This window comes from Microbulbifer sp. SE14, assembly GCF_059834885.1.
The window spans coordinates 1-47,837 of record NZ_JCBAJA010000035.1 but is presented as its reverse complement, the minus strand read 5'-3'; the positions used below and the strand labels follow the sequence as shown (position 1 = coordinate 47,837).

Annotated in this window: 44 protein-coding genes; 14 read left to right on the top strand and 30 right to left on the bottom strand. The window is 63.4% G+C overall.

The window, feature by feature from the left end:
* Positions 1-229: 229 nt before the first annotated feature.
* Positions 230-649, bottom strand: a complete 420-nt coding sequence (locus AC6R19_RS19745) for a hypothetical protein (protein WP_500581585.1) — start codon at positions 647-649, stop codon at positions 230-232.
* A 323-nt stretch (positions 650-972) separates the two neighbouring features.
* On the opposite strand from AC6R19_RS19745, the gene AC6R19_RS19740 reads away from it, so the two are divergent.
* Positions 973-2,010: an integron integrase gene (locus tag AC6R19_RS19740; RefSeq protein WP_500581584.1), complete on the top strand. Its 1,038-nt coding sequence runs from the start codon at positions 973-975 to the stop codon at positions 2,008-2,010.
* Between the two features lie 204 nt (positions 2,011-2,214).
* Here AC6R19_RS19740 and groL read toward each other — a convergent pair whose 3' ends face one another.
* Both groL and AC6R19_RS19730 read right to left on the bottom strand, forming a co-directional pair.
* The gene (gene groL / locus AC6R19_RS19735) at positions 2,215-3,855 is read right to left on the bottom strand and encodes a chaperonin GroEL (protein WP_500581583.1); all 1,641 of its coding nucleotides are present in this window, start codon (positions 3,853-3,855) and stop codon (positions 2,215-2,217) included.
* 59 nt (positions 3,856-3,914) lie between these two features.
* On the bottom strand, positions 3,915-4,208 hold the full coding sequence (locus AC6R19_RS19730; RefSeq protein ID WP_265966028.1) for a co-chaperone GroES: 294 nt from the start codon (positions 4,206-4,208) through the stop codon (positions 3,915-3,917).
* Between AC6R19_RS19730 and AC6R19_RS19725 the strand changes: the two genes are divergently transcribed.
* The gene (locus tag AC6R19_RS19725) at positions 4,207-4,389 is read left to right on the top strand and encodes a hypothetical protein (protein ID WP_500581582.1); all 183 of its coding nucleotides are present in this window, start codon (positions 4,207-4,209) and stop codon (positions 4,387-4,389) included. The two genes, AC6R19_RS19730 and AC6R19_RS19725, sit on opposite strands and share 2 nt — an antisense overlap.
* A 33-nt stretch (positions 4,390-4,422) precedes the next feature.
* Here the strand turns inward: AC6R19_RS19725 and AC6R19_RS19720 are convergent, their stop codons facing one another.
* Positions 4,423-4,902 (bottom strand): FxsA family protein, encoded by a 480-nt coding sequence (locus AC6R19_RS19720; protein WP_500581581.1) that lies wholly within the window; start codon positions 4,900-4,902, stop codon positions 4,423-4,425.
* Between the two features lie 175 nt (positions 4,903-5,077).
* Between AC6R19_RS19720 and cfa the strand changes: the two genes are divergently transcribed.
* Positions 5,078-6,226, top strand: a complete 1,149-nt coding sequence (gene cfa / locus AC6R19_RS19715; RefSeq protein WP_500581579.1) for a cyclopropane fatty acyl phospholipid synthase — start codon at positions 5,078-5,080, stop codon at positions 6,224-6,226.
* 195 nt (positions 6,227-6,421) lie between these two features.
* On the opposite strand, the gene AC6R19_RS19710 is transcribed toward cfa, so the two are convergent.
* Both AC6R19_RS19710 and AC6R19_RS19705 read right to left on the bottom strand, forming a co-directional pair.
* Positions 6,422-7,183 (bottom strand): SDR family oxidoreductase, encoded by a 762-nt coding sequence (locus AC6R19_RS19710; RefSeq protein ID WP_500581578.1) that lies wholly within the window; start codon positions 7,181-7,183, stop codon positions 6,422-6,424.
* 110 nt (positions 7,184-7,293) lie between these two features.
* On the bottom strand, positions 7,294-8,292 hold the full coding sequence (locus AC6R19_RS19705; RefSeq protein WP_500581576.1) for a DUF481 domain-containing protein: 999 nt from the start codon (positions 8,290-8,292) through the stop codon (positions 7,294-7,296).
* 80 nt (positions 8,293-8,372) lie between these two features.
* On the opposite strand from AC6R19_RS19705, the gene AC6R19_RS19700 reads away from it, so the two are divergent.
* Positions 8,373-8,696, top strand: coding sequence for an MGMT family protein (locus AC6R19_RS19700; RefSeq protein ID WP_500581574.1), 324 nt, complete (start codon positions 8,373-8,375; stop codon positions 8,694-8,696).
* On the opposite strand, the gene AC6R19_RS19695 is transcribed toward AC6R19_RS19700, so the two are convergent.
* The 7 genes from AC6R19_RS19695 to AC6R19_RS19665 all read right to left on the bottom strand — a co-directional run bounded on the left by AC6R19_RS19695 (position 8,693) and on the right by AC6R19_RS19665 (position 17,428).
* A complete protein-coding gene (locus tag AC6R19_RS19695) occupies positions 8,693-10,045 on the bottom strand; it encodes an AmpG family muropeptide MFS transporter (RefSeq protein WP_500581573.1) in 1,353 nt (450 codons plus the stop codon). The two genes, AC6R19_RS19700 and AC6R19_RS19695, sit on opposite strands and share 4 nt — an antisense overlap.
* A gap of 58 nt (positions 10,046-10,103) precedes the next feature.
* Positions 10,104-10,610: a YbhB/YbcL family Raf kinase inhibitor-like protein gene (locus AC6R19_RS19690; RefSeq protein ID WP_500581571.1), complete on the bottom strand. Its 507-nt coding sequence runs from the start codon at positions 10,608-10,610 to the stop codon at positions 10,104-10,106.
* A 92-nt stretch (positions 10,611-10,702) separates the two neighbouring features.
* Positions 10,703-11,713: a threonine ammonia-lyase gene (locus AC6R19_RS19685; RefSeq protein ID WP_500581570.1), complete on the bottom strand. Its 1,011-nt coding sequence runs from the start codon at positions 11,711-11,713 to the stop codon at positions 10,703-10,705.
* Between the two features lie 167 nt (positions 11,714-11,880).
* Positions 11,881-13,275 (bottom strand): aldehyde dehydrogenase family protein, encoded by a 1,395-nt coding sequence (locus AC6R19_RS19680; RefSeq protein WP_500581569.1) that lies wholly within the window; start codon positions 13,273-13,275, stop codon positions 11,881-11,883.
* A gap of 224 nt (positions 13,276-13,499) precedes the next feature.
* A complete protein-coding gene (gene ampE / locus AC6R19_RS19675; protein ID WP_500581567.1) occupies positions 13,500-14,378 on the bottom strand; it encodes a regulatory signaling modulator protein AmpE in 879 nt (292 codons plus the stop codon).
* A gap of 91 nt (positions 14,379-14,469) precedes the next feature.
* On the bottom strand, positions 14,470-15,033 hold the full coding sequence (gene ampD / locus AC6R19_RS19670; RefSeq protein WP_500581566.1) for a 1,6-anhydro-N-acetylmuramyl-L-alanine amidase AmpD: 564 nt from the start codon (positions 15,031-15,033) through the stop codon (positions 14,470-14,472).
* Between the two features lie 70 nt (positions 15,034-15,103).
* Entirely contained in the window at positions 15,104-17,428 is a 2,325-nt protein-coding gene (locus tag AC6R19_RS19665; RefSeq protein ID WP_500581565.1) for a DUF1631 domain-containing protein, read from the bottom strand.
* Positions 17,429-17,773: 345 nt separating this feature from the next.
* Between AC6R19_RS19665 and nadC the strand changes: the two genes are divergently transcribed.
* On the top strand, positions 17,774-18,700 hold the full coding sequence (nadC, locus tag AC6R19_RS19660) for a carboxylating nicotinate-nucleotide diphosphorylase (RefSeq protein ID WP_500581563.1): 927 nt from the start codon (positions 17,774-17,776) through the stop codon (positions 18,698-18,700).
* A 56-nt stretch (positions 18,701-18,756) separates the two neighbouring features.
* Here nadC and AC6R19_RS19655 read toward each other — a convergent pair whose 3' ends face one another.
* Positions 18,757-19,056: a sll1863 family stress response protein gene (locus AC6R19_RS19655; RefSeq protein ID WP_500581562.1), complete on the bottom strand. Its 300-nt coding sequence runs from the start codon at positions 19,054-19,056 to the stop codon at positions 18,757-18,759.
* Between the two features lie 149 nt (positions 19,057-19,205).
* Between AC6R19_RS19655 and AC6R19_RS19650 the strand changes: the two genes are divergently transcribed.
* A complete protein-coding gene (locus AC6R19_RS19650; protein WP_500581561.1) occupies positions 19,206-19,439 on the top strand; it encodes a metallothionein in 234 nt (77 codons plus the stop codon).
* A 342-nt stretch (positions 19,440-19,781) separates the two neighbouring features.
* Here AC6R19_RS19650 and AC6R19_RS19645 read toward each other — a convergent pair whose 3' ends face one another.
* The 13 genes from AC6R19_RS19645 to AC6R19_RS19585 form a co-directional block, all read right to left on the bottom strand.
* The gene (locus tag AC6R19_RS19645; RefSeq protein WP_500581560.1) at positions 19,782-20,042 is read right to left on the bottom strand and encodes a hypothetical protein; all 261 of its coding nucleotides are present in this window, start codon (positions 20,040-20,042) and stop codon (positions 19,782-19,784) included.
* A gap of 11 nt (positions 20,043-20,053) precedes the next feature.
* Positions 20,054-21,424: an isoprenylcysteine carboxylmethyltransferase family protein gene (locus tag AC6R19_RS19640; RefSeq protein WP_500581559.1), complete on the bottom strand. Its 1,371-nt coding sequence runs from the start codon at positions 21,422-21,424 to the stop codon at positions 20,054-20,056.
* Positions 21,425-21,686: 262 nt separating this feature from the next.
* Positions 21,687-23,420: a glycosyl hydrolase family 18 protein gene (locus AC6R19_RS19635; RefSeq protein ID WP_500581558.1), complete on the bottom strand. Its 1,734-nt coding sequence runs from the start codon at positions 23,418-23,420 to the stop codon at positions 21,687-21,689.
* Positions 23,421-24,053: 633 nt separating this feature from the next.
* Positions 24,054-24,785: a sulfite exporter TauE/SafE family protein gene (locus AC6R19_RS19630; protein WP_500581557.1), complete on the bottom strand. Its 732-nt coding sequence runs from the start codon at positions 24,783-24,785 to the stop codon at positions 24,054-24,056.
* A complete protein-coding gene (gene ccoS, locus AC6R19_RS19625) occupies positions 24,785-24,955 on the bottom strand; it encodes a cbb3-type cytochrome oxidase assembly protein CcoS (protein ID WP_500581556.1) in 171 nt (56 codons plus the stop codon). Before ccoS ends, AC6R19_RS19630 begins: the two co-directional genes overlap by 1 nt.
* Before the next feature lie 35 nt (positions 24,956-24,990).
* Entirely contained in the window at positions 24,991-27,447 is a 2,457-nt protein-coding gene (locus AC6R19_RS19620; RefSeq protein WP_500581554.1) for a heavy metal translocating P-type ATPase, read from the bottom strand.
* Positions 27,444-27,989 (bottom strand): FixH family protein, encoded by a 546-nt coding sequence (locus AC6R19_RS19615; protein WP_500581553.1) that lies wholly within the window; start codon positions 27,987-27,989, stop codon positions 27,444-27,446. The genes AC6R19_RS19620 and AC6R19_RS19615 overlap by 4 nt, the downstream gene beginning before the upstream one ends.
* Before the next feature lie 200 nt (positions 27,990-28,189).
* Positions 28,190-29,608, bottom strand: a complete 1,419-nt coding sequence (gene ccoG / locus AC6R19_RS19610) for a cytochrome c oxidase accessory protein CcoG (protein WP_500581552.1) — start codon at positions 29,606-29,608, stop codon at positions 28,190-28,192.
* A 155-nt stretch (positions 29,609-29,763) separates the two neighbouring features.
* Positions 29,764-30,672, bottom strand: a complete 909-nt coding sequence (ccoP, locus tag AC6R19_RS19605; RefSeq protein ID WP_500581550.1) for a cytochrome-c oxidase, cbb3-type subunit III — start codon at positions 30,670-30,672, stop codon at positions 29,764-29,766.
* Positions 30,669-30,866 (bottom strand): cbb3-type cytochrome oxidase subunit 3, encoded by a 198-nt coding sequence (locus AC6R19_RS19600; RefSeq protein ID WP_500581549.1) that lies wholly within the window; start codon positions 30,864-30,866, stop codon positions 30,669-30,671. The genes ccoP and AC6R19_RS19600 overlap by 4 nt, the downstream gene beginning before the upstream one ends.
* Before the next feature lie 10 nt (positions 30,867-30,876).
* Positions 30,877-31,494: a cytochrome-c oxidase, cbb3-type subunit II gene (ccoO, locus tag AC6R19_RS19595; RefSeq protein ID WP_500581548.1), complete on the bottom strand. Its 618-nt coding sequence runs from the start codon at positions 31,492-31,494 to the stop codon at positions 30,877-30,879.
* Between the two features lie 13 nt (positions 31,495-31,507).
* Positions 31,508-32,959, bottom strand: a complete 1,452-nt coding sequence (gene ccoN / locus AC6R19_RS19590) for a cytochrome-c oxidase, cbb3-type subunit I (RefSeq protein ID WP_500581547.1) — start codon at positions 32,957-32,959, stop codon at positions 31,508-31,510.
* Between the two features lie 144 nt (positions 32,960-33,103).
* A complete protein-coding gene (locus tag AC6R19_RS19585) occupies positions 33,104-34,324 on the bottom strand; it encodes an argininosuccinate synthase (protein ID WP_500581546.1) in 1,221 nt (406 codons plus the stop codon).
* Positions 34,325-34,626: 302 nt separating this feature from the next.
* On the opposite strand from AC6R19_RS19585, the gene pyrC reads away from it, so the two are divergent.
* The 8 genes from pyrC (at position 34,627) to AC6R19_RS19545 (ending at position 43,388) form a co-directional block, all read left to right on the top strand.
* Positions 34,627-35,664, top strand: coding sequence for a dihydroorotase (pyrC, locus tag AC6R19_RS19580; protein WP_500581544.1), 1,038 nt, complete (start codon positions 34,627-34,629; stop codon positions 35,662-35,664).
* Between the two features lie 190 nt (positions 35,665-35,854).
* A complete protein-coding gene (gene rnt, locus AC6R19_RS19575; protein WP_500581543.1) occupies positions 35,855-36,523 on the top strand; it encodes a ribonuclease T in 669 nt (222 codons plus the stop codon).
* A gap of 73 nt (positions 36,524-36,596) precedes the next feature.
* Positions 36,597-39,785 (top strand): DEAD/DEAH box helicase, encoded by a 3,189-nt coding sequence (locus tag AC6R19_RS19570; RefSeq protein ID WP_500581542.1) that lies wholly within the window; start codon positions 36,597-36,599, stop codon positions 39,783-39,785.
* Positions 39,786-39,890: 105 nt separating this feature from the next.
* A complete protein-coding gene (locus AC6R19_RS19565; protein ID WP_500581540.1) occupies positions 39,891-40,223 on the top strand; it encodes a hypothetical protein in 333 nt (110 codons plus the stop codon).
* Positions 40,224-40,301: 78 nt separating this feature from the next.
* Complete coding sequence (locus AC6R19_RS19560; RefSeq protein WP_500581539.1) at positions 40,302-40,997, top strand: hypothetical protein; 696 nt, start codon at positions 40,302-40,304, stop codon at positions 40,995-40,997.
* Between the two features lie 91 nt (positions 40,998-41,088).
* Positions 41,089-41,286: a hypothetical protein gene (locus AC6R19_RS19555; RefSeq protein WP_500581538.1), complete on the top strand. Its 198-nt coding sequence runs from the start codon at positions 41,089-41,091 to the stop codon at positions 41,284-41,286.
* Between the two features lie 119 nt (positions 41,287-41,405).
* Complete coding sequence (gene dauA, locus AC6R19_RS19550) at positions 41,406-43,106, top strand: C4-dicarboxylic acid transporter DauA (protein WP_500581537.1); 1,701 nt, start codon at positions 41,406-41,408, stop codon at positions 43,104-43,106.
* An 87-nt stretch (positions 43,107-43,193) separates the two neighbouring features.
* The gene (locus AC6R19_RS19545) at positions 43,194-43,388 is read left to right on the top strand and encodes a PFL_1563 family small protein (RefSeq protein WP_500581536.1); all 195 of its coding nucleotides are present in this window, start codon (positions 43,194-43,196) and stop codon (positions 43,386-43,388) included.
* 100 nt (positions 43,389-43,488) lie between these two features.
* On the opposite strand, the gene secF is transcribed toward AC6R19_RS19545, so the two are convergent.
* From secF to tgt, 3 genes are all read right to left on the bottom strand, one after another.
* On the bottom strand, positions 43,489-44,490 hold the full coding sequence (secF, locus tag AC6R19_RS19540) for a protein translocase subunit SecF (RefSeq protein ID WP_500581535.1): 1,002 nt from the start codon (positions 44,488-44,490) through the stop codon (positions 43,489-43,491).
* 13 nt (positions 44,491-44,503) lie between these two features.
* Positions 44,504-46,372 (bottom strand): protein translocase subunit SecD, encoded by a 1,869-nt coding sequence (gene secD / locus AC6R19_RS19535; protein ID WP_500581534.1) that lies wholly within the window; start codon positions 46,370-46,372, stop codon positions 44,504-44,506.
* A 198-nt stretch (positions 46,373-46,570) separates the two neighbouring features.
* Positions 46,571-47,689, bottom strand: coding sequence for a tRNA guanosine(34) transglycosylase Tgt (gene tgt / locus AC6R19_RS19530; RefSeq protein ID WP_500581586.1), 1,119 nt, complete (start codon positions 47,687-47,689; stop codon positions 46,571-46,573).
* Between the last annotated feature and the right edge of the window lie 148 nt (positions 47,690-47,837).

Here is a 47,837-nt window from a genome sequence, read left to right as displayed (position 1 = left end):
CGGAATTCCGGGCTGAAATTTCTCTTCTTCGTCATCATATCCACCTGACTTTCTCTGTGAGTGATCATACACTCAAAACCAGGTGACCAGATTCACTATGCCACTACAATAACGTTGCGCTCTGGGGCAGTTTACTTTATGCACTTTTGTGTGAGAATTCGAGCGCAGCGAGCCACACAAAGGTGCATAAAGTAAACTGTCCCTCAGCAGCGCCTGGTTAGCTGGGACGCTACGACAGAGCTTCAACTATTTGGCTCCAGCTTTCACGATACAAGGTTTCGAACTCCTTGGTTAAGCGGAACTGTGGAACTCCGGCATTCCAGTTAACGGCTTTAGATACAATTTTGCTCGGTAAAATATAACAATTTATAGATTTATCAAAATCATCCCAAATATTTAGAAAGGCGTAAAAAAACGAGCTTGAAACTTCTGGCTTATGTTTGCCCACTGCCCATGTTCTTGGATTATTGCGACCAGCAGTAGCCTTTACTTGTATGCTGACAGTTTGACGCCCAGATATTGTTGCCAATAGGTCCGCCCCTTTTGTATTAGTACTCAGTAGTGCAGGACTGATTCCACGGCGCGCTAACTGAAAAGCGACATAATGCTCTCCGGCGTCACCCAACAATTTACTCAGAATTTTACTCATGACTTACAGCTAACAGTTTATTCAAAAGCCTGGGGCTTTATATCTCCTTGGCTACTATTTACCGCCTCTTCCAAAGCCAGGAATCTAGATTCCTTTAAAATTCAAGGACTTACCCAGAAACGATTAAATTTTAACCGGAATTATAAAGCCCTCGGCTTAAGTCGCCTGATTATACACTTGGCAATTGAATACAAGTAACCTCCCGGAAAATCAATAATTTAGGTGATGCTTTCCGTAAATAGAAGCTTGTGGCTCTTGAATTCAGCGGTTGGCAGGGTCTATATTCCTTTATACTGTATAAAAAACCAGTCTTCGAGGAGCTCATGGACGACGTTCGCCCCCCTATCCCAAAGGAATCCGGTAAGTTTATCCCGTCGCTACGCCGACATATTCGCGAGTCAGGACTGGCTTACCGTACAGAACAGACTTACGTCCACTGGATCAAACGCTACATTCACTTCCATGAATTGCGCCACCCGAAGATGCTCGGTGCTTCTGATATAGAACGGTTCCTCAATCATTTAGCAGTGAACCGTCACTGTTCAATTAATACTCAGAAGATCGCCCTGAACGCGCTGGTTTATCTTTATAAGCGCTTCCTTGATGTCGATATATCCAATCTTGAATTCACCCCTGCCCGGCAGTACCGTCGCCTGCCTACGGTTTATAGCCGAGAGGAAGTTCAGGCCATCCTTTCACACCTGCGGGGCCCCCATCGTCTGCAGGTGGAACTGATGTACGGCTCGGGGTTGCGTTGCGCGGAGTTGCTGTCACTGAGGATCAAAGATATTGATTTTGGCAGCAGTAATATTTTCATTCGCGGCGGTAAGGGAAATAAGGACCGCACGACTATGCTGCCTCAATCTCTGGTCCCCGCGCTGGAAAAACAGATTGAGTACGTGGCGCTGCTACATGCTCAGGATCTTGAGGATGGCTTTGGCGATGTGTATTTGCCTGATGCTTTAGAGCGCAAATATCCCAGTGCGGCCCGCTCCCTGGCCTGGCAGTACCTTTTCCCCGCCTCGAAGGCCGGTCCCGATCCACGCTCCGGTGTTTTGCGTCGCCACCATTTACACCCAACGGCACTCGCGAAGCAGATCCGCCGGGCTGTGCAGGCCGCCGGTGTGAAAAAGCCTGCCCGCGCCCACGCCTTCCGCCATAGCTTTGCCACTCATCTGCTGGAGGCAGGTTATGACCTGCGTACGATTCAGGAGTTGCTGGGTCATTCGGATATCAGCACTACAGAGATCTATACCCACGTGATGAACCGGGGTGGGAAGGGCGTACTGAGCCCAATGGATCGAATGCAGCCGCCGGGCGGAATCGCCGAGCCGGAGTCGGCTTATCGGATGGCGGCTTGAAGACACCATTTTTTGGATTGCCGTGTAGAAGTCCTCTCCCCCGCCCCCTCTCCCGCAGACGGGACAAATTTGCCGGGAGCAAATTTGGACGCCGAAGGCGCCCGCGAAGCGGGTGAACGCCAGGGATGGCGTGAATCAATGGGGAGCACAAAAAAGCCCCGCGAGTGCGGGGCTTCTTCGTTGGCTTGGCCGGATGGGGCTGACTTACATCATGCCGCCCATACCACCCATGCCGCCCATGCCGCCCATGTCAGGTGCGGCCGGCTTGTCTTCCGGCAGTTCGGAGACCATGGCTTCGGTGGTGATCATCAGGCCGGCGATGGAGGCAGCCGCCTGCAGTGCAGTGCGGGTTACCTTGGCCGGGTCGAGGATACCCATTTCCAGCATGTCACCGTACTCGCCGGTAGCGGCGTTGTAGCCGTAGTTGCCGGAGCCCTGCTTGACCTTGTCGACCACAACGGAGGCTTCGTCGCCGGCGTTGGCGACGATCTGGCGCAGCGGCATTTCCATGGCGCGCAGCGCGGCGGCGATGCCGTGGTTCTGGTCTTCGTTGTCACCGGTGACCTTGATGGCCTGGGTGGCGCGAACCAGTGCGGTGCCACCGCCGGGTACCACGCCCTCTTCCACTGCGGCGCGGGTAGCGTGCAGGGCGTCTTCAACGCGGGCCTTCTTCTCTTTCATTTCCACTTCGGTGGCGGCGCCGACCTTGATTACCGCAACACCGCCGGCCAGCTTGGCCACGCGCTCCTGCAGCTTCTCTTTGTCGTAGTCGGAGGAGGACTCTTCGATCTGGGCGCGGATCTGGCCGACGCGGGCTTCGATGTCTTTCACATCGCCGGCGCCGTCCACGATCACGGTGTTTTCCTTGGACAGGGTCACGCGCTTGGCGCTACCCAGATGCTCCAGGGTGGTGCCTTCCAGCTCCAGGCCGACCTCTTCGGAGATGACGGTGCCGCCGGTCAGGATGGCGATGTCCTGCAGCATGGCCTTGCGGCGATCGCCGAAGCCCGGGGCCTTGACGGCAGCTACTTTGACGATGCCGCGCATGCTGTTCACGACCAGGGTGGCCAGCGCTTCGCCTTCCACGTCTTCGGCGATGATCAGCAACGGCTTGGAGGCCTTGGCCACCTGCTCCAGCAGCGGCAACAGGTCGCGGATGTTGGAGATCTTCTTGTCCACCAGCAGGATGTAGGGGCTCTCCAGCTCGGCGGTCATGTTCTCCTGGTTGGTGATGAAGTAGGGAGACAGGTAGCCGCGGTCGAACTGCATGCCCTCTACCACGTCCAGCTCGTTCTCCAGGCCGGAACCTTCCTCGACGGTGATCACACCCTCTTTGCCCACCTTCTCCATGGCTTCGGCGATGATGGTGCCCACGCTCTCGTCGCTGTTGGCGGAGATGGTGCCTACCTGGGCGATGGACTTGCTGTCTTCACAGGGGGTAGCCAGGCTGGCGATGTGGTCGACGGCGGCGACTACGGCCTTGTCGATACCGCGCTTCAGGTCCATCGGGTTGAAACCTGCGGCTACGGACTTGAGGCCTTCGCTGACGATGGCCTGGGCCAGTACGGTAGCGGTGGTGGTGCCGTCGCCGGCGACGTCAGAGGCCTTGGAGGCCACTTCCTTCACCATCTGCGCACCCATGTTTTCGAACTTGTCTTTCAGTTCGATTTCCTTGGCTACGGATACACCGTCTTTGGTCACGGTGGGGGCGCCGAAGGATTTGTCCAGTACCACGTTGCGGCCTTTGGGGCCCAGGGTGGTCTTGACGGCGTCGGCCAGGACATTTACGCCTTTCAGCATTTTCTGGCGGGCGTCGTCACCAAATTTTACGTCTTTAGCTGCCATGATTCTTGTTCCTCAGATTCTGTGTCGAGTGAAGTAAAGCGGGGCGCGCAGCCCGGGGCTCAACCTTCCAGCACGCCGTAGATGTCGCCTTCGCTCATGATGATCAGCTCTTCGCCGTCCACCTTGAGGGTGTTGCTGTCGGCGTAGCGACCGAATACCACCTTGTCGCCCACTTTGACGGACAGGGCGCGAACGTCGCCGTTGTCCAGCAGCTTGCCTTCACCCACGGCTACCACTTCGCCCTGGTTCGGCTTTTCCTTGGCGGCGCCCGGCAGCACGATGCCGCCAGCAGTCTTCTCTTCTTCTTCCTTACGGCGCACTACGACGCGGTCGTGTAAAGGACGAATTTTCATGGATAAGCTCTCCATTGAGTGTTTTTACGGTTTTTCCAAAGTGGAAGGCCCGGCCTCACCGGCCCGCGGCCTGTGCCCCGATCTGACCGGCAGAGCCGGGGCAAAAACTTGGGGTGTTCCCTATCTATGGGCGCGTAGAGAGATTTCAACAGCGGCAGGTAAAAAAACTGCGAGGATGTGATCGCCGCAATGATGCGCTCATTTTTCGAACAATCTAGCGGTCGTTGCGTCTGCTGTTGCCGTGGGCGTCATTGTTCTCCCGGGAGAAGTCCCCCTCGATCACGTCTCGGTCGCCTTGGGGGCGCTGGTTTGGGGAACCCTGGGGTGTGAAGTCCGGGCGCACTACGGTCACATGGCGCAGCAGGCGCCCCAATAGCAGCTGGCGCAGGCCGGGGATCAGGCAGGCGAAACCGAGGGCGTCGGTGAAAAAGCCGGGGGTCAGCAGCAGGGCGCCACCCACGGCGAGGAAGATGCCCTCCACCATCTCCCGCGCCGGCAGCTCGCCGGCCTGCATCTTCTGCTGGGCCCGCTTCACCGTGGACAGCCCCTGGCGGCGCAGCAGCGCCAGGCCCACCACCGCGGTGAGCAGCACCAGGCCGATGGTGGGCAGAGCGCCAATCTCCCGGCCTACGGTGATCAGCAGCCACATCTCGAGGATGGGCACAATGATGAATATCAGCAGCAGTGGGCGCATCGGGTCTCCTCTAGCAGCCTGTCGGACTTAGGCTGCTATGCCCCTTCGCTTGGCGAAACGGGCGAAACTGGGTATTTTCGATATGCTGTAGTAAATGGAGTGAGGTGGCAAATTCTTCAAGGGCGCCCCATTCAACTCGGCGCGCCATAGATACCGTTGAGCCAAGGAGGCTCTTATGGCAAGCGATCAGCAGGACACCATGGATGTACCAACCATCGGCCGCAGCCGCCATCTGTTGGACGAGGTATTCGGCGAGGCGGATATCCGTATCAACGGCGACAGACCCTGGGATATGCGGCTGCACCGGGCCGAGGCGCTGGACGAGATAGTCGCCCGCCACAGCCTGGGGCTCGGCGAGACCTATATGCGCGGCGACTGGGACGTGCCGGCCCTGGACCAGTTCTTCTACCGCATCCTGAATGCCGACCTGCCCCGCTATATCAAGCCCTGGCGCAACGGCTGGCGCATACTGCGCAGCTACCTGATCAACCTGCAGAGCCGCCGCCGCGCCTTCGAGGTGGGCGAGCGCCACTACGACCTGGGCAACGACTTCTATCGGACCATGCTCGACAGCCGCCTGACCTACAGCTGCGGCTACTGGCGCGACGCAGGGACGCTGGAGGAGGCGCAGACCGCCAAGCTGGACCTGATCTGCCGCAAGCTGGGCCTGGGGCCCGGCATGCGCCTGCTGGATATCGGCTGCGGCTGGGGCAGCCTGGTGAGCTACGCGGCGCAGAACTACGGTGTCGAGTGCGTCGGCGTGACGGTGTCCCGCGAGCAGAGCACCTATATCGCCGAGAAGTATCCGGACCTGCCGATCACCGTGCACCTGCAGGACTACCGCTGCCTGGAACAGCCCTTCGACCGCATCGCCAGCGTGGGCATGTTCGAGCATGTGGGGCGCAAGAACCACCGCACCTTCATGCAGGTGGTCAAGCGCTGCCTGAAGAAGGACGGTTTGTTGCTATTGCACACCATCGGCAAGAACCAGCGCCGCTCCGCCACCGATCCCTGGATCGAGAAGTACATATTCCCCAATGGCGAACTCCCCTCCGCGGGCCAGATCGGCGACGCCGCCGACAACCTGTTGGTCTGCGAGGACCTGCACAACTTCGGCAGCGACTACGACAGGACGCTGATGGCCTGGCACCACAATTTCGAGCAGCACTGGGAGCGCTTCGCCGACAAGTATGGCCAGCGCTTCTACCGCATGTGGCGCTACTACCTGCTGTCCTGCGCCGGCGCCTTCCGCGCGCGGCACATACAGCTCTGGCAGTGGATGTTCAGCGACAGGCTGCAGGGCGGCATCCAGCGGGTCTCCTGAATGCGGAATGATGAATAATGAAAAAAAGCCGTAGGGTGCGCCGTGCGCACCGGAATAGCCTGAACCCCTGAGTGGTGCGTGCGGCACACCCTGCGGCTGTAGGAGGCCCATGGCCGCGATCGATTGTGAGGGAGTTCCCCGACAATCCGATCGCGGCCATGGGCCGCTCCTACAGATAGTTCATTTGCAGTGCGGTTAAATGCGCGCCCCGCCGTCGATCTCAATTACCCGGCCGGAGACGAAGTCGTTCTCGAGGATAAAGGCCACGGTGGAAGCGATCTCGTTCTGCTCGCCCAGGCGGCGCAGGGGGACCTGCTTGACCAGGCCCTCGAGGATCTCCGGGCGCATCTGCGCGACCATGTCAGTATTGATGAAGCCCGGCGCTATCGCCGCCGTGCGGATTCCGTAGCGGGCCAGTTCCCGCGCCCAGGTGACGGTCATGGCGGCGACGCCGGCCTTGCTGGCGGAGTAATTGGTCTGGCCCATATTGCCCGCGCGGGACAGGCTGGAGATATTCACGATCACACCGCCCTTGCCGCCTTCTGCCATGATGCCCGCCGCGGCGCGGCCGCACAGGAAGACACCGGTCAGGTTGACGTCGATCACCGACTGCCACTGGGACAGGGACATGCGGTCGGCCACCTTGCCGTCCTTGAATTTCAGCAGCATGCCGTCGCGCATGATGCCTGCGTTGTTCACCAATACCTGCAGGCCGCCGAAGTCCCCGGCGATCTTCGCGAAACCGCTGTCCACCTCGTCTTCCTTGGCCACGTTGATCACATAGCTGCGCGCCTCGGCGCCGTGCTGTTCGCAGGCCTCGACACTCGCCCTCAGGTCGTCCTCGTTCAGGTCGATCAGCGCCAGGCGCGCGCCGCGCTCGGCCAGGTACTCGGCCATGGCGCGCCCCAGCCCCCGGCCGGCGCCGGTGATGGCTACTATGCTGTCGGCGATTTGCATTTGGTATTCCTCGTCTGATTTTTCATTATTTTTACCCTCTCCCCTCCGGGGAGAGGGTTAGGGGGAGGGGGTCGATGCCCCTCTTCAGAGAAGAAAGGGCGCTTAACGAATTACCACTGGTAACCCACACCGACCGTCACCTTGGTATCCTCTTTCTCCAGTTCCAGCGACGGCGTATTGTCGTACAGCCAGTGGTAGGCGACTTCCATCAGCACCCCCTCCACCAGCGGCGTGCGCACGCCGAACTTGGCGTTGGTCTGGTAGTCCTCGCTGCGGTCCAGGGACTGCAGGGTTTCCTGGTTGAAATAGATCTCCGGCCCCAGGGAGAATTTGTAGCGGTAGTCCAGCGCCAGGCGCCCGGCCCCGTAGCGGTCGTCCTGGTCCTCGCTCAGGGCGGAATCGATGAAGTCCTCGTGCAGGCTGCTGATACCGCCCTGCACGGAGAAGGCCGTCTTCTCGGTGTCGAAGAAGAGGTAGCCGAGGCCGAGACCCAGGGTGGTGCCCAGATCCAGATTGCGCGCCTCTTCCCGCTCCAGGGCACTGTTGGCTGCGGCGAACCACTTCTCGGCGAAGATCCAGCGCAGGTTGTAGCCCAGCTGGTATTTCTCCAGCCCCTCCACGTCGGCGTTGGTCTGGCTCTGGTAGAGGGCGTTGATCAGGTGATGGAGGTCGCCGTTGCGGACATCCAGGTTGACGTTCACATCCAGGTCTTCGCGCTCGCGGTTGCCGCTCTCGAAAACGCCGCCGGCACTGACATTGCCGTGGAAGATCACCGGGTTGCCGACGAACTTGACATAGGGCTCGGCGCGCTCGATGGCGGGGAAGTCCATCACCCAGCCGGAGCCCTCATCGCAGTAGAGCTCCCACTGCTCGCGGCGGTGACCGGCCAGGGCGCAGGGCTCCTCGCGCCCGGCGATCTTCAGGTCCACATCCACGTCCAGCGACAACACCTTGGATTTCTCCACCCTGATCTCGCCGAAGTTTTCGGACTTCCACACCACGTGATCCCGTTCCACGAGAACCAGTTCGCCGTGTACCCGGTCGCCGTTCTCCAGCGTCAGTACGCCGGCTGCGGCGGAGAGAGAGACAAAGGGCAGGAAAAGCAGCAAGATAAGCGTCAGATGTCGAACAACTGGAACCACGGGAAGCGCCTTGAGATTATCTGGGGTTCTAGAAAGCGGAGTTGTCTGTGGGGAAGAACACACAAACTGGCGGCAATGATGCCACAACCAGGATCTGCAGTGTACTCGCGGCGGTCCCCCGGGGGCGGGTGATCACTTACGGCGACCTGGCGGAGATGGCGGGCTACCCCCGCGCGGCGCGGCTCGCCGGGCAGACACTGCGCAAGCTGCCCCGAGGCACCAAGCTGCCCTGGCACCGGGTGATCAACGCCCAGGGCCGCATCTCGCTGCCGGAGCCGGGGGCCCGGCGGCAGAGAGAGAGACTGGAAAAGGAAGGGATCACCTTGCTGAACGGGCGTGTGGATATGCAGAAGTATCGCTGGCGGCCCTAACCCGCTGCCTGCTCGGGTTCGGTCGCGCGCCTGTCCCGCCGCCACAGATAGGCCGCCAGTAGCACCGCCGGCACACCCAGCATGGCGACATAGATAAAGAACTGCGCATAGCCCTCGGCATCCACCACTATGCCGGAGAAACCGCTGATGAATTTGCCCGGCAGGGTCATCAGCGAGCTGAACAGCGCATACTGAGTGGCCGTATAGGCCTGGTTGGTGAGGCTCGACAGGTAGGCGATAAACACCGCATTGGAGATGCCGCCGCTGATATTGTCGGCGCTGATCACCAGCGCCAGCCAGGCCTTGTCCGGGCCTATCTGCGCCAGGTGGGCAAACAACAGGTTGGTGGCCGCGACCATGGCGGCACCGAGGATCAGCGGGCGCATGATGCCGTAGCGCACCACCAACAGGCCGCCGAGGAAGGAGCCGATGATGGTGCAGAAGAAACCGAACACCTTGCCGATTTCGGCGATATCACTCTTGCTGAAGCCCAGATCCAGGTAAAAGGGATTGGCCATCACTCCCATGGCGATATCGCTCAGGCGATAGATGCCGATAAACAACAGCAGCACCAGCGCGAAGCGGCCGTTGCGCTGGAAGAACTCGATAAACGGGCAGGCCACTGCACGCACGAACCACTCCTTGACCGGCCCGTGCTCGCCGCTGCCGAGCATCCGGTCCACCCAGTCGTGCTGGAAGGTCTCCGCCTGTGCCTTCACTCTGGCGTGGTCCGGCTCCGCCACCAGCAGGGTGGTGATGATGCCCACGCCCATCAGGGCGGCCATGGTGGTGTAGGAAACGGACCAGTTGGCCAGTTCGGCGATATATAGGGCGCCGGCCCCCGCCACCAGCAGCGCCACCCGGTAACCGAACACATAGTTGGCGGCCATGGCGCCCTGCAGCTCCTTGTCCACCGCCTCGATGCGGTAGGCATCGATCACCACGTCCTGGGACGCGGAGCAGAAGGCCACCCACACCGCCAGTAACGCCACCTGGGTCAGGGCCAGTTGCGGATTGACGCTGGCCATTCCCAGCAGGCCCAGGCAAACACCCAGCTGTGACGCCAGCATCCAACTGCGGCGCTTGCCGAGCCAACGGGTCAATATCGGCAGGCGCAGGTAGTCGATGATCGGCGCCCAGAGCACTTTGATGGAAAAGGTGATCCCTACCCAGGCAAAAAAGCCAATTGCTGTGCGGCTGACACCGTAATCCCGCAGCCAGGCGGTGAGGGTGGAGAAAACCAGCAGCAGCGGCAACCCGGCGGAAAAGCCGAGGAAGAACATGGTGAGTACGCGGGGTTTGAGGTAAACCCGTAGCGCCTGCGCCCAAGTGAGTTTCTGTTGCTGCATGCGGCTGTATTGCGTCCTTGTTCTTAACTCAGGCACCCTATTTCGGCGGTTGCCGCTATCAGCGGCCGTAGACGACTTCCAGCTCCGCCTCCGCCAGCTTGTTGGCGTTGACGTTGAAGCCCACCTTCGCCGCGGATGCGCTGTCGTCCAGCGGCAGCTGTTCGACCTTCAGGGCGTAGATCCTGAACTGGTAGCGGTGGTCGCCATGCCCCTCCGGCGGGCAGGCGCCGCCGTAGCCGAGGCTGCCGTAGTCGTTGCGACCCTGCACGGCCTCAGGGATCAGGCCGTTTTTCGGGTCGCCGGCGCCCTCGGGCAGTTCGGTGACGTCGGCGGGGATGTTGAACATCACCCAGTGCCACCAGCCACTGCCGGTGGGGGCATCCGGATCGAACACCATCAGCGCGAAGCTCTTGGTGCCCTCGGGCGCGCCGCTCCAACTGAGCTGCGGGGATATATTGTCACCGCCGCAGCCGTTGAAGACGTGGGCCTTCGGCATGCGCTCACCGGGTTTCAGGGTTTTCGATGTGAGAGAAAACTCTTTTGTGGAAGGGGCAGCGGAAGACATAGTGGTGGTCACCGTTAGTATTGTGGCAGCCACCAGTTTAGCAGCCCACCCGTTGCTGAAACCGTGCAGTTTCCGGAACACCATTGAAATGCTCAAGACGACTCCTCCGTATCGGTGAAAAGATCCGCGACCCTTTCCAGGTCCATGTTGCCGCCGGTCAGTACCACGGCGACATTCTTGTTGCGAAAGCGCGCGCCGTGTTCCAGCACCGCCGCCAGCCCCACCGCCGCCGACGGCTCCACCAGCTGTTTGGTGCGCGTCCACAGCAGGCGCATGGCCTCGACGATACCACGTTCGGAAACCGTGACGATATCGCGCACCGTGCGCCGGATCACCGCGTAGTTGCGGCGGCCGAGTGTGGTGCGCAGGCCGTCGGCGATCGTCTCCGGTGCCGATGGGGTGGTGATATGGACCCCTCCACGCAGGGAGCGCTGGGCGTCATCGGCACCGGCGGGCTCGGCGCCTATTACTGTAACATCCGGCGCCAGCGCCGCTATAGCCAAGCCGATACCGGCGAGCAGGCCGCCGCCCCCCACCGGCGCCAGGACGACATCCGGCGTGAATCCCCGCTCGCGGCACTGCTGCATGATTTCCAGCGCCACGGTACCCTGCCCGGCGATGATGCGGCGATCGTCGAAGGGCGGCACCACTTGTACCCGAACCCCTGGGGTGCCGCTCTGCGCCACCACTTTTTCCAGCGCCTTCTCCCGGTCCGCCTGGGAGGGCCCGCAAATGACGATCTCCGCGCCGTAACCAGCCACCGCGGCGCGCTTCGCCAGGGGTGCCGTTTCCGGCATCACCACGGTGCAGGCCAGGCCGCGCTCCGTCGCCGCCCAGGCCAGGGCGGCGCCGTGATTGCCGGAGGAGTGGGTGGCCACCATGTTTGCTTCCGGCGGCAGCTGAGCCAGCGCGTTGCTGGCGCCGCGCGCCTTGAAGGCGCCCACCTTCTGCAGGTGTTCGCATTTGAACCAGAGATTGGCGCCGCTCAGGGCATCCAACTGGCGGCTGCTGATCAGCGGGGTGCGGTGGATGTGGCCGGCGATATTCTGCGCCGCGGTGAAGACGTCGGCGCTTGTGGGGAGGTCGTTGTGGTCTGTTGGCATAGGTTACCAGTGTAAATTGAAGCGTTGTTCTTCCTGTAGGGCCGAAGGCGCCGTGAATGCGTGGAACGGCCGGGGCGGCCCATGGCCGCGATCGATGCCCTGGGGTGCCCGGAAGTCCGATCGCGGCCATGGGCCGCCCCTACAACGAGTCCCGGGTCCCGAACACTCTAGCGCAACAACCTCAACAGTTTGAACTTCCACGCATTGAAAGGCGCATAGCGCAGATCCAGGTCAAGGATATTGCGGCGCTTCATCACCGCCTTGAAGTGGCTGAAAGTGCGGAAACCGTGTTCGCCGTGATAGGCGCCCATGCCGCTGGCGCCGACGCCGCCGAACGGCAGCTCACAGTTGGTCATAAACATCATGCAGTCGTTGACGCAGGCATTGCCGGCACTGCAGCGGGCGAGAATGCGGTCGGCGGTGGCCTCGTCCTGGGTAAACACATAGAGCGCCAGCGGCTTTTCGCGGCCGTTGACGAACTCCTCCGCCCGCTCGAGTTCTTCCAGTTCGATGACCGGCAGCACCGGACCGAAGATCTCCTCCTGCATTACCGCCGCCTCGACACCCACATTGCGCAGCAGGGTCGGCGCCACGTAGCGCTCATCCACATCCACCTGGCCGCCGAACACCACCTCGCCATCGGCCAGGTAGCTGGCCAGGCGCTTGGCGTGACGGCTGTTGACGATGCGGCCGTAGTCCTTCGACTGCCGCGGGTCGTCGCCGAACATGGCGCGCGTGGCCTTCTCTATCGCCGGCAGCAACCGGTCGGCAGTAGCTCTCGTGCACAGCAGGTAATCCGGCGCAATACAGGTCTGGCCGGCGTTGGTGAACTTGCCCCAGGCGATGCGCCGCGCGGCCACTGCGATGTTGGCGTCGTCGGCGACGATACAGGGGCTCTTGCCCCCCAGCTCCAGGGTCACCGGCGTCAGGTGTTTGGCCGCAGCGGCCATCACGATGCGGCCCACCTGGCCGCCGCCGGTGTAGAGAATATGGTCCCAGCGCTGCTCAAGTAGTGCGGTGGTTTCCGGCACGGCGCCCTCGACACAGGCGAAGGCGTCGTTGTCCAGGTAGCGCGGCAGCAGTTCCGCCACCAGGCCCGAAGTGGCCGGCGCCAGTTCCGAGGGTTTCAGCACCGCGCAGTTGCCGGCGGCGATGGCCGGCACCAAGGGCGACAGCAACAGCTGCAAAGGATAGTTCCAGGCGCCGATGATCAACACCACCCCGAGAGGTTCCGGCAGCATATAGCTCCTGGCCGGCTGGGCGATGATCGGCGTGGAGGCGCGGCGTGGGCGGGCCCATTTCTTCAGATTCTTGAGGGCGTGGTCTATGTCCCCGTAGAGCCCTGAGACCTCGGTCATGAAGCCTTCCTGGGGCGCCTTGTGCAGATCCCGGGCCAGCGCCTGCAGGAAGCGGGTTTCATTGTCGGAGAGCATGCTGCGCAGCTGTCGGAGCTGCTGGCGACGCCAGTTCAGGTCGGCGGTGGTGCCGCTGCGGAAATAGGTGCGCAGTCCGGCCGCCAGCGCCGCGGCATTGAGATCACCCGAGCCCAGATTCGACGCCATTTGAGAATCCAATGCAGACACTTCCAACTCTGTTACCTCCCTCGAGTGCACTCCGCCGAGATTATTTTTATTGTTATCGGCATCGCCGTGAAAATGTTTTCAAGCGGCCTTGAACCGCTGGCAATATCCGAGGGAAGCCGGGGACAAGTCAAGGAAGGAGTTGGAACAATGTTCCAAATTTGGCGCCAGTTCACTAATCCTGTGCTGGCGCTCTTGCGAACGGTTTAGAAATCGAACAACACTGCCAGTGCCATCAGGGTAATCCACAGCAGCAGTGCCCGGGACAGCAGCGCCTGCAATCCTTCCAGTTGCGCGCCGCAGACCCGCTGCCCTTCGGCCACCTCGACACCGGCACTGCACTCGCTGGCGTCTATGCCACCCAGCGCCCCCTCCAGGTAGGCTTCCAGCACTTCGGCGGTAGCCCGCTCGCGACAGGTCAGGCACTGGCGCCAGGCGCGGTAGCAGCCGGCGAAATTGCCCACTATTGCGAAGCTGAACCCCATCACCCGCACGGGCAGCCATTCCAGCAGCCACAGCCAGCGCTCGGCCATGGCGTCGCCGTCACCGCTGCGGGACTGCTCGGCGTAGAGGGCGCTGAGGCGGAACAGCAGTGCACCGGGAATGCCCAGCAGGACAAACCAGAAGAGCACCGCGAACAGGCGCTCGAAGGCACAGTAAGCGGCGCCGCGGAAAACCTGCTCGTGCAACTGCTGGCCGCTCGCTCCCTCCTCGTGTAATTCCCGCAACAGCGGCTCTGCGGCCTGGCGTGCGGCGGCCAGGTCGCCCCGATACCAGCTGCGCAGGTAGTTCGACAGTATCTCGTTGAAGTTGCCGCGGCCGAGGCAGTAGAGCAGCAGCGGTACGCCCAACAGCAGGGTTCCCAGCCACCCCAGCAGCGCCTCCGCCAGCACCATCAGCACGGCGGCGAGCAGTACCGGTGGCAGCACCGTCGCCCCCAGCTTCAGCCCCCCATCCCTCTGCAGCCGCTCGACGGCCGCCAGGCGGCTGCGCCACCACAGAAACCAGCCGTCCCGGTGCAGTGGCGCACCGGAGCCCCAGAGCTGCACCAGCCCCAGCGCCAGTAACACTATTAGCAGTGCCATAGTCGTTCTCGATAAAAGGATTCAGCGGAGAAGAATAACGCCAGCGGCGCGTGGAAAAAACCACCGCGGCTGGTGTAATGCGCTGCGCTTATTACACCCTACCCACTCCGTCGAGTTCGCGGAAATAGCGCTGCCAGTCAAAACCGGGGCCGGGGTCCAGCTTGCGCCCGGGCGCTATGTCCGAGTGGCCGGTAATCCTGTCCTTACCGATCGCGGGGTAGGCGGCCATGATGGCCGCGCTCACCTCTGTCAGGGAGCGATACTGGTCGTCGGTATAGGTGTCCGTGTCCAGCCCCTCCAGCTCAATGCCGATGGAAAAGTCGTTGCAGTTGCAGCGCCCCTCGAATTCCGACTGGCCGGCGTGCCAGGCGCGCCTGTCCAGGGGCACATACTGGGTCACGCGGCCGTTGCGGTCTATCAGGATATGCGCCGAGACCTGCAGCGTGGCGATTTCGGAAAAATAGGGGTGGGCGTCTATGTCCAGTTGGCCGAGGAAGAAGGCATCGATATAGGGGCCGCCGTACTGGCCCGGGGGCAGGCTGATGCTGTGGATCACCAGCAGGTCGACGGGACAGCCATCGGGCCGGCTGTTGCAGTGAGGGCTGGGCACCCGGCGCGCTCCGGACAACCAGCCGGACTCCACTTGGTATTTCACTTCGGTCTCTCCAGTATGACTGGAGACAATTCTATCGATTCCCAGCCACTCACCACCAACCGCTGACCACTCAGTTCCCCTCGCTGCGCTTCTTGCGCACATTGCCGATCACGGACTGCAGCGCCCGCTCGAACAACATGCCGTCGTCCAGCGGCATCAACTGCGCCGCGCGCAATGCGTGGGCCAGCTCCAGGCGGGCGAACTCCGCCACCTTGGCGCCGTTGCGATTGACGAAAATAAACTGGTCTATGTCCCGGATCACCGCGGCCAGGCGACAGCGGAACTGCTCCTCCTCCGAGCGCTTGAGTTCGAACCAACTGCCCTGGGCCAGGCGGAAGGTCATCTGCCAGTGGGGGTCGCTCTCCGGCAGCGGTGCCAGGCCCTCCTGCTCGGGCTCGGCTGCGGCCACTTCGGCCTGGGCAACCACCTGCTCCAGCTCCTCCATCTGCGGCACGGCCACCTCTTCCGGGGTTTCCTCTAGCGCCGGGGTCGCCTCCCCTTGCGGCTCGGCGGCGGTCTCGGCCGCCTCGCGCATCTCCCGTTCCACCAGTTCCTTGGCCTGGCGTTCGCGCTCCTCGGTGAGCTGCTTCGCCAGCGCAAAGCGCTCCCGGTAGACCTCCTTCAGGCCGGCGAAAAGACCGCGGGCCTCGAAGGGATTCAGGGACACCGCCTCGACCCCCTCGCGCAGGCGCTCCTGCAGTGCCGGCAGCAGGCCCAGCAACTGCTGGCGGCTGTCGGGCATGGGTGCCTGCACGCTCCACACCAGGTCCCGCGCGGTGCGCACGTCGCGGCTCCAGGCCTCGCTGTCGGTGCCCGCCTTGACGCAGGTCAGGAAGAGCACATTGTTCCAGACCTTGTTCAGCCAGTCCTGCACCACCGGCGGCAGTTCGCGCTCGGCGACCAGGGCATCCATTACCGCAGCCACCCGCGCGCGGGCCGCCTGGGTCTTGGCGCGGCCGTCGGCTTCGTCCACCACGCGACGCTCGAGCATCTCCGCCCGCTTGCGCTCGCGCAGGATGAACTGGCGGAAGGATTCCAGCAGCAGCGAGAAGATATTGACGTCCTGGTCGAATTCGTTCAGCACGCGATCCACCACCTGGCTGACCTCGCGGTACAGCGGATCCGACTCGTAGTTTTCCCCGGCCTGCCAACCGGTGGTGGCGTCGGCCAGTTCGTTCAGCAGCTTGCGCGCCGGGTGGCCGCCCTTGCTGAAGAAGGACTTGTCGGCGATGGCCACTTTCAGGAGCGGCAGTTGCAGGCGGCCCAGTTGGGATTTGATCGGCTCCGCCAGGCTGCGGTCCTCGAGGATAAAGGAGAAGAGCATCTCCACCAGCTTGATGATGTCGCTGTCCACCTTGGCCAGGGACGCGGCCTGGTTGGCCTGCACCAGGCGCTGCTGCAGCAGCTCGCCGACGTTCAGCAGCTGGATCTCGCCGGCCCCCTGGTACTGGGCGCTGCTCTGCAGCTCGCCCAGGTGCGCCAGCAGGTCGCCCGCCGGCATGGGGGCCAGGCCGGCGGTGGCCGGCAGCAGACCGGGGGCCCAACTACCGGCGGGTTGGCCGCCGCCGGTGGCCACGCCCGCGCCCATACCCGGCACCATCGCTCCGCCCTGAACCTGGCCTTCGGCAGTGGCACCTGCCCCGGTCCCACCGGCGGGGCCGGCAGCGGAGGGACGCTGGCCGGAACGCTGTTGCCTGGCGATACGCCGCTGTTCGCGCAGCGAGGGCAGCACGCCGTGCTCCACCAGCAGCTGGTTGCAGCGCTCGTAGAAATCCTTCAACTGCACCATCACCACCTGCTCGAACTTCTTCAGCAGGGTCAGGCGCGCGCGGATATGGATATCCAGCGGGCGCACCGCCTCCACGAAGGCATCGCAGATGGCATCCGGGCCCAGGGGGTTGTTCTTTTCGTAGATCTTTACCGAGTAGAGGGTATCAAGGCGCAGGGACAGTTCGGTGATCGACTCGGCGAAATCGCGTTTGGCGTTGGCCACCATAGTGTCGGCGGCGACCAGCTGCTCCAGGTCATCGTTGTGCACCAGGGACAGGTTGTCCGAGGCGAAGACCGCTTCGTCCTCTTCCGGGGACCGGATCTGGAAGGCTTCGCCGATACCGGCCGCGAAGCGCTCGGCGATATTGCGGCGCTCGACCCGCAGCAGGCGCAGGGCCTGGAAGAGGCCGTCCTGCTCCTCCTGGCCATGGGCTCGCTCGGCCATGGAGAAGAGAGAGTCGTCCACCTTGGCAAACAGCTGCTTGACCTGCTCCTGCAGCAGGTTTCGCGCCTTGTCCCGCAGGGCCACCACCGCCGACGCCAGCGGTACCGATTTGCGGGCGGAATCAGCCAGTCGGGCGGCGCCCTTTTCCGCCAGCGAAACCACCTTGTTGGACTCTTTCATTTCCAAGTCGCCCTCTGGGCACCATCCCGGCACCCTGCGCTGTTGATAGTGTTTGGAGTGCCCTGCAAAATCTCTTCAGCGGGGCTCCATGTAACCGTATATTTTTTGTACTCGCCCGCCACGGCGATGCGCCTCGGGCCCTTTTATAGGAAAGGCCCATTCTACAGGTGTTCCGGGGTGGCCGGGCAACCGGAGAGCGCGTATTTGAGACACTTGTCACAGCCGCGCTCTGACTGCGGTGTTACCGATTCGAATCCCACCCAGGTTCCATGGCAGCGCGGCCAAACACAATCCAAATTCCGGCGGTTTCAGGTACACTGCGCCCGTTCAGATTCGAGGTCCCCTATGCAGCCACAAGACACGTCCATCCCCAACCTGATCGCCGATATACGACGGGCGGTGAGTACCGCCCTGGCGGAGGATGTGGGTAGCGGGGATATCACCGCGCAACTGATTCCCGCAGATCGCGAAGCCAGCGCCAGGGTGATCACCCGCGAGGACTGCACCATCTGCGGCCGCGCCTGGGTAGAGGAAGTGTTCCGCCAGTTGGAGCCGGAGCTGCAACTGACCTGGCACTGCGAGGATGGCGACAGGGTCGCCGCAGACACCGTGTTGTTCGAACTCAAGGGCAATGCCCGCGCCATACTGACCGGCGAGCGCACGGCGCTGAACTTCCTGCAAACACTGTCCGGCACCGCCACCACGGCGGCCCAATACGCCGAGCGCGTAGCGGATATGAGTACCGAGCGCGTAGCGGATATGAGTGCCGAGCGCGTAGCGGATATCAGTGCAAAGCAGGCCCCCGGCACCCGGGTCAAAATCCTCGACACCCGCAAGACCATCCCCGGCCTGCGCAGTGCACAGAAATACGCGGTGCTCTGCGGCGGCTGCCACAACCACCGCATCGGCCTCTACGACGCCTTCCTGATCAAGGAAAACCATATCGCCGCGGCCGGCGGCATCAACAGGGCCATCGCCCAGGCCCGCAGCATCAAGCCGGAGGCGCTGGTGGAAGTGGAGGTGGAAAACCTCGACGAGTTGAAGCAGGCCCTCGACAGCGGTGCCGACGTGATCATGCTCGACGAGTTCAGCGACGAGGACACACAGACTGCCCTCTCGCTGGCGAAGGGCAAGGCCAAGATTGAAATTTCCGGCAGCGTCGACAGCGAGCGGCTGCAGCAGCTGGCCAAACTGGACGTGGATTACATCTCCTCCGGCAGCCTGACCAAGCACCTGCGCGCGATCGATCTGTCCCTGCGTATCGACCTGTAATTTCCCGACGGGCAAGCCGGCCGGCCATGCCGGTGACGAGCCTGCCGGCCTCGGCACTAATGGCGCATTTGATCGCGGGCCCGGTCGATGGATTTCTTCAGCTCACCCCAGGCATTTTCCACGCCGGCTTTCATTTCGTCCCAGGCGTCGCCACTTTGCTCTTGCAGGTGATCCAGCTTCTCTTTCAACGCGTCCCGTTTGCTGCGCAAGTCATTCAATTGGTCGCGGTATTTGATCTCTGCATCTGCCCCTGCCCGCTCGGCGCGAGCCTGCAGTTTGTCGATTTCCGCGTTCCACTCTTTCAGGCGCGCGTCCATCTTTTTCTGATAGGCCGTCTTTACGTCTTTTTTACTCATGGCTCCTGCCTCCGGATTCACCCAGCTTCAATTCAGAGTGTAGGCGACCGTCGACAGCCGCAGCCTCATCTACGCTTAAACAGAGCAATACCAAAGGCTCCGGACGGGGCCCCAAGACAGACAGGAATCAACCCAGAGGGATGCGGATCATGAGCCAGTGTGAGACCTGCGGCAACGACTACGACAAGGCGATGGAAATCAAGATAGGCGGCGCCACCCACACCTTCGACAGTTTCGAGTGCGCCATCCAGGCACTGGCGCCCAAGTGCGAGCAGTGCAACTGCCGCATCCTGGGCCACGGCACCGAGGCGGAGGGCAAATACTACTGCTGCGCCCACTGCGCGGCCCGGGCCGGCCACTCCGAGATAATTGACCGGGTATAAGCGTCCACAAAACGGCAAGGAATGCCGTTCTGCACAGCCGAAGGCTGCCCACAGGGTGAGGGCCAGGGATGGCCCGAACAGTAAAAACGGGGCCCCGCGGCCCCGTTCATACTTACCTCCCGGCTGTTCGCTCGTTAAGGCAGATTGTGCACATGGCTGCCCACCGGGCCGGAGAAGATGCCGCCGTCGTGCATAATCCCGGTTGATCGACCAGGACATCACGCCGTTGAAGTCCGGCCAGGCCTGGCTCGGGGTCAGGCTGGCACAGTTGGCGCGCGCGGTCAGGCAGTGGGCGCCCGGACTCCAGGTCGATATCGATACCGTCGGAGCCGTACTCGTCGATCATCGCCGCGGTGCTGTTGACGAGGTCACATTCTCCGAACCGTTCAGGGTCACCGTACCGTTCTGGCCACCGAAGGACACCACCACTATCTTGCCGGCGGCGCGCTTGGCGGCGATAAACTGCTGCTTGTCCAGGCCGGGATCCAGGTTGAAGGCGACACTGCCATTGCCTGCGTTGCTGGGCAGGCCGCTGCAGTCCACCGCGGCGGCCTCAGCCGCGCAGAGGCTCAGGGCAACGATGCCGAGCCAGAGAATTTTCATGTTTTTTGCCTTTAATCTGTCGCCAGCCCCGATACCGCCGGGCGCAGCCGGCCCCGCCTGTCGGGCTGGCCGCCTGTATTGAATAAACTTCCGGGTTTGAATCGCAGCAGCGGGAACCACCGGCCGATAAACGCAAACAGGCCGCGCTGCTCGATATAGCGCGCGTAGGCGACATAGTCCGGATCCCAGGACAGGTGCCGCTCCTCGGTGCGCGCGCGCATGAAGTAAATGAAGTTCACCATCAACAACAGCAGCGAGTGCCGCAGTGCCTCACCGGCGCTGCCGCTGACCATAAAGGGCATGGAGATCATCCACCAGGACAGGTTCTTGCTGATATAGGCCGGGTGCTTGGTGTAGCGATAGGGGCCGTTGGTGAGGATGCCGCGGTGGGTCAGGTTGGAGAAGCGAATGCCGAAGGGCACGCTGGCCCACACGTAGATAGCGATCAGCAACAGAATCGCGCTGCCCCAGAAGCCGTACACCAGCGGCGTATCCCAGAACCAGTAACCCCAGGCCGGGCCCTCATCGTATTTGAGGTAGGTACCGGAAAAGGTGCTCCAGAACGGCTGGTAGCCGATCAGCGCCACCCCCCAGCCGAGAAAACTCGGCTCCGCAGTGCGGATATGGGAGTCGAACAGGCGCAGGGTGCACACATAGCCCACGGTCACAAACAGCAAGTCGATGTAGTAGAGGAAGTTGAAGGTGAAATCGAACACCGCCTTGAAGCTTCCCGCCAAACGGGTGAAGTCGAAATTCAGCAGTGTGGTCAGATTGTTGCCCAGGTAGACAAACATCAGCGGCAGGAAGAACAGCTTTACCAGCCAGCCCAGCAGCAGCTGGCCTATGGCGCGACCGTCGATGTCGCCGCGGCGCCCGAGCAGCCAGCTGCCCAGGTGCCAATAGCCGTCCTTCGGCTTCAGCATATGGCCGTCGAGCCAGTAAAAATAGGGCACCGCCAGCAACAGCCACCAGGGCAGCGCCGCCTTTACCACCGCGTAATAATTGTCGTAAAAGGAGCCGTGATATTCGGGAAACAGCCAGTAGACGAGGGCCACCAGGCCCACGCTGGCATAAAAGCCCAGCAGCTTCACCGCCGTGCGCCGCCCGCCGCCCTGCTTGCGCGGCCGGGAAAAATCCAGCCCGGCGGACGCATTGCGGTATGGCTTCAGGAACAGCCACTCCAGCAGGATGATCGGTAGCGCCAGCGCCACACAGACCACCACCAGGCCGACGGTGCGTGACGGCAGCTGCTGTCCGTATTCGCGCAGCCACACCACCGCCAGCAGGGAAATCGCCAGGGCGGTCAGGTTGATGGCCACGCTGGTGGGTGCTTCAGGACAGGAAACGGCTTCCGCCGCCGCGGGCTTTTTATTCTTTTTCATATCACGGCCAAGTAATCAGTAGCTTTTTCGGGGGTCGGTTCTTATCGGGCCTCGGGGCGGCCCTGCTGCCGGTGGCCTTTTGCGGGACACGGGCTAGGCGCCCCCCCTAAATACATCCCTGGAGGCTTGGCAGCGAGGTCCCTCTCGCTGACAGTCCCGCAAAAGGCCCCCGGCATCAGGGCCTTCACTTCGAGCTTTCGGGTTCTTTCCCGGGTCCCGGGGTCCCGAATCCCGAATCCCGAATCCCGAGTCCCAACCAAATCTACTGATTACTGTGCATGGCTTCAATCAGTTCGCCATTCGCCGTGTCCCCGGACAGTTCCCAGAAGAAGGAACCGCCCAGTTTCTGGTCGGCGATGTACTGCATCTTGCCGGCGATGGTGGACGGGGTGTCGTAGCTCCACCAGTTGTTGCCGCAGTGGGCGTAGGCAGTGCCGGCGACGGTGCCGTTGGCCGGGCAGGTGTCTTTCAGCACCTTGTAGTCCTCGATGCCGGCCTCGTAGGTGCCCTGGGCTGCGCCGGTAGCCGAACCGCCGGGTGCCGACTGGGTGACACCGGTCCAGCCGCGGCCGTAGAAGCCGATACCCAGGCCCAGCTTGCTGGACGGGACGCCCTTGTTCTTCAGCGCCTGGATGGCGTTGTCGGAATAGAAGCCGGCGATCGGGATGCCCTGGTAGTCGTGCAGCGCCGAGTGCGGCGCCGTGGGACCGTCGGCGTCGAAGGCGCCGAAGAAGTCGTAGGTCATGACGTTGTAGAAGTCCACATACTGGGCCGCGCCGGCGTAGTCCGCCTGGTCCATCTTGCCGCCGGGATTGCCGTCCGCGGTGATGGCCGCGGTGACCAGCTTGTTGCCGAAGCGGTCGCGCATGGCTGACATCATGTTGGTGAAGGCGGAGAAGCCGCTGCTGTCACAACTGAGGCCGCAGGCGTTGGGGTACTCCCAGTCCAGATCGATGCCGTCGAAGACGTCTGCCCAGCGCGGGTCGTAGACCAGGTTGTAGCAGGAGTCGGCAAAGGCCTGGGGATTCTGCACCGCCTGCCCGAAGCCGCCGGACCAGGTCCAGCCGCCGAAGGACCAGAGCACCTTGATATGCGGGTACATCTGCTTCAGCTTGCGCAACTGGTTGAAGGAGCCGCGCAGGGCGCCGGTGTCCCAGGTATCGGCGACACCGTCGACACTCTCGGCAGCGCTGTAGAAGCGGTCGTAGTCCGCGTAGGAGTCGCCGATGGTGCACTGGCCGTTCTGCACATTGCCAAAGGCGTAGAAGATGTGGGTCAACTTCTCCGCGGAGCCGCTGGTGACGATGTTCTTCACGTGGTAGTTGCGCTGGTAGACGCCCCACTGCACGAAGTAGGCGCCCAGGCGCTCGCCGCCACTGGAAGAACCGCCGCCGGAGCTGGAACTGCTCGAGGAGGAGGAGCTGGAGGAACTGGAGCTGCCGCCGGACGAGCTGGAACTGGAGCCGCCGCCACTGCAGGCACCGATCAGTGTCCACTCCTCGTAGGGGTCGGAGTATTGCTCCGGATCATTACCCTGGGTCCACCAGTTGGCCTCGTATTCATTGCCGTTGTGCTGGACCCGGTCGCCGCCCACATAGACCTCGGATGCGGACCACACCGGCAGATTGCCGCAGTCGCCACTGCCGCCTGAAGAGGAGCCGCCGGAACTGCTGCTGGAGGAGCTGCTGGAAGAAGAGGAGGAACTGCTGGAACTCGACGAGGAAGAGGAACCGCCGTCACAGGCGCCCAGGTCCTCCCAGGCCTCCGGCCAGGCCCAGCCGGCGCTGCCGCCCGGCTCGTAGGCGCCACCCTGGCTGCACCAGCCGCCGACCTTGCAGCGGTAAGCCACATCGTAGTTCTGCACTATATCGCCCGTGCTGTAGGCGGAGCCGTCCACATAGACCGGGACGCCGCCGCAATCGTAGGCGTAGGCCTGTCCTGCCAGGAGGCCGAGCAGCGCAACCGCCGCCAGCCGTAAAGAGGTCATTATTTTCATGGTTGTCACCGTTATTTTTGGATTGAGTCCGAAAAGGCCAACGGCGAGACAAGACGCAGATACCCCCGCGAGACAGAACGCCGCGACCCCACAACTGCTGCACTTCTTCGATACCGCCCCAGCGAGCCGTGTCGATACGAAAGTACAAATTGTTGCGCTGGCGGCCCTCCGGCCGCTGCGGCGACTCCCCTCTGCCTGCAAAGGGACTACACGGCACCGTACGATGCTTGCGCAGACAGCGCTGTCATCAGAACATCAAGTTTGGGAAGTTGGCGGCGCCTGCCGATGGCACAAGCCGGTGCGGGGTGCGCCTTTCTGGGACTGTCGGCGAGAGGGACCTCGCCGCCAAGCCTACGGGGATGTATTCACGGGGGGCCGCTTAGCCCGTGTCCAAGAAAGGCGCACCCCGCGTACCGGCTCCCCGATCAGAACTCCGAAACCCGAGCATAAATGATAACGCTGTCATTTGTACGCAACAGAAGATAACCCCAATTAAGTTTTGACACCAGACGATGTGCGCCAATAAATGCCGGGATTCACACAGAAAATGAAAAAAATTTGCGCCCTTTTTGGGTGAGGTAGGGAAGCTGGCGCAAAATTGACTCTACAGAGAGAAATGGCGCCACTAATCGATCAGTGGTGATGGTGGTGGCCGTGCCTATTGGTTTCGGCTGCGGGCAGATTGCCGTGGCCGCCGTGGCTGCCATGATTCCCATGTCCCAGAGCCCCCCAGAGTGTCCAGAGCCCGAACAGCAGTATCGCGCCGGCGAACAGCAAGCGCACCGCCGGCTTCTGCACCAGGCCCCGCACCCGTACCGCTGCAGCACCGGTGGCAAACATGGCCGGCACAGTGCCGAGGCCGAAGGCCAGCATCGCCAGCCCCGCGCGCAGGCCGCTGCCCTGGGCCAGGGCAAAGGTAAGCGCGCTGTACACCAGTCCGCAGGGCAACCAGCCCCAGAGTGAGCCCAGCGCCAGCGCCTGGGGTGCGGAACGCACCGGTAAAAAACGTGCCGACAGCGGCTGCAGATATTTCCACAGATGGGCACCGCCCTTCTCCAGCCATACCAGGCCGCGCCAGATACCGGCAATATAGAGCGCCATGGCCACCAGCATCAGGCCGGCGGCCAGGCGCAGGGGTGTCAGTGCCGGTAGCGCCGCCGCGCCCAGGGCACCGGCCAAGGCGCCCATCAGGGTGTAGCTGCCGAGACGGCCGGCGGAATAGCAGGCCAGCTGCCCCCAGGCGGGCTGCCGCCCCGGCACCGCCATGCCCAGGGCGCCGGCGATACCGCCGCACATGCCGATACAGTGGCTGCTGCCGAGAAAGCCGATGGCCAGCGCCGCGGCCAGGAACCCCCAGTCCCCCACTAGTCTTCCCCCTTCTCTTTCGGAGGGCTCGCGTCGTCGTCGAACAGTATGCGGCGCCCCTCGGTTTCCAGGTCGTCGTACTGGCCGCTGTTCACCGCCCAGAAGAACAGCTTCACCGCGATGCCGATAAAAAGAATGGCGATGGGGATCAGGAAATAGAGGCTGTCCAAGGCTAACTCCGACTATCGGTGCGGCGCACCCTACCCTACGCGGGGGATGTGACGGTAGGGTGCGCCGTGCGCACCATTACAGAGGTTCGGGAGAGACGCAATGCGTTCAGGACCACCAGCAGCGAACTGATCGACATGCCGATCGCCGCCGCCCAGGGCGGCACCAGTCCACACACCGCCAGCGGCAGCGCCAGCGCATTGTAACCCAGGGCCCAGGCCAGGTTCTGGTGCACTATGCGCCGGCTCTTGCGCGCCAGGTCTATGGCGGCCGGCAGCACGGTGAGGTCGCCGTTCAGCAGAATCGCGTCGGCTCGGGACTGGGCCAGGTCCGCCGCAGACATCATCGCCACCGAGGCGTCGGCGCCGGACAGCACCGGCACGTCGTTGAGGCCGTCGCCCACCATCAGCACCCTGTCGCCATTCCGCTGCAGCTGCTGCAGGTGCGCCAGCTTGTCCTCCGGCGAGGCGCCCGCGCGAAAAGTGCGGATGCCGGCGGCATCGGCGAGGCGCGCCACCTCGGCGGACTGGTCGCCACTCAGCAGCTCGGCCTGCAGACCGCCCTCTTCCAGCCGCTCCACCGCCGGCTTTGCCGAGGCGCGCAGACTGTCTCCCAGGGCTATCCAGGCGATGGGCCCGGCGGCATCGGCCAGCAGCAGCCACTGGCCTTCGGCGGAGGGGATTTCCGGCACCGCTTGCCCGGTCAACTGCACGGCGAAATCCGCGCGCCCCAGGCGCAGGCGCTCGCCGCCGACCCTGCCCTCCAGGCCGCGCCCGGCGTGCACCCGCAATTCACTGGCCCGCAAATTGCCACGCCAGGCACGGAAGGCCCTGGCCAGGGGGTGGTTGCTCTGGGATTCCAGCGCCGCGGCAGTGTCCTTTACCCGCTGTTCGCTCCAGCCGTCGCGCAGTATCCGAACCTCCAATATGCGCGGCTCGCCGCGGGTCAGGGTGCCCGTCTTGTCGAACACCACACGGCCGATACCCGGCAGTGTCTCCAGCAGATTGCCGCCGGCCACCAGCAGGCCCATCTGCTGCAGGCGCAACGTCGCCGCCGCCAGGGCCGCCGGGGTCGCCAGCGACAGGGCGCAGGGACAGGTCACCACCAGTACCGACAGCGCCACCCAGAAGGCGCGGGAGGGATCGAGCTGCCACCAGACGGCGAAGGCACCCAGGGCCGCGAGCAGCACCAGGCCGACGAACCAGCCGGCGACCCTGTCCGCCAATGCCACCTGCTGCGGCTTCTCCAACTGCGCCCGCTCCACCAGGCGCTCGATCGCGGACAGCCTTGTTGCCTGGCCGGCGGCAGTCACCCGCACCAGCAGCGAGGAGTCGCCGTTGACGCTGCCGGCATAGACGGGGCTGCCAATATTCTTGCGCTGCAGGGCCGACTCGCCGCTGAGCAGGGACTCATCCACGCCGCTCTCGCCCTCGATCACCTCGCCGTCGGCGGGAATGGTGTCGCCGGGTCGCAGCAGTATGGTGTCCCCTTCCGCCAGCGCCGCCACCGGAACGCTTCGCTCTTCATCGCCCTCGACCCTTGTCGCGGTCAGCGGCAGCAGCTGTGCCAGGCCGCCGCTGGCGAGACCGGCACGGTGCCTCGCGCGCATCTCCACGGTGCGGCCGAGCAGCAGGAAGAAGGTGAACATGGAGATGGATTCGAAATACACCTCGCCGGTGTCGAAGACGGTGGCATAGAGGCTGGCGCCGTAGGCGAGCCCTATGGCCAGTGACACGGGCACGTCCATGCTGAGGCTGCGGCCGCGCAGGCTGCGCCAGGCGGCGGTGAAGAAGGGGCGTGCGGCGTAGAAGACCACCGGTGTCGCCACCAGCAGGGAGACCCAGCGCAGGTAGCGCTCCAGCTCCGACTCTATGCCACTGCTGGCGCCGAAGTAGAGGGCGATGGCGAACATCATCACCTGCATGGTGCCCAGGCCGGCGACACCGAGGCGGCGCAGGGCGGCGCGCTGTTCGCGCTGGATCATGCCCTCGCTGTTGGCCGCGGTGGCCGGCGCCGGGCGGTAGCCGATGCGGGCCAGTTCGGCGAACAGGCGGCTGGGCTGTACGGTATCGGGGTCGAAGCAGACCTGCGCGCGCTGGGTGCCGGCGTTGACCGAGACCTTCTGCACGCCGTCGATCCGGCCCAGGTGTTTTTCGATCAGCCACACGCAGGCGGCGCAACTGATACCGCCGATCAGCAGGCCGGCGAGTTTGAGCTCGTCTTTCCCCTCATCCAATTGGTGCACATACTGCCGCTGCACTTCCGCCAGGTCGTAGGCGGCCCACCGGTCCGGCTGCTGTGGCGCCTCCTCGGGTCGCTCACTGCGGCTGTCCCGGTAGCGGTAAAAGTTGTCCAGGCCGCCGGCGACAATGGCCCCGGCCACCGCCTCGCAGCCGGGGCAGCACATGGGGCGCTCGGCGCCGTCGATCCGCACCGAGAGGTTGCTGCCGGCAGGTACCGGCAGGCCGCAGTGGAAGCAGGCGGTGGAACTCATTGAATGGCGGGGTTCAGGGGCGCGGCGTCGCCGAGGTCGAAATTGATTTCGCCCTTCAGGCGCCACTCGGCCTTCTGGTGCTGTTGCGGGTTCAGCTCCGGCATCAGGCGCAGGTACCAGCGGTGTCGCAGTTCTCCGGGGACAGTGCCCGCGTAGCGGCCGGTGGACAGCTGTTCGAGCAGGATATGGCGGTCCAGGTCCGCCTCCACCGGATGGCTCAGGGTCAGCAGCAGCCGCGGCGGGTACTCGAGGTCGCCGTTCAGCTCGAGGATCAGGCTATTGTTCAGGCGTTCAGGGCTGCTGTCCGCGCGCTCAAACTGCACCATGGCCGCCAGCCCCAGCGCCTTCGCCCGCTGGTCCTGGTCGGCGGTGAAGTGGTACATGCGGCTGTCTTTGTAGTAGGTGTCGCTGACGGTATCGTCGGCGTGGCGCACGGCGATGGAAACCATCACGGCGGAGGCCGCCACCACCAGGATCAGCGGCGACAACACCAGCCAGACCCAGAATTCGCGGTACCAGGGTTTAGAAGTTTGTTCGTTCATCGTGTTCATCAAAAAGTAACTACTCGCACGCTTTGCCAGATAAGAGGGGCTCGGGCGGCCCTGCTGCGGGTGGCCATTTGGGAAAAAGCCTCATCGGCAAACATTTCCCAAATGGCCACCGGCATCAGGGCCTTCGCATCAGGCTGTGGCATTCTTTCCCGAATCCGAATCACGAATCCCCAGACCCCAGTCCCGAAAGACTACTGTTTCGGCCCGATAAACACCGTTTGGTGCCTGTCCATCAGCTCCGGCTTATCCACCGCCTGCACGACGATAAGAATATCGTGCTTGGTGGCTTTCAACTGCTCCTTGGGCACGCTCACGCGAATGGGCACAGCGTATATCTCGCCCGCCTCCAGGTAGATTTCCCTCGGCCTGCGCAGAGAGTAGTCGTAGCCGGCCACGCCCTCGACGCTGATGGAAAACTCGTGCGGCGCCTGGTCCATATTGTTGATCTTGACCGTGTACACATTCTGGATATCCCCGCGGTACTCCCGGTACAGGCGCGCGCCGCGGTCGCGCAGCACCTCCGCCTCTATCGGGCTGCGGGTGATGACCTGCTTCGCGAAGAGGCCGATCATCGCCACCAGTACGAAGGCGTAGCCGAACAGGCGCGGGCGCAGGAAGTTGGTCCTGCCGGTCTCCAGCTCGTCCTCGGAGGTGTAGCGGATCAGGCCGCGGGGATAGTCCATCTTGTCCATCACGCTGTTGCAGGCGTCCACGCAGAGGCCACAGTTGATGCACTCGTACTGCATGCCGTCGCGGATGTCGATATCTACCGGGCACACCTGCACGCACCAGTAGCAGTCGATGCAGTCGCCCAGGCCTTCGGCGCGGTAGTCGATGCCCTTCTTGCGCGGCCCGCGGGTCTCGCCTCGTTTGGCGTCGTAGTGCACCGCCAGGGTGTCCTGGTCGTACATCACCGACTGGAAGCGCGCGTAGGGGCACATGTACTTGCACACCTGTTCGCGCATGAAGCCGGCATTGAAATAGGTGGCGAAGGTGAAGAAGCCGACCCAGAAGACGCCCTGGGGATGGGCGTCGAAGCTGGCCAGGTCCAGGACCAGGTCGCGGATGCCGTAGAAATAACCGACGAAGGCCAGCGCCGTGGCCAGGGAGATCAGCAGCCAGATGGCGTGGGTGCCGCCCTTGCGCAGCACCTTGTTCGCGCTCCAGGGCGCCGCGTCCAGCTTCATGCGCTGGTTGCGGTCCCCCTCGCAGATCCGCTCGGCCCAGATGAACATCATGGTCCAGACGGTCTGCGGACAGGTGTAACCGCACCAGACCCGCCCCAGCCAGGTGGTGACCGCAAAGAGGGCGAAGGCGGCGATGATCAGCAGCCAGGCGAGCAGGAAGCCGTCCTGGGGACCGAAGGTGGTCCAGAAGACGTGGAACTGGCGCGCCGGCAGGTCGAAGTGGACCGCCTGGCGACCCTCGATATTGAACCAGGGAATAAAGAAGAAGAGCGCCAGCAGCGGCAGGCCAGTGTACTTGCGGATACGGGTGGAGAAGCCGCGGATGTGACGGATATAGACCTTGTCTTCCGACTCGTAGAGCATGCGATAGCGCACTTGGCCGTCGCCGTCCTGCTCCTCAATGGAGGGAATTCTGTCGTTCACAAAAACCTCACAGTGCCCGTGCCAAAAATAGCGAAAGGGCAGATCTCATTGCGTATGAGGCTTTTATTTTTCTTCCCTGCCCGCCGGACTCCTTCAATTGGCACGGCGGGCCATCGCCGGCCCGCCGCCACCGACCACTGGTCACTGACCACCGATCACTGTTCTACTTCGTCCTGTCGGGACAGGCTGTAGACGTAGCCCGCCACCAGGCGGATCTTGTCTTCGCGCAGCTTGTCCTTCTGCGCCGGCATCTGGTTCTTGCGGCCGCCGCGGATGGTGTGCTGTATCTGCTCGCGGCTGCTGCCGTAGAGCCAGATATTGTCGGTCAGGTTGGGGGCGCCCAGGGCCTGGTTGCCCTTGCCGTCCATACCGTGGCAGGCCATGCACACGGTGCCGAAGATCTTCTGCCCCTCGGCGGCCATCGCGGCGTCGTGCTCCAGGCCGTTCAGGGACAGCACATACTCGGCGGCGTTCTTCACGCCTTGTTCGCCGATCACCGGTCCCTGGGCCGGCATCTGCCCCTGGCGGCCGTTGTGGATGGTCTCGAGGATCTTCTCCGGCGTACCGCCGTACAGCCAGGCGCTGTCGGTCAGGTTGGGGAAGCCGTAGTTGCCGCCGCCGTCGGCGCCGTGGCAGACCGCACAGTTATTGGCAAAGATGCGCGCGCCCATCTTCAGCGCCTCGCGGTTTTCGGCGATCTGCTCTATGGGCATGTCCACATACTGACCGAAGGTCTCGTCGAATCTTTCCTGCGCCTTGGCTTCGCTTTTCTCAAGAGCACCCACGGAGGTCCAGCCACCAATGCCCTTGAAGTTGCCCAGGCCCGGGTAGATCACCAGGTAGGCGGCGGTGAATACCAGCGTGGCCACGAACAGCATGAACCACCACTTGGGCAGCGGGTTGTCGTATTCCTCGATGCCGTCGTAGACGTGGCCGGTGGTCCGGTTCTCCGGATCCGCCTGGTCATCCATCGCCACCTTGCGGTTGGCGAACAGTATCCAGGTGACCAGTGCCAGGTTGGTGAGGGTGAGCACAATTACCCAAACACTCCAAAATGTACTCATTTTTTGTCCTGCCCCTTCTCTTGTTTCTTATCCCCGTCTTCGGCCGACTTTCGAGACAGCTCTTCGTCCTCGAACGGCAGCTTGGCATCCTCCTCGAAGCGCTTTTTGCGCCTGGGGGAAAATGCCCACCAGCAAACGCCCAGGAACGCCAGGGCTCCCAGGACGACGGCAATTTGTCGCAATATGTCAATCATGCAAGCCCCACTAACGCTTCTGCTGCACCACGGTGCCCAGCTGCTGCAGGTAGGCCACCAGTGCATCGATCTCCTTCACGCGGCCGCCGACGAAGGGCTTGGACGCGTTGGCGATGTCCTCGTCGGTGTAGGGAACGCCCACCGCGCGCAGGGCCTCCATCTTGCGGGCCGTGTACTCGCCGGTGACCGTGTTGTCGAACAGCCATGGATAGGCGGGCATGATGGACTCCGGCACCACACTGCGCGGATTGTAGAGGTGCGCCCGCTGCCACTCGTCGGAGTAGCGGCCGCCGACGCGGGCCAGGTCCGGGCCGGTGCGCTTGGAGCCCCACAGGAAGGGGTGGTCGTAAACAGATTCCTGAGCCATGGAGTAGTGGCCGTAGCGCTCCACTTCGGCACGCAGCGGCCGGATCATCTGGGTGTGACAGACGTGGCAGCCCTCGCGGATATAAATATCACGCCCCTCCAGCTCGACCGGGCCCAGCGGCTTGAGGCCGGCGATGGGCTCGTTGTTGGCCTTGGTGAAGAACTGCGGGACGATTTCCACCAGGGCGCCGAAGCTGATGGCGATACAGGTGAAAACGATCAGGATGCCGACGTTTTTTTCTACTATGTCATGGTTTTTCACTATCTGACCTCCCTTATGCCGCTACCGGCTGCACTCTGTTGTCTTCGCGGGCAGCGTTCTCTGAGTCGGTCACCGTGCGGAAGACGTTGTACGCCATCAGCAGCATGCCCAGCAGGAACAGGGAGCCGCCGATCCAGCGCACTACGTAGCCCGGGTGGCTGGCAATCACGCTCTCGACAAAGCTGTAGGTCAGGGTGCCGTCGGCGTTGAAGGCGCGCCACATCAGGCCCTGGGTAATGCCGTTCACCCACATGGCGGCGATGTACAGCACCGTGCCGACGGTCGCCAGCCAGAAGTGCGCATTGACCAGCTTCACACTGTACATCTCCTTGCGGTTCCACAGCACCGGCACCAGGTGGTAGAGAGCGCCGATGGAAATCATCGCCACCCAGCCCAGGGCACCGGAGTGCACATGGCCCACGGTCCAGTCGGTATTGTGGGACAGGGCGTTGACCGTCTTGATGGACATCATCGGCCCCTCGAAGGTGGACATGCCGTAGAAGGACAGGGATACCACCAGGAAGCGCAGGGTGGGGTCGGTACGCAGTTTGTGCCAGGCGCCGGACAGGGTCATGATGCCGTTGATCATGCCGCCCCATGAGGGTGCCAGCAGGATGACCGACATCACCATTGCCAGGCTCTGGGTCCAGTCCGGCAGCGCCGAGTAGTGCAGGTGGTGACCGCCGGCCCAGACGTAAATGGAGATCAGCGCCCAGAAATGCACGATGGACAACTGGTAGGAATAGATCGGGCGCCCGGCCTGCTTGGGCACGAAGTAGTACATGATGCCGAGGAAGGCGGCAGTCAGGAAGAAGCCCACCGCGTTGTGGCCGTACCACCACTGGATCATCGCGTCCTTGGTGCCGGAGAAAATGGAGTAGGACTTGAACGGATAGACCGGGATTTCCAGGTTGTTGACGATATGCAGCGCGGCGATGGTGATGATATAGGCACCGAAAAACCAGTTTGCCACATAGATGTGGGAGGTTCTGCGCTTGGCGATGGTGCCGAAGAACACCAGTGCATAGGCGATCCAGATCAGCGCGATCAGGATATCGATCGGCCACTCCAGTTCGGCGTATTCCTTGGTGGAGGTGAAGCCCATCGGCAGGGTGATGGCGGCGGAGATGATCACCACCTGCCAGCCCCAGAAGGTGAAGGGTATCAGCCAGCCGCCCCACAGGCGCGTCTGGCAAGTGCGCTGCACCACGTAGTAGGAAGTGGCAAAGAGTACGCTGCCGCCGAAGGCGAAGATCACCGCGTTGGTGTGCAGCGGGCGCAGGCGGCCGAAGTGGGAAAAGGGCTGCCAGAAGTCGTTCAGCTCCGGCCAGGCCAGTTGGGCGGCAATCAGCACCCCCATACCCATGCCAAAAATACCCCAGACCACGGACATGATGGTGAACTGGCGCACGATCTTGTAGTCATAGTCCGGCACTGTGCCGGTCTTTGCCACCGTTGTCGTCATTGCGTTACTTCCGTTGCTTTTTTAAAAATCATTTTCAATAGACGAGCAGAGCCGGGATCGGAATTCCGGCTCTATGCCTTCACGATAGCCGGCGCCTCATATGCGGCGAAGATTTAAACGCATCATTCGCCGGCGCCGACTGATCTATATCAATTTTCTGCCTTTGCCCGCCGCGATGCGCAGGCGCAGCGCGTTCAGCTTGATAAAGCCCTCGGCATCCTTCTGGTCGTAGGCACCGGCATCCTCCTCGAAGGTGGCGATGCGCTCGTCGAACAGGCTGTCAGCGGATCGGCGGCCCACGGCGCTGACACTGCCCTTGTACAGTTTCAGGCGCACCTCGCCGTTGACCACCTGCTGGGACTCGTCGATGGCCGCCTGCAGCATCTCCCGCTCCGGGGACCACCAGTAGCCGTTGTAGATCAGCTTGGCGTAGCGCGGCATCAGCTCGTCCTTGAAGTGCGCCACCTCCCGGTCCAGGGTGATGGACTCTATGGCCCGGTGCGCCTTCAGCAGGATGGTGCCGCCGGGGGTCTCGTAGCAGCCGCGGGACTTCATGCCCACGTAGCGGTTCTCGACGATATCCAGGCGGCCGATGCCGTTGGCACCGCCCAGCTTGTTCAGCTTCTCCAGCAGGGTCGCGGGGCTCATGCGCTCGCCGTCGATAGCCACCGGGTCGCCCTTCTCGAAAGTCAGGGTGATATAGGTGGGCTGGTCCGGGGCCGCCTCCGGGCTGACGCTCCAGCGCCACATATCCTCCTCGGCCTCCGCCCAGGGATCCTCCAGGATGCCACCCTCGTAGGAGATGTGCAGCAGGTTGGCGTCCATCGAGTAGGGGGATTTCTTCTTGCCGGAGGAGAAGTCCACCGGGATCTTGTGCTGCTCACAGTACTGCATCAGCTTCTCGCGGGAGGTCAGGTCCCACTCGCGCCAGGGGGCGATCACCCGGATGCCCGGCTTCAGCGCGTAGGCGCCGAGCTCGAAGCGCACCTGGTCGTTGCCCTTGCCGGTGGCGCCGTGGGAGATGGCGTCGGCGCCGGTCTCGTTGGCGATCTCAATCAGGCGCTTGGCGATCAGGGGACGGGCGATGGAGGTGCCCAGCAGGTACTCGCCCTCGTAGAGGGTGTTGGCGCGGAACATCGGGAAGACGAAGTCGCGTACATACTCCTCGCGCAGGTCGTCGATATAGATTTCCTTGACGCCCAGGGCCTCAGCCTTGGCGCGCGCCGGTTCCACTTCTTCGCCCTGGCCGATATCGGCGGTGAAGGTCACCACCTCGCAGCCGTAGGTCTCCTGCAACCAGCGTACGATAACCGAGGTATCCAGACCGCCGGAATATGCCAGTACCACCTTGTTGATGTTGCTCATTGCTATGCTCGCTACCCTTACTTGCCGGGAGTGTGACGCCACCACGGAAACACCGCAGCACAGGCGCTGCGGCGCACGGAAATAGTGTCGATCTGGGGGGATTATTCTTGGAGGTGTGCCCAGGATTGGTACTCTCGGTACCTTTTTCGGGGCGCGATTGTAGCGCCTCGGGGCGCGAACGACTAGCGGCAAGGGGCTATCGCCACCACTGTCTATTTTATAAACAACAGGTGCATCGCAATTTGGCCGGGCTTCCGGTAGCATGCGCGCCACCACCAACCACCAGCCACTGACCACTACCTATGACGGAGCAGATCACCCTTCGCGCCCCCGACGACTGGCATATCCACCTGCGCGACGGCGCCGCCCTGGAGCGCACCGTTGCCGATGCGGCGAGACAGTTCCGCCGCGCCATAGTGATGCCCAACCTGGTGCCGCCGGTGGTGGACGCCGAGGAGGCCGTCTCCTACCAGCTGCGCATCCGCGAGCAGATCCCCGAGGGCGCCCCCTTCGAGCCACTGATGGTGATCTACCTCACCGACAGGACAGACGCCGAAGTGGTCCGGCTGGCCCACAAGGCCGGCGTCATCGCCGCCAAGCTCTACCCCGCCGGTGCCACCACCAACTCGGATTCCGGCGTCACCGATATCGCCAATATCTACCCGGCGCTGGAGGCCATGCAGGCCTGCGGCATGAAGCTGCTGCTGCACGGCGAGGTGACCCACTCGGATATCGATATCTTCGACCGCGAACAGGTGTTTATCGAGAAAACCCTGTCGCGCCTGGTGGAGGACTTCCCGCACCTCAAGATCGTGCTGGAGCACATCACCACCGCCCACGCGGCGGAATTCGTACAGAATGCCCGCGACGGCGTCGGCGCCACCATCACCGCGCACCACCTGCTGTACAACCGCAACCACATGCTGGCAGGCGGCATTCGCCCGCACTACTACTGCCTGCCGATCCTGAAGCGCGGCTATCACCAGTCCGCCCTGATCGAGGCGGCCACCAGCGGCAGCCCCAAGTTCTTCCTCGGCACCGACTCGGCGCCGCATTCCCAGGGCAAGAAAGAGACCGCCTGCGGCTGCGCCGGCTGCTACACCGCCTTCGCCGCCATGGAACTCTACGCCGAGGCCTTCGACCGCGCCGGCAAGCTGGACAAGCTCGAGGGCTTCGCCAGCGAATTCGGCCCGGACTTCTACGGCCTGCCGCGCAACGAGGGCAGTATCACCCTGGTGAAGCAGCCCTGGGCGCTGCCGGAGAGCCTGGATATGGGCGGTGAACCGCTGATTCCGCTGGCCGCCGGGGAGACACTGAGCTGGCGATTGGTGCAGGAATAACGATGTAGGAGCCTGCTTGCGGGCAGGCTCCTACAACCCTGGCCCGGGAAGAACACAAGACTCGATGCGAAGGCCCTGCTGCCGGGGGCCGCTTGTGAAACATTTGCCGATGAGGCTGTTGAACAAGCGGCCACCGGCAGCAGGGCCGCCTAGAAGCCTATTTAGAACTAGCACCATTTAAGGACCCCAAGTGACCCCCGCGGAAGAACCCACAGGACCGAAAAGCCTCCTCGCCCAGCGATTTCGCGGCTTCCTGCCCGTGGTGGTGGACCTGGAGAGCGGCGGCTTCAACGCGCGCACCGACGCCCTGCTGGAAATCTCCGCAGTCATCCTGGACATGGACGAGAAAGGCGCACTCTTTCCCCAGGAGACCCACAGCTTCCACCTGGAACCCTTCGAAGGCGCCAACGTCGAGCAGTCAGCGCTGGACTTTATCGGCATAGACCTGGAATCCCCCGAGCGCGACGCCTGGCCGGAGGAAATCGCCCTGCCGGAAATGTTCCGCAAGATCCGCACCGCGGTGAAGAAGCACAGCTGCACCCGCGCCATAGTGGTGGCCCACAACGCCCACTTCGACCTCGGCTTCATCAACGCCGCCGTGGAGCGCTGCGGCATCAAGCGCAACCCCTTCCACCCCTTCTCCTGCTTCGACACCGCCACCCTCGCCGGCCTCGCCTACGGGCAGACGGTGCTGGCCAGGGCCTGCCAGGTGGCCGGAATCGAATTCGACAACAGCAGCGCCCACTCCGCCGAGTACGACGCGCAGAAGACCGCGGAGCTCTTCTGCGGCATCGTCAACAAATGGAAGCAACTGGGCGGCTGGCCGCTGGAACAGCGGGAACTGGAAACCGAAGACTAGGGACCGGCCCCCTCGACACAGCCTGCGGCACTGGCATAGGATTTCGCCTTTTCGCCAGCAGGGATTAGATTCCATGTCGTTACCCGAGATTACCCGCGGCGCCATACTCGCCGCCTGCGGCGCCGGCGCCTTCCAGCGCGGACAGCAGTACGCCGGGGATCAACGGGTAATCCATATCCAGATAGACGCCGAAGACGGCACCGTCTACAGCGCGGTCGAAGGCTCGGAAGCGGAGCCCTACGAGCAGGAGATCCACCTGACGCCGGGGCAGCGGCAGGCGCGCATCAGCGGCTACTGCGACTGCCCGGTGGGCTTCAACTGCAAGCATGTGGCCGCCGCACTGCTCACCGCCATGCAGCAGATGGAAAGCGGCCATATTTCCAGCGGCAATTTCGCCCTGTCCAACTGGCAGCGGCGCCTCAACGCCATCAGCCGCGTCACCACCCTGCTGCCGGAGCATCGCGACCAAAAAGTCGTCTACCTGTTCGACCGCGCCCCCGACGGCGGGCTTCAGGTCGCCATGCGCCGGGTGCGGCGCCGGAAGAGTGGCGGCTGGGGCAAGATAATATCCATCCCCGGCAATCCCTGGACGGGCAACCACGAACACCTGTCCCCCCAAGACATCACCATCGCGGAACTGCTCTCGGGTTGCGGCAACGTGGACTGGGAGTTCGCTCCCGACGACCGCCTCGGCGCCCTGGCACTGGCGGAAATAGTCGCCACAGGCCGCGCCTTCCTCGCCTCCGGCGATCTCCCCGTCACCGCCGGCGGCGAGCGCCACCTGACCTTCACCTGGGACGACAGCAACGGGCAGACACAACTGAGGGCGCTGCTCGAGGACTGCTCCGGCGACTGGCTGGCCGCCGCCACCGAGCCGCCCCACTACCTGGACCTGGCAACCGGCCTCTGCGGCCCGATCGACACAGCGCTTTCCGGCAGACAGCTACTGCTGCTGATGCAGATGCCCCCGGTACCGGAGCACTCGCGGCTGGAGACGGCCCAACTGCTGGCGGAGAAACTGCCCGCCAACAGCCTGCCGCTGCCGGTGGAACAACCCGTCAGCGCCGCCGGCGAGCCGGTACCGCTGCTGCACCTGGCGCGCCGGGACCCGCAGGGCTACCTCTACGCCGGCCTGTATTTCCTCTACGGGGAACACCGGGTGCCGGCCTTCCCCTCCCGCGCCACACAGCTGGTTGAGACGGCGGAGGGCCCACTGCTGCTGACACGCAATGGGGATTTCGAGAGCGACGCCGTGGACGAACTGGAGGGGCGCGGCTTCACCGGCTACCGCCTGTCCGCGGAGGATCCCGGCGATATTGGCTTCCTGCTGCCCGACGACGAGATACTCCCCTCGCCGCTGCGCTGGCAGGAATTCCTCGAGCGGGATGCGGACGCCCTGCGCGCGCAGGGCTGGCAGGTGGAAACGGACCCCAGTTTCCGGCTCGACATCACCCGCGCCGAAGGCCTGTCCGGCGAGTTGGGGGAAGACAGCCTCGGCATCCGGGTCAATTTCGGCGACCAGTACCTGGACCTGTTGCCACTGCTGGTGCGCGCGCTGGAGTACGGCGGGGAACTGCCCGAGAGCGGGCTGATGGTGGAGATGGGGCCGGACCAGTGGCTCAACATCCCCCGCACCTGGATAGAGCCGGTGCTGAATACCCTGATCGAGCTGCACGAAGAGCCGGTGCTCGACGGCGAGGGCCGCCTCGCGCTGCACCGCCACAACCTGGCCCCCATCGCCCAGTTGGAAGAGGAGCTGGGCGAAAGCGCCTTCGCCTGGTCCGGCGGCGAGGAGCGCCGCGCCCTGGCGCGGCAACTGAAAAACCTCAAGGGCATAGAGGAGGTAGCACCGCCCGCGGGCCTCAATGCCAAACTGCGCGACTACCAAAAAGAGGGACTCAACTGGCTCGCCTTCCTGCACCGCTTCCGCTTCGGCGGCATACTCGCCGACGATATGGGCCTGGGCAAAACCCTGCAGACCCTGGCCTTCATCCTGCACCTGAAGGAAAAGGGGGAGCTGAAGAAAGGGGCGCTGATCGTCGCCCCCACCAGCCTGCTGGGCAACTGGCTGCACGAGGCCGGGAAGTTTGCCCCCGGACTCAAGGCAATGGTCAGCCACGGCATGGACCGAAAACCGAAGCTGCGCAAACTCTCCGACTACGACCTGGTGATCACCAGCTACGCCCTGGCACAGCGGGACGCGGACCTGCTCGCCCCCCACCCCTTCAGCCTGCTGGTGCTGGACGAGGCCCAGGCCATCAAGAACCCGCGCGCCAAGGTCTCCCGTGCCCTGCGCGGCTACAAGGCGGCCCAGCGCCTGTGCCTCACCGGCACGCCGCTGGAAAACCACCTGGGGGAATTCTGGGCCCAGTTCGACTTCCTGATGCCGGGGCTGCTCGGCAACGACAAAACCTTCAACCGCCTCTACCGCAAACCCATCGAAAGGCAGGCGGACCAATCCCGCCAGCAGCAACTGCGCAACCGCACCGCGCCCTTTATGCTGCGGCGCACCAAGGAACAGGTGGCAGGCGAACTGCCGCCGAAAACCGAAATCGTGCAGACGGTGACCTTGGGCGACAAGCAGCAGAAGCTCTACCAGACGGTGCGCGCCAGCATGGAAAAGGAGGTACGCAGGCTGCTGCAGGACAAGGGCCTGGCCAGGAGCCACATCCAGGTGCTGGACGCGCTGCTCAAGCTGCGCCAGATCTGCTGCGACCCGAGCCTGGTGAAGCTGCCCAGCGCCGCCAAGGTGAAGGAGTCCGCCAAGCTCGAAGCCCTACTGGAAATGCTCGAGGAGATGCTGGCGGAGGGCCGCAGGATACTGCTGTTCTCCCAGTTCACCAGCATGCTGTCGCTGATCGAGGGCGAACTGGATAAACGCAGCATCGCCTACAGCAAGCTCACCGGACGCACCCGCAAGCGCCAGGATGCCATAGACGCCTTCCAGTCCGGCCAGGTACCGCTGTTCCTGATCAGCCTCAAGGCCGGCGGCTTCGGCCTCAACCTGACCGCGGCGGACACGGTGATCCACTACGATCCCTGGTGGAACCCGGCGGCGGAAAACCAGGCCACCGACCGCGCCCACCGCATCGGCCAGCAGAAACCGGTGTTCGTCTACAAGCTGATCGCCGAGGGCACCATCGAGGAACGCATCCAGGAACTGCAGAAGCACAAGCAGTCCCTGGCCGACGCCCTGCTCGCCGGCGAGGGGGCGGCGCTGTCCCAACTTTCGGGGGAAGAGATACTGCAACTCTTCCAGTAACGCGGAGCTCACCCCAACCTACACTCTGTCCGGTTGAGCCAACGGCGCGTACGGCGCACTCTACCCGAGCCGTAGGGTGCGCCGTGCGCACCGTCCCCGAGTCCCGTGTCCAAGGACGGCCGGGTCTCCATGCTGTGGCTGAACGGCGTCGACCACGCCTGGTCCGGCGGCGCCGGTGCCAGCGGCAGCTATATCAGCAGCGCCAGCATCAACTACGCCTACCTGGGGCAATTCTTCCTCGACAACAACAAGCGCGTCGACCGCAACCAGGGCCCGGTATTGAGCGATGTGGAGATCAGCACCAACGGCGACCGCATCCTGGTCAGCGGCACCGCCGTCGATGCGGAAGGCAGTGTGGCCGATGTGGAGGCGACTTTTTCCGCAGTCTCAACTTCCAGCATCAACGGAGGTGTGGACGGCAATGGTTTTTTTCCCTGACCAGTGGCGCCCTGGCGGATGATCTCTACTTGGTCACCGTGGTCGCCACCGACAACGAAGGCGCCGAGAGCGAGCCCTGTGCGTCTGGGGCCGGAACCGCCGCCGACGGCGCCGGAACTGAGCGATATTTCCGCCGCAGCCAGCGGCCAGTGCGTCACCGTCAGCGGCACAGGCGTGGATGAAAACCAGGATCTGGATTCGGTGGAAGTGGCATTCGGCAACGGTACCGTGACCGCCGCTGTCACCGGCACCGACTTCGCCGCCGAGCAGTGCAACCTGCCGGGTGGCGACGGCAGCGCCCAGGTCACCGCCACCGACCTGGCCGGCCTCAGCGACACCGCCAGCGTCTCCTTCACCGTCGACGCCGGCGTGACCGCGACCCTCGACTCCCATATCGCCGCCGGCCGCCTCGACTACACCGCCTATTCAAACTGCTACCTGGAATACGGCTCGGCTCCCTTCCGCCTGGATGAACATTCAGTCTCCGGCGATCAGTGCCAGTGGCGCGATGACGACGCCAGCTGTGTCGGCCCGCAGGTGGCCTGTTCCGGCGGTGGCAGCAGTGGGGGCAGTAGCAGCGGCGGCAGTTGCAGCGAGCAGTCCACCTACAACTACTACCACAAGACCGCCGGCCGCGCCTACAGCACCGGCAACCCGATGGCCCCGGACTACTTCGCCAACGGCAGCGACGATGCCATGCCCGGCTCCACCTGGGGCTGGAACACCCTGCACAGCGGCGACGGCAGCAGCTGGCAGCTGGGCACCTGCCCTTAAGCAATGACGTTTTGTGGCCACGGGGAATCGCGACCACTTCACACTAGAATCTGCCGGGAGTACAGAATTTCCTTTCGCGAGGAGGTGAGTCATGAATTCCCCCAAAGGCGGCCTGCGCCTGTCCAGCGTACTCTTCGGCCTGATGTCCCTCGGCCAGCTGTGGCGGCTGGTCGCACAGCCGGAGGTGATAGTGGCCGGAAGCCCGGTTCCCACCTGGCCGAGCGGCCTGGCGTTCCTGGTGCTGCTGGCGCTGTGTATCTGGCTGTGGCGACTGTCCAACAGGGCCTGACCCTCTCCACTGCTCCCCCTTCCGCTCCCGCTGACCAAAGCCCTATAATCGTTCACTGGTCAAGACCCGACTTTTTGTCGGGTCTTTCCGTTTGAGCAACAAACCTCCCGGAGCCCTCCTTGTTCGCCTCCGCCTTGCGCCAGTCCCGCGCCGACGGCAGCCTGTTTGCCAGCCTGCCGCGCAACATCATCGCCGGTATCACCGTGGGCATAGTGGCCCTGCCCCTGTCCATGGGACTCGCCATTGCCAGCGGCGTGCCGCCGCAGCACGGCCTCTACACCGCAATCGTCGGCGGCATTGTGGTGGCTCTGCTGGGCGGTTCGCGGGTGAATATCTCCGGCCCCACCGCCGCCTTCGTGGTGGTGCTGTTGCCGGTGGTGCAGCAGTTCGGCCTCGGCGGTCTGCTGTTGGCGGGGTTGATGGCGGGGCTGATTACGGTGGCCTTCGGGCTGCTCAGGTTCGGCCGCCTGATCCAGGTGATGCCCTACCCGGTGATCGTCGGCTTCACCTCCGGCATCGGCACGGTCATCGCCTTCCTACAACTGAAGGACTTCCTCGGCCTGCAACCCGAACCCGGCGCCAGCCATTTTCTCGAGCAGCTGGGCAGGCTGGCGACGGCGCTGCCGACCCTGCGCTGGCAGGAACCGTTCATAGGTGTCCTTACCCTCGGCACACTGGTTCTGTGGAAGAAGGTCCCCGGGCGCATTCCCGCCTACCTGGCGGCGCTGATGGCGGGCACCATCACCGGGGTGATCTTCAACCACAGCGGCGCCCTACCGGACGTGGACACCATCGCCTCGCGTTTCCACTTCGACCTGAACGGTGTTGAAGGCAACGGTATCCCACCCATTGCCCCGCATTTCCTGCTGCCCTGGCAGCTGCCGGGGCCGGATGGCCGGTCCATAGGCCTCAGTTGGGAGCTGCTGCGCGCCCTGCTGGGCCCGGCGTTTTCCATCGCATTGTTAGGTGCACTGGAATCCTTGCTGTGCGCCGTGGTGGCGGACAGCATGAGCGGTCACCAGCACGATCCGGACAGCGAGCTGGTGGGCCAGGGTATGGGCAATATCGCCGTGGCCTTTTTCGGCGGCATCCCAGTCACCGCGGCCATAGCGCGCTCCGCCACCAACGTGCGCTCCGGCGCTAGCACGCCGGTGGCCGCGATAGTGCACGGCCTGTTCGTGCTGCTGGCCATGCTGCTGCTGGCGCCCTGGCTGTCGCTGGTGCCCATGGCGGCCATGGCCGCGGTGCTGATGATGGTGGCCTGGAATATGAGCGAGGCGCGCCACGCGGTGCACATAGTGCGCCGGGCGCCGCGCGCGGACGCGGCCGTGTTGCTCACCTGCTTCGCACTGACGGTGATCATCGATATGCAGGTGGCGGTGGCCGGGGGCCTGGCGCTGGCCTCGGTGCTGTTCATCCGCCGGGTGACCGAACTCACCCGGATCAAGACGGTTGAGCCCGGGGAAGAAACGGAATACCAGCAGCAGAAAGGGGTTGTGCTCTACGACCTGGACGGCCCGATGTTTTTCGGCGCGGCCCACAAGGCGCTGAAAACCGTCACCGCAGTGGACCGGGATGTGCACACAGTGGTACTGGACCTGAAGGACGTGGGCCTGATGGATGCGACGGCCATGAGCAACCTGGAGGACATCGCCAATCACCTGGCGCGGCGCCAGACGATGCTCTACCTGATCCACGTGCGCCCGGAACTGGTCAACAAGATGCGCCGCTACGGCCTGCTGGGGAAAAGCAGCCCGATACGTTTCGCGCGGGACTATGAAACAGTGCTCGAGAACCTGCAGCCGACGCCCGTTAAGTGAAGATTGAGTGAATCACAGCCACTCGGGTGATTTTTTGCTCAGAGTCGTGTAGAATGGCCGATTCACGCACGAAACCGGAAATTTATTGTGGCCAAGAAAGCTTCCACTGCTTCCAAACGCAAGCAGCCCACCGCCGTCGAAACCCGCGAGAGCATCGAGGAACAGGTGCAGGCCTTTCTCGCCAAAGGCGGTGAAATCCAGCAGGTGCCCAAGGGAGTGAGCGGACAGACCAACACTTCCGGACCCAAGCATATCACCCTGGGCAAAAAGCCCCGCGCCTGATTACTATTCCCCTATTCCAAATGTAGGAGCGGCCAATGGCCGCTCCTACATGAACGGTAGGATGCGCCGCGCGCACCACCGTTCCCGGTCCCGAAAAAGCCTAGGGCATCTCCTCCAGCTCCGCCCCTTCCTTCACCGGCGGCATCAGGTCTTCCTTGTTGATCTTCATCAACATCAGCACATTTGCGGCCACGTACACGGACGAATAGGTACCCACCACTACGCCGACGATCAGCGCCAGGGAGAAGTTGTGGATCAGCTCACCACCGAAGAACTGCAGCGCCCAGAGTACCAGCAAGGTCGTGAATGAGGTCATGAAGGTCCGGCCCAGGGTCTGGCTGATGGAGATATTGATGATCTCCTCGGAATCCGCCTTGCGCACCTTGCGGAAATTCTCGCGGATGCGGTCCGCCACCACGATGGTGTCGTTCAGCGAGTAGCCGATCACCGCCAGCACCGCCGCCAGCACCGTAAGGTCGAAATCCAGTCTCAGCAGGGCGAAGAAGCCCAGTACGATGATCACGTCGTGGGCCAGGGCCGTCACCGCGCCGACGGAGAACTTGTACTGGAACCGCAGCGCCACATAGGCCATCACCACCACCAGCGCGAACAGCATGCCCAGGCCGCCGTCGTCGCGCAGCTCCTCGCCGATCTGCGGGCCGACCATCTCCACCCGGCGCAACTCCACGTCGCCAGCGCTGTTCTGGCGCAATACCTGCACCACCTTGTCGCCAATGGACTGGGAGGCCTTCTCGTCGCGGGCACTGACCTGGGTCTGCTCCTCGGCCACTTCCGGCGGCAGCTTGATCAGGATTTCGCTGTCGGAACCGAAACGCACCACAGAGGCGCCCTTGTAGCCAGCCGCGTCCAGTTGGCTGCGTACATCCTCGATGCGCGGCGCCTGCTCGTAGCCCACCTCGATCTGGGTGCCGCCGGTAAAGTCCAGGCCGAACTGCAGGCCGTTCATCACCAGCGCGGCGATGGCGGCGATCACCATGGCGATGGAAACTGCCGCCGCCAGTTTGCGCCAGCGCATGAAGTCGATCACGCGCTTGCCCATGTATTCGGTGATCTTTCCGTCTTCTACTTTGGTCTCGCTCATTGTCGTCAGCCCCTTAAATCCAAAGCTTTTGCACACGGCGACCGCCGTAGAACAGGTTAACCAGCGCGCGCGTGCCCATGATGGCGCTGAACATGGAGGTCAGGATGCCGATGGACAGGGTCACCGCGAAGCCCTGTACCGGGCCGGAGCCGATCGCGTACAGGATCACCGCTACTATAAGTGTGGTGATGTTGGCATCGACGATGGTGCTGTAGGCGTTGTCGAAGCCGGCGGTGATCGCCGACTGGGGCGGCATGCCATTCCTGAGCTCCTCCCGTATTCGCGAGAAGATCAGCACATTGGCATCCACCGCCATACCCACAGTCAATACGATACCGGCAATACCGGGCAGCGTCAGGGTAGCGCCAAGAATCGACATCACCGCCACCAGCAGCACCATGTTCATCGCCAGGGCGATATTGGCGGCCAGGCCGAACACCCGGTAGGAAATCAGCATAAAGAAGATCACCGCCAGCAGGCCAATCTGCACCGAGGTCACGCCCACCTCGATATTATCTGCACCCAGGGACGGGCCTATCACCCGCTCCTCGACGAAGTACATGGGCGCAGCCAGGGCGCCGGCGCGCAGCAGCAGCGCCAGCTCCTGGGCCTCCGCCGGGCTGTCCAGGCCGGTGATGCGGAACTGGCGGCCCAGGGCGCTCTGGACCGTGGCCAGGCTGATGATCTTCTTGTCGTCGGTGCGCACCTGTACCGTTGTTTCGTTACCCTGCTCGTCCACCTTGGTTTCCGGCACGAAGCGGCTCTCGATAAACAGGGTGCCCATGCGGCGGCCGACGTTTTTCCAGGTGGCGCGGTGCATCAGTTCGCCGCCGCGGGAATCCAGGGTGATGTTCACCTGCGGGAAGCCGCTCTCATCGTAGCCGACGCGGGCGTCAGTGACGCGGTCGCCCTTGATGATGACCTTCCGCTCCAGCCAGGCGCCGCCGTACATCTGGCGCTGCTGCTCGCTGCGGTACTCGAAGTATTCCTTGTTGGTCACCAGGGTGTCCGGGCGCGCCTCCATACGGTATTCCAGGTTGGCGGTCTTGCCGATGATGCGCTTGGCCTCGGCAGTGTCCTGCACGCCCGGCAGCTCCACCACGATGCGGTTGCGGCCCTGGCGCTGCACGATCGGCTCGGCCACGCCCAGTTCGTTGACGCGGTTGCGCAGGGTGGTGAGGTTCTGGGTTACCGCATAGTCCTCCAGCTGCTTGATCTCCTGTTCGGACAGGGTCGCGCGCACCTCGAGGTTGTCGCCGCTGCCACCCTCGGTCAGCTGCAGCTGCGGGAATTCCTTGCGCATGGTGGAGACGGCCAGGTCGCGCAGTTCTTCGCTGCGGAAGCGGGCGACGATTTCGCGATCGTCCACCAGGTCAACGCTGCGGTAGCGGGCCTTGGCCGCGCGCAGCTTGGCCTTCACGTCCTGCGCATAGCCTTCCATATTGGTCTTGACGATGGTGTTGGTGTCCACTTCCATCAGGAAGTGCACGCCACCGGCCAGGTCCAGGCCCAGCTTCATCGGGCTGGCGCCCATGTTGGCAAGCCACTCCGGGGTGGTGGAGGCCAGGTTAAGGGCCACCACATAGTCGCTGTGCCCCAGGGCCTCCTGGATGGCGCGCTTGGCCGGCAGTTGCTCCTCGATGGACTTGAGGCGCAGCAGCACCGCCTTGTCCCCCACTTCGCCGCCGAAGTACTCGATGCCCGCCTCGTCCAGGGCCTTTTCCGCCTTGTCGAGCACACCCGGCCCCACCTGCATGGCGCTGGACTGGCCGGAAATCTGCACGGCGGGGTCCGGTGCGTAGAGGTTGGGCGCGGCGTACAAAAAGCCGAGGGCCGCAACCGCGAGAATCAGGAGGTACTTCCAGAAGGGGTAGCGATTCATGCTGCTCTCATTGTTGTAGGGCGGCCGTCATGGCCGGTAAATCTTGGCAATGTCGGGGGATATGCGGGCGCCAACGGCGGATTGCAAGGCGCGGAAGCCCCGAATGGGGGCCGATTATACGGGGATAGGGTTGGGGTACAAATCGAGCTACTGACTGTTTGGGGCGAACCGGTGGTTCGCCCGGACAGGTCGCAGGCGCTACACCGCCAGCAACGGCACCTCGCGCCCCAGGCGGCGGTAGAACTCCGCCACGAAGGTCTCCAGCTCGCCGGCGGCGATGGCATCCCGCAGCCCCTGCATCAGCCGCTGGTAGTGGCGCAGGTTGTGGATGGTGTTCAGCTGGGCTCCGAGTATCTCGCCGCAGCGGTCCAGGTGGTGCAGGTAGGCGCGGGAGAAGTTCTCGCAGGTGTAGCAGTCACAGCCCGCTTCCAGCGGCCCGGTATCGTGGCGGTGTTTGGCGTTGCGGATCTTGACCACGCCCTCGGCGGTGAACAGGTGGCCGTTGCGCGCGTTGCGGGTGGGCATGACGCAGTCGAACATATCCACACCGCGGCGCACCGCCTCGACGATATCCTCCGGCTTGCCCACCCCCATCAGGTAGCGCGGCCTGTCCGCCGGCATCTTGTGGGCCAGGTGATCCAGCACCACGATCATCTCCTCCTTCGGCTCGCCGACCGACAGGCCGCCGATGGCATAGCCGTCGAAACCTATTTCGGTCAGGCCGCGCAGGGAGATATCGCGCAGTTCCGGGTACATGCCCCCCTGCACTATGCCGAACAGCGCCGATGGGCTGTCGCCGTGGGCCTTTTTGGAGCGCTCCGCCCAGCGAAGGGACAGCTCCATCGACTTGCGCGCCTCGTCCGGTGTAGCCGGATAGGGGGTACACTCGTCGAAGATCATCACGATATCCGAGCCCAGCGACCGCTGCACGCGCATCGACTCCTCGGGATCCATGAATACCGGGCTGCCGTCCACCGGGGACTTGAAGGAGACGCCCTCCTCGGTGATCTTGCGCATTTTCCCCAGGCTGAATACCTGGAAGCCGCCGGAATCGGTCAGGATAGGACCGGACCACTGCATGAAATCGTGCAGGTCGCCGTGCTCCTCCACCACCTGGGTGCCCGGGCGCAGCATCAGGTGGAAGGTGTTGCCGAGAATGATCTGCGCCCCTGTGGCCTCGATATCCCGCGGCAGCATGCCCTTGACGGTGCCGTAGGTGCCCACCGGCATAAACGCCGGCGTCTCCACGACACCGCGGGGGAAGCGCAGGCGCCCGCGGCGGGCCCTGCCGTCGGTGGTGTCCAATTCAAACTGCATAAAGCACTGGCGGCTCAACGGAAACTCCTGGATTTATTCGGGACTCGGGACTCGGGACTCGGGACTCGGGACTCGGGACTCGGGACTCGGGACTCGGGACTCGGGACTCGGGACTCGGGACTCGGGACTCGGGACTCGGGACTCGGGA

What these genes read in the sequence shown, in the direction of transcription:
- AC6R19_RS19745 (WP_500581585.1), bottom strand. Translation starts at nt 649, where the DNA reads ATGAGTAAAATTCTGAGTAAATTGTTGGGTGACGCCGGAGAGCATTAT.
- AC6R19_RS19740 (WP_500581584.1), top strand. Translation starts at nt 973, where the DNA reads ATGGACGACGTTCGCCCCCCTATCCCAAAGGAATCCGGTAAGTTTATC.
- groL (WP_500581583.1), bottom strand. Translation starts at nt 3,855, where the DNA reads ATGGCAGCTAAAGACGTAAAATTTGGTGACGACGCCCGCCAGAAAATG.
- AC6R19_RS19725 (WP_500581582.1), top strand. Translation starts at nt 4,207, where the DNA reads ATGGATAAGCTCTCCATTGAGTGTTTTTACGGTTTTTCCAAAGTGGAA.
- AC6R19_RS19730 (WP_265966028.1), bottom strand. Translation starts at nt 4,208, where the DNA reads ATGAAAATTCGTCCTTTACACGACCGCGTCGTAGTGCGCCGTAAGGAA.
- AC6R19_RS19720 (WP_500581581.1), bottom strand. Translation starts at nt 4,902, where the DNA reads ATGCGCCCACTGCTGCTGATATTCATCATTGTGCCCATCCTCGAGATG.
- cfa (WP_500581579.1), top strand. Translation starts at nt 5,078, where the DNA reads ATGGCAAGCGATCAGCAGGACACCATGGATGTACCAACCATCGGCCGC.
- AC6R19_RS19710 (WP_500581578.1), bottom strand. Translation starts at nt 7,183, where the DNA reads ATGCAAATCGCCGACAGCATAGTAGCCATCACCGGCGCCGGCCGGGGG.
- AC6R19_RS19695 (WP_500581573.1), bottom strand. Translation starts at nt 10,045, where the DNA reads ATGCAGCAACAGAAACTCACTTGGGCGCAGGCGCTACGGGTTTACCTC.
- AC6R19_RS19690 (WP_500581571.1), bottom strand. Translation starts at nt 10,610, where the DNA reads ATGTCTTCCGCTGCCCCTTCCACAAAAGAGTTTTCTCTCACATCGAAA.
- AC6R19_RS19685 (WP_500581570.1), bottom strand. Translation starts at nt 11,713, where the DNA reads ATGCCAACAGACCACAACGACCTCCCCACAAGCGCCGACGTCTTCACC.
- AC6R19_RS19680 (WP_500581569.1), bottom strand. Translation starts at nt 13,275, where the DNA reads ATGGCGTCGAATCTGGGCTCGGGTGATCTCAATGCCGCGGCGCTGGCG.
- ampE (WP_500581567.1), bottom strand. Translation starts at nt 14,378, where the DNA reads ATGGCACTGCTAATAGTGTTACTGGCGCTGGGGCTGGTGCAGCTCTGG.
- AC6R19_RS19665 (WP_500581565.1), bottom strand. Translation starts at nt 17,428, where the DNA reads ATGAAAGAGTCCAACAAGGTGGTTTCGCTGGCGGAAAAGGGCGCCGCC.
- nadC (WP_500581563.1), top strand. Translation starts at nt 17,774, where the DNA reads ATGCAGCCACAAGACACGTCCATCCCCAACCTGATCGCCGATATACGA.
- AC6R19_RS19655 (WP_500581562.1), bottom strand. Translation starts at nt 19,056, where the DNA reads ATGAGTAAAAAAGACGTAAAGACGGCCTATCAGAAAAAGATGGACGCG.
- AC6R19_RS19650 (WP_500581561.1), top strand. Translation starts at nt 19,206, where the DNA reads ATGAGCCAGTGTGAGACCTGCGGCAACGACTACGACAAGGCGATGGAA.
- AC6R19_RS19645 (WP_500581560.1), bottom strand. Translation starts at nt 20,042, where the DNA reads ATGAAAATTCTCTGGCTCGGCATCGTTGCCCTGAGCCTCTGCGCGGCT.
- AC6R19_RS19640 (WP_500581559.1), bottom strand. Translation starts at nt 21,424, where the DNA reads ATGAAAAAGAATAAAAAGCCCGCGGCGGCGGAAGCCGTTTCCTGTCCT.
- AC6R19_RS19635 (WP_500581558.1), bottom strand. Translation starts at nt 23,420, where the DNA reads ATGAAAATAATGACCTCTTTACGGCTGGCGGCGGTTGCGCTGCTCGGC.
- AC6R19_RS19620 (WP_500581554.1), bottom strand. Translation starts at nt 27,447, where the DNA reads ATGAGTTCCACCGCCTGCTTCCACTGCGGCCTGCCGGTACCTGCCGGC.
- AC6R19_RS19615 (WP_500581553.1), bottom strand. Translation starts at nt 27,989, where the DNA reads ATGAACGAACAAACTTCTAAACCCTGGTACCGCGAATTCTGGGTCTGG.
- ccoP (WP_500581550.1), bottom strand. Translation starts at nt 30,672, where the DNA reads ATGAGTACATTTTGGAGTGTTTGGGTAATTGTGCTCACCCTCACCAAC.
- AC6R19_RS19600 (WP_500581549.1), bottom strand. Translation starts at nt 30,866, where the DNA reads ATGATTGACATATTGCGACAAATTGCCGTCGTCCTGGGAGCCCTGGCG.
- ccoN (WP_500581547.1), bottom strand. Translation starts at nt 32,959, where the DNA reads ATGACGACAACGGTGGCAAAGACCGGCACAGTGCCGGACTATGACTAC.
- AC6R19_RS19585 (WP_500581546.1), bottom strand. Translation starts at nt 34,324, where the DNA reads ATGAGCAACATCAACAAGGTGGTACTGGCATATTCCGGCGGTCTGGAT.
- pyrC (WP_500581544.1), top strand. Translation starts at nt 34,627, where the DNA reads ATGACGGAGCAGATCACCCTTCGCGCCCCCGACGACTGGCATATCCAC.
- AC6R19_RS19570 (WP_500581542.1), top strand. Translation starts at nt 36,597, where the DNA reads ATGTCGTTACCCGAGATTACCCGCGGCGCCATACTCGCCGCCTGCGGC.
- AC6R19_RS19555 (WP_500581538.1), top strand. Translation starts at nt 41,089, where the DNA reads ATGAATTCCCCCAAAGGCGGCCTGCGCCTGTCCAGCGTACTCTTCGGC.
- secF (WP_500581535.1), bottom strand. Translation starts at nt 44,490, where the DNA reads ATGAGCGAGACCAAAGTAGAAGACGGAAAGATCACCGAATACATGGGC.
- secD (WP_500581534.1), bottom strand. Translation starts at nt 46,372, where the DNA reads ATGAATCGCTACCCCTTCTGGAAGTACCTCCTGATTCTCGCGGTTGCG.
- tgt (WP_500581586.1), bottom strand. Translation starts at nt 47,689, where the DNA reads ATGCAGTTTGAATTGGACACCACCGACGGCAGGGCCCGCCGCGGGCGC.